Here is a 57,671-nt window from a genome sequence, read left to right on the forward strand (position 1 = left end):
CCCCAAAGCATTCCAGGCAGGCGAGGCTGAGCCGCTCGGAGCCTTGAGCAGGCCTGGAATGCTTTCCCGCCCCCGGCCCCGCGCCTCTTTTACCGTCCCTTTTGCCCTCCCATTTCCACAGCCATATCCATAAACCTCCTCCCCCCATCCGTCAAAAACTTATTCCTATGCCATGCCACATAATGCACCCTCTCAAACCCCTCATCCTCAATCTCCCTCTTACAAACCCTTCCCTCCGATATTTCCCTCTCCACCAGCATCTCCGGCAGCACTGCCACACCAATCCCTTTCTGCACCCCTTTAATGATCGCCTGCGTACTGGCGCTCTCCCAGAGAGGCTCCGGCGTCATCCCTCTCACTGCAAACACATGGTCCACCAGTGTCCTGCCCACGCTCCCCTTCTCCCTTGCAAGAAGATCATACTCCTTTAAATCCCTTACAAACACCTTCTCTTTAACCGCCAGCTCATGCCCCACAGGCACAATGAGCACCAGCCTGTCCTCTGAGAAAGCCCGTGTCTCCAGCTCAGGCTCGGAAATCCCCCCTTCGATCAGGGCAAGATCCAGCTCATTATTCAGCAGCCCTCTCTGCAGGTTCCCCGCATTGGAGATCATCACCTTAACCTTCATGTCCGGCCGCTCCCTGCAAAATGCACTTACCAGATCAGGCAGAAAAAAATTCCCGAGGGAAATACTTGCCCCCACCCGCAGCACACCAAACGCGTCCCCGTTCAGCAGTCCCTTTTCCATTCTATCAAAGGACTCCACAATATGAAGTGCCTGTGCATAGAACTGCCGCCCGGCTTCCGTTACGAACAGCCTTCTGTTCATCCGGTCAAACAATCGTACCCCGTAATGCTGTTCGATCTCCTGGATCGTTCTCGTAACAGCAGGCTGTGTCATGTGAAGGTTTTTCGCTGCCTGCGTGATATTTTCCAGCCGGTAAACCTCCAGAAAAATCTTCATATGTCTTATCGTCATGTTTTTCCTCCGATTCATAACTAAAATAATATTATATCAATAAAATAATAGCATTTTACATATTGATACACAAGGGATATGATGAAGAAAAGGAGGCATTATAAGGAAATGGAAAAGACAGAGACAAAGAAAAAATATCTGCTGCTGAAGTTGTTTTTCAGTACTCTGTATATCAGCAGTTTTACATTTGGCGGGGGATTTGTAATTGTCACATTTATGAAGAGAAAGTTTGTGGATGAACTCCACTGGATAGATGAGCAGGAAATGCTGGATCTGGCGGCGCTTGCCCAGTCCTCACCGGGGGCCATTGCCGTAAACGCCGCTATTTTAGTGGGCTGGCGTGTGTGCGGGTTTGCCGGGATGCTGACAGCGGTGCTGGGGACCATTCTTCCGCCCATGCTCATCCTGTCCGTTATATCATTTTTCTATGCAGCATTTGCCAGCAATGTGTATGTGGCATTGGTGTTAAAGGGGATGCAGGCAGGTGTTGCCGCAGTGATCCTCGATGTGGTATGCGGGCTGGGGAGCAATGTGTTCAAAGAAAAAAGCGGACTCAGCATTGGCATTATGGCAGCGGCCTTTGCAGCTACTTTCTTCTTTGACGTGAATGTCATTTATATCATTCTGACTGCCGGTATCATCGGGGCAGGGAAGGCATTATGGATATACAGAAAGGGGAAGACAGCATGATCTATATAAAGTTGTTTTTAAGCTTTCTTCAGGTGGGAATGTTCAGTGTGGGCGGCGGCTATGCGGCAATGCCCCTGATCCAGAATCAGGTGGTGGAGGCGCATAAATGGCTGACCATGGGTGAGTTTACAGATCTGATCACCATAGCGGAAATGACTCCCGGCCCTATAGCTGTCAATTCTGCCACATTTGTGGGAATCCGGATAGCCGGCTGGCAGGGGGCTGTCATCGCCACCTTTGGCTGCATTCTGCCATCCTGTCTGATCGTATCCCTGCTGGCCTACATTTATTACAAATACAAAGGCGTATCTGCCATGCAGTCTGTACTGGCCTGTCTGAGACCGGCTGTGGTGGCCCTCATTGCGGCGGCAGGTATCTCCATACTGCGCGTGGTGCTTTTCGCGGGCTCAGGGATCAGCCTGCAAGCAGTCAACTGGGTCGGGGCGGGATTGTTTCTGGCAGCTTTTGCGGTGCTGCGAAAACTGAAATGGAATCCCATTTTGGTCATGAGCCTGTGCGGCGTCCTGAATCTGTGTATTGGGATCATAAGCGGAATGTGATGGAAACACAGGCCGATTATATCGTTTCCTTTTTCCTGTACTGCATGGGTGTCATCCCATAGGTCCGGCAGAAGGCCCGGGTAAAATAGTTCTGGTCCCCATAGCCGCAGGAAAACGCGATTTCTCCGATGCTGAGGGACGTACCCCGGAGGAGTCTGCATCCGTTTTCCAGACGTACCTGGCAGATATAGTCATGGATGGAAATGTAATAGGTTTCCCTGAATTTCCTGGTCAGGGAGGCCCGGCTGCAGAAAAACTGGCGGCAAAGGTCATCAATGGTGAGTTTCTGGTCATAGTGCTTTTGGATGTAGCTGTGCACTTCACTGACAAGCTCATTTTTAGACAGATTCATACGGTTGCTGAGTGTAATGTACTGGGCACAGACTTCCATGATGGTTACCAGAGAGTCAATGGTCCCCTGTTCCCGGACAGGAATGCCGGCAATGGCCTCCTCAAGGGCATTGGCATCGGTTACAAGGGGAAGGGCCATCTCATAAGGCGTCCGGTCTGCATCCGGTCCGGCCTCCAGCGTCTGTCCCATCATCAGATAACCGGTGAGGGTGCCGAAGCTGTACAGAGGGGCAACAGCCTCATAAAGTCCGAAATGACATTTATAGATATGGAGCTTTTCCTGTTCGCGCACACGTCCAAAGGCCATGGTATCATGTTCCACGCAGAGGCGTTTTCCCTCCGGATGCTTCTGGATCAGACCGCAGAAGCATCCCAGTTCCCTGGGATAGGCGGCAATTTCCCGGAAATTCGTATCATAAATGCTGATGCGGAAACCGGATATGTGATATAGCTCTTTCAGTATACGTTCAATAGACAGGGACTGCTCCATATGTTTTCTCCTTTGCATAAAAAAAACTGGTGTAAAATCGGATTGTCCGTATCTTACGCCAGTTTTTTCTATTAGTCAAGTTCTGTTTACATATTTAGCCACGATCTTCTTCATTTCCTCCATCTTCCGTTCCATATCCGCCACAAGCGTGATCTGTGTCCTGCAGCGGTCCAGGTTGTGATGCTCCCTGTGGATGCGGAAATAGGTATCTCCGTTCAGATAATCTGTCAGGAAACGCATTCCGCACTCCAGGGTCAGAAGTTTGGCGGAGAACGGGAGAAGGCGGATCTCCTCATCTGTCAGGGATGCACCTGCCTCGGAGAGAAAACCGGCTGTGTAAGCCTCGAAGAGACCGAGATCCATAGAGACAAGAGAAAGATTCTGTTCATCCTCGTCAGCGGTGCTTGCGCCGAAACGGATGCTGTCACCGAAATCATAGAGCACGGAACCGGGCATAACGGTATCCAGGTCGATGACGCAGATTCCCTCGTCAGTATCATTGTCCATCATAATGTTATTTAATTTGGTGTCATTGTGGGTAACGCGCAGGGGAAGGCGTCCTTCCTTAATGGCGTCTACCACAACAGCACCGTCCGCCTTCCGGTCCAGGAAAAACCGGATTTCTTTTTCTACGGAGGCAGCCCGGCCTGCTTTATCTTCTGCCACTGCTTTTTCAAAGAGCTCATATCGGTTCACGGTATTGTGGAAATCCGCAATGGTCTCATGCAGCGTATCAGCCGGATAGTCAGCCAGCAGCTTCTGGAAATGTCCGAATGCTTTTGCCGCGTTGGTGAAGAGTACCGGGCGGTCCACGGACTGGTGGCAGGCAGCATTTTCAATGAAAAGATAGCTTCTCCAGAATCCGCCGTCACTGTCCTCGTAGAGGAGCTTCCCGTCACGCGTGGGGACAAGTGTCAGTGTCTCACGCTCAGGGTCACCGCCCTGCTCCTGTATTTTTTTCCGGAGGTGGGAGGTGACGCCCTGGATATTCTCCATCAGGCCCTGAGGGTCTGTAAAAATAGTGGTGTTGACTGCCTGCAGAATGTAACGCACGGGAGGTTTTGTCTCCCGTCGGAAATACACGGCATAAGTGGCGTTAATATGTCCGCATCCAAATGGCTCCGCGTAGATAAAGTCTCCGTCAAAGAGGAAAGCTTTTACAATTTCGTTTTTGATCTTATCCAGCATTTTCATTCTCCTTTTCCGTTCCAGAGGGTTTCCGGGTATACGCCCTCGCCGATCATCTGCTCAATGAAAGCTACAATTTTTTCTTTATCCTCATGGTAGGTGACGCCATACCATTTGGCTGGGGTGTCCATAACCTTTACATCACATTTTCCGGCATCCATCAGCTCCTGAACCACGGAGGGCAGGAAAAATTCTTTTTTCGCAAGGCCGTCTGTGCTGTCTTTAAAGAACTTCTGCATCTGCAGTTCGATCTCACCGAATATATCAGGGGTAAAGCCCCAGCAGTTCATGGACACAATGCTGTTCTCATCAATGTCCGTCCAGCCCTCTCCCTCCTCGTAAAATTGTGTCTGTCCCTGGTTCCGCTGTATTTTGGTCCGCTCGGTAACCGTGGTCAGATATCCGTTGTCAGCAGTACACACACCTCTTGCCACGTGGCCGTTTTCCGTCAGGGTATTCCTGAGAAGGTAGCCGGCCATGCAGTAATGATATTTGGAGGTATCTTCGGGCTGTTCCGGGAAGAAATCATGAAGCAGCCTGAATGCTTCCCTTCCATAGAAATCATCCGCGTTGATGACAGCGAAAGGACCGTCCACCAGATTCCTGCAGCTCCACACCGCATGGGCTGTGCCCCAGGGTTTGGTGCGGCCTTCGGGAACCTTCACGCCCTCGGGAACCTCTGTGATCTCCTGGAACGCATATTCCACCGGAATGACTTTTTCCAGGCGTTTTCCCACGGTCTCACGGAATACATCCAGGTTTTCTTTCTTAATGATAAATACCACCTTGTCAAATCCGGCCTTGACGGCATCGTAGACGGAGTAGTCCAGGATAAATTCCCCGTGTCTTCCCACCGGATCAATCTGTTTCAGCCCGCCATATCTGCTTCCCATACCAGCCGCCATAATCACCAATGTCATCATATCTACCTTCTCCTTTTCCTTTCGTGTGCTTTGCTTTGTTAATTCTTATTATATCGAAAACAGGTATGGATTCTATGGAATTTCGTATCAAAATTAGCATTATCGGATAAAAAGAAGAATAGTGCTAATATCCAATGAGAGATAAAGGATTGCAGAAAAAAGATATATGGTTCATAATAAAAGACAGAACTGTCAGTCCCGAATAGCGGCAAAGTCAGGTGAAAAGCATGCAGACATGCCATGCTGTCTGCCGCAGAGATTCGGAAGGCTTACAGTGATATGCTAAAGAGGAGTTGTGAAATATGAGCAGTTTTGAGAAAGATCTATCTAAGGGAAATGTGGTAAAACAGCTGATCCTGTTTGCCGTCCCGTTTCTGGTGTCCAATATTATCCAGTCCTGTTATAATGTAGCGGATATGCTGATCGTGGGAAATTTCAGCGGTACGGTCAGTATGTCCGGCGTGAATATCGGAGGCCAGGTGACATTTATTCTGACGAATATTGTAGTAGGGCTCTGTACAGGAGGAACCGTACTCATAGCCCAGTATCTGGGGGCGCAGAAGAGGGAGGAGATGCGCAGGGCCGTGGCAACACTGATGACCACCCTGATCTGCGCCGCTGTCATCATTACCGTGGTGTCCCTTCTTCTGAAAACACAGATACTGGGGTGGATCCGCACACCGGAGGAATCCTTTGAGGAGGCCAGCCGCTATCTGACGGTGACTCTGACGGGTATTATCTTTATATTCGGCTATAATGTGCTGTCAGCAGTTATGAGAGGAATGGGGGACAGCAAAAGGCCCTTTTATTTTGTCCTGATCGCCTGTGTGACCAATATCGTCCTGGACCTGGTACTGGTGGCGGGCCTGGGATGGGGAGCCTTCGGTGCCGCGGTTGCCACCGTGATTTCCCAGGCGCTGAGTATGATCCTGTGCATTATCTATATGGTAAAGAACGGGTTTGTCTTTGATTTCCGCCCCTCCTCCTTCCGCATTTACAAACGGGAGCTGGAGATGATCTTTAAGATCGGCACGCCGGCAGCCATTCAGAATGGAGTGACCAGCTTTTCCTTTCTGATCATAACGGCACTGGTAAACTCCATTGGAGGTGTCAATGCATCCGCGGCCGTTGGTGTAGTGGGAAAATTCAACGGGTTTGCCATTATGCCTGCAGTGGCTATGGGAAGCTCCATTTCCACCATGTGTGCCCAGAATGTAGGGGCAGGGCAGTGGGACAGGGTGAAGAAGACCTGCAGAGTGGGAACCCTGGCCGCAGTGGTCTGCAGTTATCTTATCTTCATTCTGGTCAGAGTATTCCCGGAGGATATACTGCGGCTGTTTGACAGCAGCAATGCGGAGATGATAAAGATCGGTGTGGAATATATCAGTACCTTCAGCTTTGATTACCTGCTCGTGCCGCTCTGCTTCTGTCTGAACGGTCTTTTTATCGCCACAGGACACACCACATTTACACTGATGAATTCCATGCTCTCCGCGCTGCTTCTGCGGATTCCGGCCAGCGTGTTCTTCGGCAGTATTATGGGAATGGGAATCATGGGTGTGGGAATTGGTGCTCCGGCAGCTTCAGCGGGCAGCCTGGTTCTGATCGTGTGGTTCCTGCTGTCCGGAAGATGGAAGAAAAATGTGGTGAAAGGCGGCTGATCCGGAACGGCTGCAATACCGGTACTTTTTTGAGCGGCTTTCGCGTAAACTAGAAGAAAGACGGGACAGCCGGTGAGTGTATGAGGATTTTGCTCTTTTTGTCGGAAGTTATCATTCCGCTTATTCTGTTTTACATAGTGGGATTTGGAATCCTGATGAAATGTGATGTGTACGAGGATTTTGTGAAAGGTGCAAAGGATGGTCTGAAGACAGTTGTGCAGATTCTCCCCACCCTCATAGGTTTGATGGTGGCCGTGGGGGTTCTGCGGGCATCCGGATTTCTGGATATGCTGGGCGGACAGCTTGGCAGGCTGACCGGAGCAGTGGGATTCCCGGCCCAGCTTGTTCCGCTGACTATAGTGAAAATGTTCTCTTCCAGCGCGGCCACAGGACTGGTACTGGATATTTTCAAAGAATTCGGGACGGATTCCAGGATTGGATTGATCGCCTCTGTGATGATGTCCTGTACGGAGACTATTTTCTATACCGTCTCCGTCTATTTTATAGCTGCAAAGGTAAAAAATACCCGCTATACCATACCCGGCGCTCTGCTTGCAACACTTGCAGGCATTGCGGCCAGTGTATGGCTGGCGGGGATGATGACTGTGTAGACAGCCATGGAAAAACACATGTTACGGGTCCGGCATGCCGGGCTCCTTTTTTACGCCAGATATTTCTCCAGGATACGATACAGCTCCCGCAGGTCGATGGGCTTAGACACATGGCCGTTCATTCCGGCTTCCAGCGCCTGCTCCTTGTCCTCCGCGAATGCGTTGGCTGTCATGGCGATGATAGGAAGCTCCTGCAGATCCGGTCTGCCTGTACTGCGTATCTTTTGTGACGCTTCGTACCCGTCCATGACAGGCATACGGATATCCATCAGCACAAGGCTGTAATATCCGGGTGCAGAGGAGGTTACCATGTCCAGTGCCTCCTGCCCGTTTACTGCTGTGTCTATCCGGGCATTTGTGACGGAGATCAGTTCTTTGGCTATCTCCAGGTTCAGTTCATTGTCTTCCACAAGAAGAAGGCGGCGGTCTGAATAATCTGCCTGTTTCTCTGATTCGGTGGCGGACATAAAGGGAAGTTCCTTGAAGGGATCAGGCCGGAGGGTATGGGGAACATCCTTTTTAAAGGGCAGTTCAATATAGAAGGTAGTTCCCTCACCTTCCCTGCTTTCAACACGGATACTTCCGTTCATCATTTCCGCGATATTCTTGGTGATGGCCATGCCAAGGCCGGTTCCCTCCATATGGGAAGCTCTGGGCGCATCGGAGCGCTCGAAGGGCTGGAAAAGCCGCTGCAGAAACTCCGGTGACATGCCAATGCCTGTGTCGGAAAAGATAAAGCGGAACCGCACGGTATCATCCGAACCGGAGGGGATTTCCTGTACCTTCACGCGGATTCTGCCGCCCGGGTCCGTGAATTTTACAGAGTTTCCCACTATATTCAGGAACATCTGCTTGAACCGGAGCGGGTCGCCGATCAGGTCTTCGTGTTTGACTTCCTCCATATCCACAGTAAAGTCAAAATTCCCGCTGGCGATCTGGGGCTGGATGATTCCCGACAGAGTATCGAGCAGTTCCTTCAGGTTAAAACTTTCGCTGTTCAGTGTCAGCCTTCCGCTTTCAATTCTGGACATGTCAAGGACATCATTGATCAGAGAAAGCAGATGCGCAGAGGAGGAGGAAATCTTCTCAAGGCAGTCCCGTACTTTTTCCTTTTTATCAATATGGGCAAGGGCGATCCCCGTCATGCCGATGATAGCATTCATAGGCGTCCTGATATCGTGAGACATGTTGGACAGGAATACGGACTTCGCCTGATTGGCCCGTTTGGCTTCGTCCAGTGCTGCCTCCAGTTTCTTTTTGCTTATCTGCTCTTTGGCAAGTATCTCTTTGTTTTTTTCATCAATAATGCGCTGCCGTCCCGTAAAGTAAATCGTACAGAAACACAACAGCAGAACAACCGTCACCAGCACAGCGGCAATGATAAAATTCCGGAAAGAGCGGGTGGTGGTCTCCAGCACATTGGCCGGCACTGTGACCAGCAGGTACCAGGAGCTGTTGCCTACGGGCATATACACCAGATAATTGCGTTTGCCCATCCAGGAAAAGATCAGGGAACCGGATGCGCAGGCAGCCATGTCATTTCTAAGCTGAGTATCCGGCTTCGGTCCCTTCAGGTCGGACTGCGCCAGACTGTCCAGATAATTGTCTGTTATCATCATGGAGTATTCATAGTGCGGTTTCAGAAGGATATTTCCCTCTTTGTCTATGACCGTGGCATAGCTCTCTTCCGTATATACATTCAGAGCCAGAAGATATTCCAGCTCGTCAAAAGCAGGTGTCATGAAGATGCCCGCTATTTCTGAGGCGCTTTCCATGCTTTCCTCAAGTTCCACATAATATAAAAGTTCATCCCCGATACCAAAATTCACAATAGTCATGCTGTCATTATCAATGTATCCGGCTTTCTTTTCCTGAAAACTCAGGTCCTTCAGGCTTCCGGTGTCTCCGTCAACAGTCATGTACCCGCCCTCTTTATCCATGATACCGGCAGTACGGTATTTCCAGATATTCTGTCTGCCCTTGAAATAGTCAAGAATATCTTCCCGGCTGACATATCCGTTGCGGTTCGCAGCCTCCAGGCAGCTTTCCAGGACAGAAAAATATTTGCTGTTCATCTGATCGAAGTGAGCGTCAAGCTGGGTGCCGAATGCGGACAGATTGCTCAGGTTGTCCCTCTCCACACCGAGGCGTATCTGCTGGAAAAAATAGAAAGCGATAATAAGTACCAGAACGGCAGCAGTCGTGGTGCTCAGGATGAAAGTTTTCCGCTTCTTAAACATATAACCCCCGATTATTTTTTTAGCGGTGATTCCGCGTATTTACCTGTATTCAGTATACCATATGGGGGTGGGCGGTTGCAATGATATAAGAGGAAGGGTGTTTTTTTACATAAACATCCGGAATTTCTCAAAAAGCGTGTTGACAACTTTATAGTCAGATGTTACTATGGTAGCACGCTAAAGTGAGCGAAGCACAATACATATACTTATAAGGCAGAGCATACATGACATTATACAGAATAAAGAGCAGCAAAAGTGCAGCATACAGTATGAAAAATAACGCAGAAAGGCAGGGTCAGCAGATGAGATATTATGATAAGGTAACACCGGACGGAACAAAAGATTTGCTGTTTGGAGAGTGTGACCAGCGTTCTCAGGTGACAAAAACCCTTAAGGACCTGTTTGGAGCCCAGGGTTATCGGCGGGTGATGACACCTGCATTGGAATTTTATGATGTGTTTGGAAAGGCGGCAAAATATCTGCCAAAGGAGACCATGTACAAACTCACAGACCATAAGGGAAGGCTTATGGTACTGCGTCCCGATTGTACAGTGCCCGCGGCCAGATTGGCGGCTACCCGGTTAAAGGGGATGCCGATGCCGCTCCGTTTATTTTATAACCAGAATATTTACCGTATGTTCCCGGAATTGAAGGGAAAGAGTACGGAGATCAACCAGGTGGGTATTGAACTGATCGGCGGAGTGCCTCTGCGAAGCGACCTGGAAGTGGTAGAGCTGGCATCCAGAAGCTTGGATATCATAAGCGGAGGCAAATACCGCCTGGAGCTGTGCCATATCGGATACTTTAAGGCCATCATGGACAGCCTGGATGTGGATGAGGATACCAAGGAGGACATACGTTTCCAGATCGAACAGAAGAATTATGCCTCCCTCACAGACATGCTGGGAAAATACCAGGACAGCCGCGCTGCACAGGCGCTGTTGAAACTGCCGAGACTGTTCGGCGGGTCTGAGGTGTTTGAAAAGGCATATGAACTGTTTGATGAGAACGGTGCCCGTGAGAGCCTGGATTACTTAAAGGGTATTTATGAATATCTGCAGACACTGGGACTGGGAGATAAAGTGATCATTGATCTGGGCCTTGTGAACCTGGCAGAGTATTATACAGATCTTATTTTCCGGGGATATTTCCGGGGAATCGGGGAGCAGGTGCTGTCCGGCGGGCGTTACGATACGCTCATTAAGGAGTTTGGGGAAGACCACTGTTCTGTGGGCTTCTGCATCAATGTGGACCTGGCAAGCCAGAAGGTTCAGCCTATGCCGGAAGCCATACCGGAGGTTTTGGTGTTCGCACCGGATATGAAATATTTATCTAAAGCAGTCCACCATCGCAGGACACTGGAGGACCAGGGCGTGCTGACGGAGAACTGTGTTTTTGATACCATGGAAGAAGCCTTTGATTATGCGAAAATGAGAGGGATACCGAAAGTACACCTGGTGGGAGAAGATATCACAGTTTGTTTAACCCGTACAACTTCCGGCAAATAACCGAGTCATCCGGTTATTTATCCTGAGTTATCCTGAGAAAACAGGTACGGCCCGAGATAAGATGTGACCGCACTGTGCAAAATTACCGTGCGTGGATTGAAACAAACACTGGGAGGCAGAAAAATGAAACCAATTAGAATCGCCCTGACAAAAGGGCGTCTGGAGAGTAAAACAATAGATATGCTGGAGCGCCTGGGATATGACTGTACCAACGCGCGGAAAAAGGGCAGAAAACTGATCATGCCCATAGGAAACGGCGAGATCGAGGTGGTGCTTGCAAAGGCTGCCGATGTGGTTACCTATGTGGAAAGCGGCGTCTGCGACATGGGTGTTGTGGGAAAAGACACCATTATGGAAAAGGGAGGCACCTTCTATGAAGTGGCTGACCTGGGATTCGGAAAATGCAGGTTTGCCCTGGCAGTTGTAAAAGGAAAGAACCTGTACGAGGGCTACCACAACCTGACCATTGCCAGCAAATACGTGAATGTGGCGAAGAACTTCTTCGAGCAGAAGAGTATGGATGTGGATATTGTAAAGATAGAGGGCAGTGTTGAGCTTGCTCCTGTTCTGGGGCTGGCAGATGCCATTGTAGATATCGTGGAGACGGGAACCACACTGAAAGAGAACGGCCTGGTGGTTGCTGAGGACGTATGCCCTGTAAGCGCCAGACTCATCGTAAATATTGCCAGCATGAAGCTGCGGAAAAAAGAGATCGAGTGTCTGATCGACAAGATGGAAAATGATGTGCAGAAGCGCAGGGAAAAGGAGGCGTAGACCATGGCATATACGATTCCGGAGAAGTTAAAACGGCTGGAGATATATGAACCGGTAACAGAGATATACGATATCCGCCTGGATGCCAATGAGAGCTTTCAAAATCTGCCGGATGATATCCGCAGGGATGTGCTGAAGGCTGTGGAGCAGGTGGAATTTAACCGCTATCCTGACCCCTTTGCCACAAAGCTCTGTGAGAAATTCGGACGTTTCTTTCACGTGAAGCCCGAACTTCTGACCGCGGGAAACGGTTCGGATGAACTGATCTCCCTTATTGTGCCTAATTTTCTGGAGAGTGGGGACACCATGCTGGTGGCCCTGCCTGATTTCTCCATGTACACCTTCTATGCGCAGATGAACAACATCCGTGTGGAAGCCCTGCAGAAGGCAGAGGATATGGTGACCAGTGCTGCGGACATTCTGGAACGGGCGAAAGCGAAGAATGCCAGGCTGATTATATTTTCCAACCCCTGCAACCCCACATCCCTGAAGCTGTCCAGGGATGACATCATAACCATCATCGAGGGTACGGACGCCCTGGTGATCGTGGATGAAGCGTATATGGATTTTGCGGAAGGCTCTGTTCTGGACGTAATAGAAAAATACGACAATCTCATTGTGCTGAAGACATGTTCCAAGGCCCTGGGTCTGGCCGCCATCCGTCTCGGATTCGCCGCCGCCGGCAAGGAGCTGACAGATATCCTGCACGCTCTGAAGTCACCGTATAATGTGAACTCTCTGACACAGGCTGTGGGCTGTGCCATTCTGGATCGTCCGGATTACATCAGGAGCTGTATCCGTTCGATCCAGAAGTCCAGGGATGAACTGTATCAGGAGCTTTTGGGGCTTAGGGAGAGAAAATCAGACATCCTGAATTTATATCCGACAACCACAAACTTCATTTTCATGAAGGTGAAAAACGCGGATAAAGTATTTGAAGAGATGAAAAAGAGGAGTATTTCCATCCGGTATATGAACGGTTACCTGCGTGTGACTGCCGGAAGAAAAACAGAGAATGAAGCGGTTATCCGCGTGCTGGATGATCTGTTGAATTGAAAATAAACGGGTAACTGTTCAGCACTCTTACAGTTACAGGAAAGGAGGAAGCTGATTGAGAATCGGAGAGATTACAAGAAAGACAAAAGAGACAGACATCAGGCTTAGATGGAATCTGGACGGCACCGGCCGTTACATGGGAACCTGCAAAGTGGGTTTTTTTGACCATATGATGCAGGCTTTCTGTGTACATGGCGGATTTGATATGGATCTGGATATGAAGGGTGACCTGGAGGTTGACTGTCACCACAGCATTGAGGATCTGGGCATTGTTATGGGGCAGGCATTTGTCAAGGCTCTCGGAGATAAGGGTGGTATCCGCAGGTACGGCAGCTTCTTTATTCCCATGGATGAGGCACTGGGATTCTGTGCCCTGGATATAAGCGGCAGGCCATTTCTGGTGTTTGACGCGGAGTTTGCAAATCCTTCTGTGGGAACCCTGGACTGCTGTATGGTAAAGGAGTTCTTCCGCGCGTTTGCTTTTAACGCCGGAATCACCCTTCATCTGAAATGTCCCTACGGAGAAAATGACCACCATAAGATTGAGGCTCTTTTTAAGGCCGCAGCGCACGCACTCAGGGAAGCGCTGGAACCAAATGGAGGAAAAATACTTTCGTCAAAGGGGATGTTGGCATGATAGCGATCATTGATTACGGGGCAGGCAATCTTTTCAGTGTGAAAAATGCCCTTGATTTTCTGGAGGAGGAGAGCATCATCACTGCAGACTGCAGGGAGATACGCTGTGCGGATGCTGTGATCCTGCCGGGAGTCGGGGCTTTTCCGGATGCCATGCGTATGCTGAGAGAACAGGGGCTTGCAGAAGTCATAAAAGAGGAGGCACAGAAAAAGCCGCTTCTGGGCATTTGTCTTGGTATGCAGATGCTCTTTGAAAAGAGTTATGAGTTTCAGGAGACGGAAGGTCTTGGGCTGATACCGGGCTGTGTACAGCTTATTGATGGAGGGGGTTTAAAGATTCCCCATATGGGCTGGAATGACCTGACGGTCTTAAACCCCTGTGCCATGACGGAGAACATGCCAAAGGGCGCGTATGTATATTTTGTCCATTCCTTCCGCGCAGATACCGGTGATGAGAACATTTCCTGTTACACCATCTACAATGAGCGGATTCCCGCTCTGGTACACCGGGGGTATGTGTACGGCGCCCAGTTCCATCCGGAGAAAAGCGGTGCCGCAGGTCTGGAACTTTTGAAAAATTTCGCAAGGCTGGTGAGAAAATGATTATATTACCTGCAATTGATATAAAAGATAAAACATGTGTGCGGCTTGTAAAAGGTGACTATGCCACTGCGCATCAGGTGGCTGAAAGCCCTTATGAGACAGCTGACTCCTTCCGGGAAGCCGGTGCCGCCTGGATCCACATGGTGGATCTGGACGGAGCAAAGGACGGAAGGCCGGTCAATGAAGAGATCTTTGAGAAAGTGGCCGGGGAGTCAGGCCTGAAAGTGGAGGTGGGCGGAGGGATCCGCAGTATGGATACCATTGAACGGTTTCTGGAAAAGGGTATTTCCAGGGTCATTCTTGGTTCTGTGGCGGTCAAAGACCCCTCCCTTGTAAAAGAGGCGGTCCGTAAGTTCGGTGATAAGATCGCAGTCGGTATTGATGCCAGGAACGGTATGGTGGCCACAGAGGGGTGGCTTGAAAAGAGTGATGTTACATATCTGGATCTGGCACGGGCCATGGAAGACGCCGGGGTGAAAACCATTATCTATACAGACATTTCCAGAGACGGGACACTTTCGGGTGTCAATACAGAGCAGCTTGGAAAGCTGAATGAGGCGGTATCCTGCGATATCATTGCCAGCGGCGGTGTCCGTTCCATTCAGGATATCCTGGACTGTAAAAAACTTGACTTATACGGGTGTATCTGCGGAAAAGCCGTTTACACCGGAGCACTTGATCTGGCCTTGGCTATAGAAAAGGCAGGTGAGCAGACATGTTAGCAAAGAGAATTATACCCTGCCTGGATGTAAGAGACGGCAAAGTGGTTAAGGGCGTGAATTTTGTGGGTATCAAAGAGGTGGGAGATCCGGTGGAATGCGCCATTGAGTACGACAGGCAGGGAGCAGATGAAATCTGTTTTCTGGATATCACAGCGACCCATGAGGGAAGAGGAACTATGGTTGATGTGGTATCCAGAACGGCAAAACATGTATTTGTACCCCTCACAGTAGGGGGCGGCATCCGCACAGTGGAGGATTTCAGGGAAATCCTCCGTGCCGGAGCTGACAAGGTTTCCGTCAATTCAGCAGCAGTCAGGAATCCGGAGCTTATCAGGGAGGCGGCTGCCATATTCGGAAGTCAGTGCGTGGTGGCTGCCATTGATGCAAAAAGGGATGAGAAGGGCAAATTTAAGGTCGTGGTGAACGGCGGAAGGATAGATACAGGTCTGGATGCCATAGAATGGGCACAGAAGTGCCAGCAGCTTGGAGCAGGCGAGATTCTCCTCACGTCCATGGACACAGACGGATGCCGTGACGGTTTTGATCTGGAACTGACTAACGCAGTCTGTGACGTGGTGTCCATACCGGTCATTGCCAGCGGCGGCTGCGGTAAGCTGGAGCATTTTTCAGAGGTTTTCAGGGAGAGCAAAGCAGATGCGGCACTGGCGGCTTCCCTGTTTCATTTCCGGGAGCTGACTGTGGAACAGGTAAAAGAGCATCTGAGAGAACAGCAGATTCCGGTCAGGAGGTAGACGATGGATGTAGAACGTTATTTTCAAAAAAGTGAACTGATACCGGCTGTTGTGCAGGAGGCAGGTACCGGGGAGGTGCTGATGCTGGCCTACATGAACCGGGAAAGCCTTGAAAAAACATTTGAGACCGGATATACCTGGTTCTACAGCCGTTCCAGACAGGAACTGTGGAACAAGGGAGCAACCTCCGGCCACATACAGAAGGTGATTGATATCAAAGCAGACTGTGATGATGACACCCTGCTCATAACAGTGATCCAGACAGGCGCGGCCTGCCATACCGGTGCACACAGCTGTTTCTTTAAAGATATATGGAAAGAAAAAGGAGGACGCCCCTTATGATAGACGTAATAAAAGGCCTGTACGAAGTGGCCCTGGAACGGAAAGGCACAAAACAGGAAGGTTCTTACACCTGCTATCTCTTTGAACAGGGATTGGATAAAATACTGAAAAAATGCGGTGAGGAGTGCAGTGAAGTCATCATTGCAGCCAAAAACGGAAAAAATGAGGACACGGCCAACGAAATCTGTGATCTTCTTTATCATCTGATAGTCATGATGGTGGAGAGCGGAATCTCCATGGATGAGGTGGAGGAGATCCTGGAGCAGAGAAGACAGAAAATCGGGAATTTGAAAAAGTTCCATGTCAGTGACCATGAATCATAAATAGAAAACAGGCGGAGAAAACAAGGGGCGGCTGTCCCGGACCGTGCGTTATGCATAAGTCCGGGGCAGCCGCTTTTTCATGTCTGAAAGATGCAGGATCAGGGTGATTCGGTACGGCTGCGGATATTCTGGCGGTACAGCGACGGTGAAAGGCCTACGGAGCGTTTGAAAGCCCTGGAAAAGTAGTATTCGTCTTTCATGCCTACATAGGAACAGATTTCCCGGACCGTGTAATCTGTGCGTTCCAACAGGAGTTTAGAGCGCTGAATGCGCAGATCCAGAAGATAATTCTGGGCTGTAGTTCCCGTAAATTTGTGAAATATCTTAGAAAAATAACTGCGCTCCAAACCGACATGCTCCACAATGTCCTGAACAGTGATTGGATAGATATAGTTGCATTTTATATAAGATTTGGCTTTTCCTATATGTTCAAAGAGAACTGTCTGGTTCTCCTTCTGATATTTTCCCGAGAGACTGTAGGACTGTGCAATGTTGGAAAAGATGGAGTACATGAGGGACTGTATGGTAAAATCATTACAGAAGCCCACCGATTCCAGATGTTCTGCAAGTGTCCGGATGGATTCATCTATGGAATACTGTGGATGCAGCTTATGAACAGGAGACTGCCTGGAAAAGCCCAGCTGCTCCGTGAGGGTATCTGCACTGTCACCGGTAAAGGCCAGCCAGGAAAAATGCAGGGGATCTTCCGGCGAGGTGTGATAGCTGGCAAGCTGTGAGGGATATATGATAAACAGATCTCCCTGCCGGATGGGATAGGCAGCGCCCTCACATATATATGTTCCCCGGCCCTGCGTGATATAGTGTATCAGATATTCGGAGCGGGTATGCGGAGGCATGCGGAAATCCGGTGCACACTCCTCATAGCCGCAGTATTTCAAATTCACATCTCTCTGGATCTTTGAAGCGTAATATTCCTCAATTTTCATAAAAAATCCCCCTTATTTAAACAGTATAATACTATTATGCACAAAAAACAACATGAATCCATCATAAGGACAAGAGAGTGTATTTTGTTTTAAGGCAAATCTTTTATAATGGAATCATAAGAAATGCTGATGGAAACATGCAAAACAGAGAGAAGGTATTACCTAAGGAGGTAAAAAGTATGTTAAGAAGAAAAATGTTAGCGGCAGCATTGGCAACAGGATTGGCAGGGGCTTTGGTGCTTGGGGGCTGCCAGGGCAGCGGCAGCAAAGGAAAGACTGCTGATGGAAAAGACAGCGTGCGTTTTATGGTCGGGGGATCGGCAGCCGAGCTGGAACAGTATAAGAAGGCCGTGGATGCCTTCAATGAACAGAGTGAGGATGTTGAGGTAACATTTGTAGGCGTACCGGGGGACAACTACAATGAGAAGATCATGACACAGCTCAAGTCAAAGGAAGCTCCTGACTGTTTCTATTCAGAGGAAGCCTCTTATGGAGAACTGAATAAATCAGACATGCTTCTGGATATATCAAAATATCTGGATGAAAGTGATTCCAATCTGAAGAGAGAAGATGTGCCTGAAAATTTACTGGAAAACTATACGTTTGAGGATAAGGTGACAGGAGTTCCGGTGGACTGTAACCCTATGGTGATCTATTACAACGCAGACCTGTTTAAAGAGCTGAACATAAAATCACCGCAGGAATATGTGGATGAGGGCAAATGGAATTTTGAGGCGCTTCAGCAGGTATCAGAACAGCTCAGGGATGCTTCAAAGGTTGGGTTTGTATATGAGAACTGGTGGGGACCGCTTTACTCTTTCCTTTTTTCCGCAGAGGATCCTGTCTATTCAGATGATATGACAAAAGCAGAGTTTGGTTCTGAGCGGGCAAAAGCCGGCCTGACCTATCTGGACAGCAATATCAAGTCAAAAGCCTTTACCTTTGCAGGTTCTCTGACCAGTGGAGAGTCACCGGACACGCTATTTGTATCAGGCCAGGCGGGGATGCTGTATGCGGGGCGCTGGTATGTGGCGGATTTTACGGATTTGAGTTTTGCATATGATGTAGCTCCGTTCCCGTACTATGAGGAACCCTCACAGGCAGTCTGCGCTATGCCGGCAACACCCATGGTCATAAATAAGAAGGCATCCAATCCTGATGCGGTGTGGGAGTTCGTATCCTTTTACTGCGGAGAACAGGGACAGAAGATCAGGATGGAAGGTCAGGGCAATGCGGTACCCACAGTTGACGGGCTGGATGAGATCGTGCTGACAGGAACGCCGGAACATGCACAGACTTTCCTGGATGCTGTGGATATTGCACTGGTGTATCCAAAGGCAGAGGCGCTTCATCCGGGTATGACAGATTCTATTACAGGTGAAGTGGAAAAACTGCTGGTGGGAGAGCAGGATGTGGAGCAGACCCTGACAAATATCGTACAGACAGTCGATGATGAACTTCAGAAATAAGCAGGTATGTGGGGAAGGGATGGACATATGAAAAAAAGTAAACTGGAAAAATCCAGAAACAGATGGGGGATCGTGTTTATCCTTCCACAGCTCATTAGTCTGGTCTGCCTGGGAATCATACCTATTGTGATCGCATTTGTGCTGAGCTTCTTTGATTGGAATGGATTTAGTGCTCCGGTATTTACAGGATTCCAGAATTTTAAGGCAGTGTTTACAGATCCGGATACAGGGATTGCCATTAAGAACACCCTGGTCTATTCCGTTATCTACGTGCCATGTTCCATTGTGCTGTCACTGGGGCTTGCCATGCTGCTTAATAAGGCATGGGGGAAGATGTTCTACCGCGCCGTTTTCTTTCTCCCTCAGATTGTTACCTCTGTGGGAATCGCAGTGGTATGGTCCTGGATCTACCAGCCGCAGTTCGGTATTCTGAACATGATATTGAGGTTTTTCGGAATAGAGGGGAAGGAATGGCTGCGTGACCCATCCACTGCAATGGGGGCAGTCATTGTCATGAGTATCTGGTGGGGGCTGGGGTACAATATCGTGCTGTTTCTGGCCGGTCTTCAGAATGTCCCCAGGACGTATGTGGAGGCAGCAAAGATTGACGGCGCAAATGAGCGGCAGGTATTTTTCAATATTACAGTTCCGCTTATCTCACCTACCACACTGCTGGTGACTATCACTACAATGATAAATGCATTTCAGGTCTTTGACCAGATGTTCCTGCTGACATCCGGCGGGCCGGCAAAGAAGACGTATACCATGGCGATCCATATATATCAGACGGCATTCAAGAGCTATGAGCTGGGCAAGGCATCCACAGCGGCACTGATCCTGTTTTTCGTGGTTGTGGCTGTATCTGTGATACAGTTTAAGCTTTCTGACAAATGGGTTCATTACGGAGAGTAGGTGAGATTATGGCGAACAGAAAGAATAAACAAAAGAGATTTTATACCCTGCTGGTTCAGGTAATACTGGTATTCATGGCTGTACTTGCTTTATTTCCGTTTTTGTGGATGATCTCTACTTCCCTGAAGGGTTCAGAGGAGGCATTTGCCTATCCGCCGAAACTGATACCGGAAATCTTCCACTGGGATAATTATGAAAAAGCCATGACAGCGCTGCCTTTTGGAAAGGCATACCTGAACAGTCTGAAGCTGGCTGTCATCAATGTGACAGGTCAGGTGCTCACCTCCGCTATGGCGGGATATGCACTGGGAAAACTCAGGTTCCGGGGATCAGGGGTGGTGTTCGGCGGCTTTATAGCGGTCATGATGGTTCCATATACGGTAATATCCATCCCGCTGTTCCTGATCTTCAGCCAGTTAAATCTGATCGACACACATTTGTCCATTATTTTGATGACAGTTGCCTATATGCCCATGGGAGTATTTCTGTGCAGACAGTTTATTATGGCACTGCCCGATGAGCTGATGGAGGCAGGAATCATCGACGGTGCAAACTATGGTTCCATGTTTTTCAGAATCGTGCTTCCGCTTGTGAAACCGGCACTGGCATCTCTGGGAATCTTCTCATTTATGTGGAATTGGAACAGTTTCTATACACCGCTTATATTCTTAAATTCCCAGGAGAAATATACGGTGCCCCTGCTTCTGAATATGTTTAAGGGGAAATATACAGTGGACTGGTCGCTGATCATGGCTGCCTCCACAATTGCAGTGATCCCTGTGCTGGCAGTATACCTGTTTGCGCAGAAATATATTATTGAAGGAATTACAATTACAGGAATGAAGAGTTAAAGACAGGAGGTAATTATGCCAAGAATAGCTTTTATGGGGGCAGGCAGCACAATATTTGCAAAGAGTGTGCTGGGCGACTGCATCCTGACACCGGAGATACAGGATCTGGAGATTGCGCTGCACGATATTGACCCGGTGCGGCTGGAGGATTCCAGGAAAATGCTGGAGAACATAGCCTCAAACGCGGGGCGCAAAGTGAGGATTGAGGCCCACGCTGACAGGAAACAGGCTCTGAGAGGGGCGAAATATGTTGTCAATGCCATACAGGTAGGGGGATATGATCCCTGCACAATTACGGATTTTGAGATTCCGAAGAAATACGGACTGCGCCAGACCATTGCAGACACCCTGGGGATAGGCGGCATATTCCGGGCACTCAGAACCATACCCGTGCTGGAGGAATTTGCTGCCGACATGATGGAAGTATGTCCGGATGCCCTGTTCATCAACTATTCCAACCCTATGGCCATGCTGACCGGATATCTGCAGACATACACGAAAATCAACACCATCGGTTTGTGCCACAGCGTGCAGGTCTGCATTCCCCAGCTCTTTAAGGCTCTGGATATGGAGGAACTGGTTCCGGAGACAAGATGGGAGATTGCGGGCATTAACCATCAGGCATGGCTTTTGAAGGTTCAGGACGGCAGAGGAAATGATCTGTATCCGGAGATTAAAAAGCGTGCAGCGGCCTTTTTAAACGGCGAGGCTTCATATGACGCGGGCTGGGATAAGGTCCGCTATGAGATGATGCTGAGGTTTGGATATTACATAACAGAATCCTCTGAGCATAATGCGGAATATACGCCATGGTTTATAAAAGACAGGTATCCGGAGCTGATCGAGCGATATAACATTCCTTTGGATGAATATCCGAAACGCTGTATCAAACAGATCGGAGACTGGAAGCAGATGCGGGGAGAGCTGGTACAGAATGCGGAGATCAAGCATGAGAAGAGCCGTGAATTTGCATCGTTTATCATAAATTCTATGGAGAATGATGTTCCCTACCGTGTACACGGCAATGTCCGGAATACGGGCCTGATTCCCAACCTTCCCCCCAATGCATGTGTGGAGGTTCCCTGCCTGGTAGACAGGGATGGAATCCATCCCTGTTATGTGGGAAATCTTCCGGAACAGTGCGCTGCCATAAACCGTACGAACATCAATGTTCAGCTTCTGACGATCCAGGCCGCAAAATCCAGACGGAAAGAGGATATTTATATGGCGGCCATGATGGACCCCCATACAGCGGCGGAACTGTCCATGGATGACATCAGGGCAATGTGCGATGAAATGCTGGAGGCACACGGTTCCTGGATGCCTGAATACAGATAATAAACGTAAAAAGCAAGGAGATAAGTCAGATGGAGAAAGTATTGAGAGTGGGTGTGCTGGGCATGGGAAATATGGGAAAAGCCCATGCGCGCAGTATGATGAGAATGGAGAATGTGGAGATTGCAGGACTGTGTTCTTCTCCGGCAGATGATGCAGAGGCTTTTGCCCGTGAAAATCATCTGGACTGCGGGATTTATGATGACGGTTTCCGCATGATAGAGGAGGCAGACCTTGATGCACTTTATATCTGCCTGCCGCCTTTTGCCCACAGCGGACAGCTTGAAGCGGCAGCAGACAGGGGAATCCATGTATTTATTGAAAAGCCCATTGCCCTGGATGTGGAGAGAGGAAAATCCATGTCGGATGCAGTGGAGCGTAATCATATTGTTTCCCAGGTAGGATACCATATGAGATTTGGAAGTGCGGTCAGGAAATTTAAAGAGTATATGGAAAACGGTACTGCGGGAAAACCTACGCTTTACATGGCAGATTATGAGTGCAACAGCCTTCACGGGCCCTGGTGGCGTGATGTTTCAAAATGCGGCGGTCAGGTTTTTGAGCAGGTCATCCATCTGTATGATATGGGGCTTTATCTGATGGGGGATGCGGATTGTGTGAACGGACATATTGCGAATCTCTGCCATCAGGATGTGGAGGGTTATACCATTGAGGATACCAGTGTCTGCAGTATACATTTTAAAAATGGCGCTCTGGGTTCTATATGCGGTTCCAACTGTTCCGTAAAAGAACAGTGGAACGGCAGATTTCGGGTCATCTGTGAGCATATGACAGCGGATTTCACTGACCACAATCACGGTGTTTTTACTTTTACAGATGAGAAAGAGCCCCGTACAGAAACGGTTGCGGAGGAAGTGGATGCCACGTATCTGGAGGACTGCTGTTTTATAGACACTATACGGGGCAGAAGGGAAAATACGGCAGGTGTGCCGGAAGGTTTAAAAGGTCTGCGGCTGGTGAGCGCAGTGGTGGAATCATCAGGAAAAAACGGGGCATGTGTTGTGCCGGAATAAGAAAGAAATGACAAAAAGGAGAAGGTAAAATGACAGGAAAAGAGATTGTTTCAACAGAACCGAGAAAAGCATACCTCAGAGAATATGAAGATGTTCCGGTGAAAGAGAATGAGATTCGCGTGAAAGTAGAATTTGCCGCGGCAAAACACGGAACGGAGTTTACTCATTTCAGGGGTGAAGACCCATTTTTGGAAAATATTTTTGATGAAGAATATCTTCTTTTCAGAAAGAGCAAAGAGGCAGCAGAGAAACCATTTTTTATGCGCCCCGGAAATATGTGGATCGGTCATATCACAGAGATGGGAAAGGAAGTAAAGGGATTTGAAATCGGAGAGCGGATAGCCGGTTATGGCCCTCTCAAAAGTACCCACACCCTCAAGGCAGAGGAGGCATTTAAGATGCCGAAACGTATGACATGGAAGGAAGCTGTGTGCTATGACCCTGCACAGTTTGCCCTTGGAGGAATCCGGGACGGTCAGGTAAGGGTAGGAGATAATGTGGTGATCTCAGGTCTGGGAGCCATCGGCCTGCTCGCTGCACAGTTTGCAAGACTGGCGGGAGCGGCAATGGTGATTGTATGCGATCCTATCGAAAAGCGGAGAAATGTAGCATTGGAGAATGGGGCGGATCTGGCTCTCGATTCTTCCTCCGTGGATGTGGGATTTGAGATCAAGAAAGCAACCGGGAAACGTGGGGCTGATGTAGTGATAGAGACCAGCGGTAATTACCATGCGCTCCAGCAGGCGATCAGGGGTGTGGCTTATAACGGAAATGTAGCTGTCGTCGGATGGTATCACGAATGTCTGGGCGGCCTGAATCTCGGAAGGGAAGCACACTTTAACCAGCCCAACATCATTATATCAAGAGCCTGCAGTGAGCCGAACCGGGAATATCCCAGATGGAGCTTTGAAAGAATCTGTAACACCTGTTGGGATATGCTGGCAAAAGGCCTGCTGAAATGTGAAAATATTGTTGACCCGGTTGTGCCCATAGACAAGGCCGCTGAGACCTATATGAGTATTGACAGGAACCCGTCCAGCAGTGTAAAGATGGGAGTAGAATTTTAACTGAATAAAGTTGGTGTATAACGGCCGGCCGGAGACATCCTGCAGGCCGTTATTTTCATGTTTCCCTTCCCTCCGTTGGAAGATTGTGTTAAACTAGACAAAGAAAAAGAGTGAAAAGTTAAAAGTACCGGGATGTGCCCGGTCTGTGAGAGAACGATTAAGGGATAAAAAGATGAAGATTTTGAAAACGGCGGGGAAAGTCATAGCAGCACCTGTGCTTTTCTGTGTATTTTTGCTGGCAAGGTGTTTTCAGTTTTTTTTAAAGGTCTGCGGAGCTGTGGTAACATTTGTGTGCATTCTGGCAGCCGTGGTGCTGACCATCGGCGTGGTGGCACAGATCGCGCTGCAGATGCAGGGACGCGGTCCGGGTATCGCAGCGATCATCATCAGTGTCCTGGTGGCGGCTGTTCTGGCATACGTGCCGGGCGCCGGTGTAGGTGCCGTGATGGTTGTTCTGGAAGGTATCTGCAGCTGGATCATGAAGTTTTATAAAACAGCGCTGGAGAGCGTACATATTGTGCACAAAAAGACAGGATACAAATGGGCCGATTATGACTGGGACAGCAATAAAGTCTACAACAGTGTCAGGAATTCTGCCATTGGAGAGAGCGAGAGAAGGATACACTACTTTAAGGGTATCCACACCCAGGAGGAGTTAAAGCGGCGCGCCTGGGCACTGCTGAAGATCTACCAGCCGGACAACCGGTTTGGGGAGGATGAGATAACGAGAAGCATTATGGCGGAATATGATTATTTAAAAAAGAAGCTGCCCAAAAGCAGCAGCGAGGAGTGACAGCAGGCGCCTTCCGGCAGCAGTACACTTCGCCTCATGTACCGCGAAAAATGCAAAAAGTGCCAAAAGAATCCCTGCGGATGCGTTGACAAGCCTTTAAAAAAAGTTATAATAATAAATAGAGAATGTTAATTGCAACAGGAGTATGGTTGTTGTGTGTTTTGAATGTATGTATTCGTAACAGTTCAGCTGACTGAACCGTTATGAACAAATTAATGATTGTGTGGAGGATATGAAATGAAAGTATTAGTGGAAACATCTGCAAGACATTTACACTTATCCCAGGAACATCTGGAGATTCTGTTTGGCAAAGGCCATGAGCTGACTGTAAAGAAAATGCTGAGCCAGCCGGGACAGTTCGCATGTGAAGAAAAAGTTGAAGTGATCGGTTCCAAAGGCAGCCTGAAAATGTCTGTTTTAGGACCTGTAAGAAAAGATACTCAGGTTGAAGTATCCCTGACAGACGCAAGAAGCCTTGGCGTTGCTGCTCCTATCCGTGAGTCCGGCGATATCGCAGGCACAGGCGCATGTAAATTAGTTGGCCCGGAAGGTGAAGTAGAACTGACAGAGGGCGTTATTGCTGCAAAACGTCACGTACATATGACTCCGGAAGATGCTGAAAAAGCAGGCGTAAAAGACAAAGACATCGTTAAACTGGAAATCGAGTCTCCAAACGGAAGATCTCTTACATTCGGTGATGTAGTTGTACGTGTAAGCGCTTCTTATGCAACAGCAGCACACATTGATACAGATGAAGCCAACGCTTTGGCTCCTGGAAAAGAGTGCTACGGAGAAATGACGAAATAATCTGAGACTGACAGATCTGCGCCCGGTATTGACCGGGCGCTTTTTTTTATAAAATTACTATTTACATTACCCTTGACAGAATCCCCCGGTTCTGTTACGCTGAGAACATATTCAAAACGAAAGCGTTCTGCTTTTGATTTCTTCGCAGTTTCTGCGGTTTTCCATTTTTAACAAATCTATAAAAGGAAGTGGGTGAGGCTTTGGGCGAAGTCTGTCTTTTTGTATTGTATTTTCCATTCTAAAAAGATATAATAAAGGGAGAAATGTATGGGAGACATTGCATATCAAAATAAAGATATTGCACTTAAATATTTCGGCGATGCACTGAAGAATAAAAAACTGACTGTATATGGCCTGCCGCATATAAAAATAAAGGATTCTAGGCCTACAAACCTTCCTGCTATAGAAGCCAATGAGTTAAGGATAGATAATCTATTTATCCTTGAGGACGATTCCTATGCGCTGATCGATTATGAGAGCACTTTCGGGATTCAGGACATCATAAAATATGTAAACTACATAGCCAGGATCTTGAAACGTTTTATCAGACAGGAAAAAGGCCGGAGATCAGGAAAAGGCAGAAAAGCAGGTATTGGCAGAGGAGACGGTAAGGCTGGCGCAGGAGATCCGGGATGAGGAGCAGCGCATGCAGGCCCTTGCCGGAATCCTTACCTTTGCGGATAAGATCTTAGACAGGGATTATGCAAAAAGGATCAAGGAGGTGATAGGCATGAATAAGGTTGAACAGTTATTTTTTGATGAAGGAGTTGAGATGGGCATTGCCAGGGGCAGAGTAAAAGGTGCGGCAGAGGGCAGAGCGGAGCTGATCGGATGTATAAGAAAGAAGTTAAAAAAGGGCTATGCGGTGATTGAGATTGCTGAAGTATTGGAATTGGAGGCCTTATACGTCAGGAGAATAGCAGATCTGATACAAAATGAGCCCGAGGATTCTGATGTGGAGATTGCCGAGAAGCTGTTCCGGGAGGAGAGCGTGCAGCAGACCGCCGGATAAATCGGGAATGCTGATAAAATGTTATTATATGGTATAGGAAAGCCGAAGAAAGAAGATATTAATAGGGATATCTTTTTGCCTTCGGCTTTTTATATTGTCTTGAGGAAATACAAAGAATATAAATGACTGAGTATGAACGAATGTGGATATATATACTTGGATACACATTAAAACATTCAAAACTGTGCATATTGCACCAAAACGAGTCGCTATTTTCGTGAATTAATTTGATTGAATTTGAGCGAATATGGCTGTATAATACAGATAGTGAAAGAAAGAGATAACCGGAACAACCGGACAGGAGGGAAGCATATGATTTACACGGTCACATTCAATCCGTCACTGGATTATATCGTTTCCGTCGAGGATTTTCAGCTTGGTATGACGAACAGGACAGATTCCGAACTGCTGCTTCCGGGCGGCAAGGGCATCAATGTATCCACAGTGCTCATGAACCTGGGTATTGAGAATACAGCACTGGGATTTACCGCCGGATTCACCGGCGATGAGATCCGCAGGAAAGTGGAGGAGATTGGCGTGAAAGCGGACTTCATCCAGATAGAGAAGGGAGTCTCAAGGATCAATCTGAAGCTGAAATCCATTGACGGTACAGAGATTAACGGACAGGGGCCGGATATCGGGGAAGAAAAGGTGGAGGAGCTGCTTCAGCGGCTGGATGGCCTAAGTGAGGGGGATGTGCTTGTCTTTGCAGGCAGTATCCCGGCATCTATGCCGGATGATATTTACAGGGATATCATGAAGCGGCTCACCGGGAGAGGAATCATGATCGTGGTGGATGCCACCAGAGATCTGCTGGTCAATGTACTGGAGTATCACCCCTTCCTGATCAAGCCCAACAACCATGAACTGGGAGAGATATTCGGTACGGAGATCAAAACCAGGGAGGAAGTTCCCCCATACGCCAGAAAGCTGCAGGAAATGGGGGCTTGTAATGTGCTGGTTTCCATGGCAGGGCAGGGCGCGGTGCTGGCTGCTGCAGACGGAAGCTGCCATATGGCGCCTGCCCCAAAAGGGAGGCTTGTAAATGCAGTGGGAGCAGGGGATTCCATGGTGGCCGGATTTCTGGCCGGATGGATGGAAAAGAAAGATTATGTCCACGCATTTCATATGGGAATCGCGGCGGGAAGTGCCAGCGCGTTCTCGGAATACCTGGCGAAACGCGAGGAAATAGAAGCTGTCTATCAAACCATATAAAGGAAGGAAACGGGTATGAGAATAACAGATTTACTGGACAAGAGAAGTATTTCCCTGAATGGTGCCCCAAAAAGCAAGGAGGAGGCACTTGACCAGGTGGTCGCTCTGATGACAAAGAGCGGTAAGATCAATGACGAGGAGGCCTACAGAAAGCAGGTATATGCAAGGGAGGAGGAGAGCACCACAGGAATCGGTGAAGGAATCGCCATTCCTCACGGAAAATGTGACGCGGTTGACAGACCCGGCCTGGCGGCCATGGTTGTGAAGAACGGTGTTGACTTTGATGCCCTGGACGGGGAACCCGTGACTCTGATCTTTCTGATCGCGGCACCCAACACGGAAGACAATGTACATCTGGATGTGCTCAGCAAGCTTTCCGTTCTAATGATGGATGAAGATTTTTCAGACTCTCTCAGAAATGCAGGGTCTGTGGAAGAATTTCTGGAGATCATAGATAAGGCAGACGATGAAAAACCGGACATTGACCAGCGCCTGGCAGAACCCGCAGAGGAGCAGGGAGGGCAGGCTAAGATTCTGGCTGTTACCTCCTGTCCCACCGGCATTGCCCATACCTATATGGCGGCCGAGGGGATTGAGAAAGCAGCCAAAGCCAGAGGCTGTTTTGTCAAGGTGGAGACAAGAGGTTCCGGCGGTGCTAAAAATGTGCTGACAGACAGGGAAATCCAGGAAGCGGACTGCATCATTGTGGCCGCGGACGCACAGGTTCCCATGGACCGTTTTGACGGCAAAAAGGTGATTGAATGTCAGGTTTCAGACGGTATCAGCAAGGCAGACACACTGCTTGAGAGAGCGGTAAACGGGGATGCTCCTGTATACCACGCATCCGGTGCTGTGCAGAAGAGCTCTCAGACAAAGAGCGGCGGCAGTGTGGGACATCAGATTTATACACAGCTTATGAACGGCGTATCCCACATGCTTCCCTTTGTGGTGGGCGGCGGTATCCTGATTGCCATTGCGTTTTTGATCGACGGTTTCAGTGTGGATATGAATTCCCTGCCCATGGACCAGAGGGCGGATTTCGGTACCATCACACCGGTTGCAGCTCTGTTTAAAAGCATCGGCGGTACAGCATTTGCCTTCATGCTTACGGTTCTGGCGGGATTCATTGCCATGGCTGTCGGTGACAGGCCTGCCCTTGCGGTTGGCTTTGTAGGCGGCATGATCGCGTCCCAGGGACAATCCGGTTTTTTGGGCGCTCTGGCAGCGGGATTCGCGGCCGGTTATCTTATCCGTCTCCTTCGCAGGGTGTGTGATAAGCTTCCACAGGCCATCGAGAAGATTGCCCCGGTCCTGATCTATCCGGTTGTGGGGATTCTGGTTATGGGGCTGCTCATGACATTTGTGGTGGAACCCATCATGGGCGGTATCAACACAGCCCTGAACAATGGATTGACAAGTATGAGCGGTTCCAGTAAGATTATTTTAGGATTGATTTTGGGCGCCATGATGGCCATTGATATGGGAGGTCCTTTCAACAAGGCAGCCTATGTATTCGGAACAGCGTCCATCGCGGCGGGAAATTATGATATTATGGCAGCGGTTATGATCGGCGGTATGACACCTCCCTGTGCCATCGCTCTTGCAACACTGCTGTTTAAGAATAAATTTACGAGAGAACAGAGGGAGGCAGGCCCCACCAACTTTATCATGGGTCTGGCATTTATCACAGAGGGAGCCATTCCCTTTGCGGCTTCCGATCCCCTCCATGTGATTCCCGCATGTATGATCGGCTCCGGTGCTGCCGGGGCGCTGAGTATGCTCTTTAACTGTACACTGATGGCTCCCCACGGCGGAATCTTTGTTTTCCCTGTGGTTGGAAATGCGGTAATGTATCTGGTGGCGCTTGTGGCCGGAACTATTGTTTCTGCCGGGCTGCTGGGCGTTTTTAAGAAGAAAGTAAATGAATAAATAATCATAAAAGGAGAGAAAGATCATGAAAGAATTTAAGTACACCATCACAGACCCGGAAGGCATCCATGCACGTCCCGCAGGAGAGCTGGTTAAAGTTGCAAAAGGATTTGCCAGCAGCATCAAACTTGCAAAGGATGGAAAAGAAGGAGACTGCAAGCGGATTTTCGGTATCATGGGCCTTGGCGTGAAAAAAGGACAGGAAGTGACCCTGACATTTGACGGCGAAGACGAGGATGCCGCATATGAGGCAGTGAGCACATTTATGCAGGAAAATCTGTAATCAAAGCAAAATGAGTAAGAAATAGTTTAAAATACATTTGGGTAGGCAAGAAGCTGCTGCAGAGGAAAGCTGCAGCAGCTTTTTTCAGGTTACTGATCACACGCGGCTGTCCCGCCATGCACGGAGTGAACAGCAGCATTTTTCAGGCAGGAACATGTCAGAAAGGAGTACAGGGATGAAGGAATATAGAGGAAAAAGTGTATTTGGCGGTATTGCAATTGGAAAGATATGTGTATACCGGAAAGGGGAACAGCAGGTCAAACGCGTAAAGACAGAGGATACCGACGATGAGATGCAGCGCTACACCCGGGCAAAGGAGGAGGCAGTCAGTCAGCTGAAAGGCCTGTATGATAAGGCAGTAAAGGAAGTGGGGGAGGCGAATGCCGCTATATTTGAGATCCATCAGATGATGCTTGAGGATGATGACTATAATGAATCTGTCGAAAATATTATCAGGACACAGAAGGTCAATGCAGAGTACGCCGTCGCAGCGACCAGCGACAACTTTTCCCAGATGTTTGCCTCCATGGAGGATGAATATATGAGAGAGCGGGCTGCTGATGTAAAAGACATTTCCGAGCGTATCCTGGCAGTTCTGGGAGGCGGGTCGAAAAGTACGGTGAACACAGAGGAACCGGTGATTATCCTGGCGGATGATCTGGCGCCCTCCGAGACAGTGCAGCTTGATAAAGATAAGGTCCTCTCCTTTGTCACCGTCCACGGTTCCGTAAATTCCCATACTGCCATTCTGGCCCGTACCATGGGGATCCCTGCTCTTATCGGAACCGACATCCCTCTGGATGACCGTGTGGACGGAAAGCTTGCTGTAGTGGACGGCGCGGACGGCACAGTCTATGTGGACCCTGACCCGGAAATCCTTACTGAAATGCAGAAACGCCGGCAGGAGGAAGAGGAGAAAAAAGAACTTCTCCAGCAGTTAAAAGGAAAAGAAAATATAACGCTTGACGGTAAAAAAGTCATGCTATATGCTAATATTGGAAATATAAAAGATCTGGCTACTGTTGTACAGAATGATGCCGGCGGAATCGGCCTTTTCAGAAGTGAATTCATCTATCTGGAGAAGGAGGATTACCCCACCGAGGAGGAACAGTTTAAGATTTACAAAACGGTGGCTGAGACCATGGCCGGAAAGCGCGTGATCATCCGCACCCTGGATATCGGCGCCGACAAAAAATGCGGTTATTTTCATATGGATGATGAGGATAATCCGGCTCTGGGATACCGGGCCATCCGCATCTGCCTCACTCGCCCCCAGGTGTTCAAGACACAGCTCCGGGCTCTGTTCCGGGCTGCTGTCTACGGGAATCTGGCGGTCATGTATCCCATGATAACAAGCCTTTGGGAGATTAGGAGGATAAAGGAGATCGTGGAGGAAGTGAAAGCAGAGCTGGAGGAGCAGAATATGGATTACCGGATACCGGAACAGGGTATCATGATAGAAACGCCCGCAGCGGTCATGGTAAGCGCGGACCTGGCAGAAGAGGTGGACTTTTTCAGCATCGGCACCAATGACCTGACCCAGTATACCCTGGCTGTGGACCGTCAGAATCCACAACTGGATGCGTTCTATGATCCCCACCATCCTGCAGTCCTGGCCATGATTCGGATGACTGTGGAAAATGCCCACAGGGCAGGTATCTGGGCAGGAATCTGCGGAGAGCTGGGTGCGGACCTGACTCTGACCAGGGAGTTTCTGGCCATGGGAGTGGATGAACTCTCTGTTTCGCCCGGACGGATTCTCCCCATCCGCAAAATCGTTCTGGAGACAGATGTAGAAGAATACAAGAGGAAGAAAAATGCTGACTGAGAAACGTTTTGAAGAGATACTGAAGCTTCTGGATGAAAAGAAAAGTATAACGGTCACGGAGATAAAGGAAATGCTGAATACATCAGAATCCACCATTCGCCGTGACCTGACAGCCCTCGACCGGGCAGGAAAGCTGGTAAAGGTGTTCGGCGGTGCCGTGGCGGTGGATGCTGCGTTTACGGCTGCGGAGCCTTCCGTGGCCCAGAAAGTCGGTGTGAACAAGGAAGAAAAGCAGACCATAGCCCGCTATGCCGCCTCTCTGCTTGTACCGGATGATTTTATCTATCTGGACGCAGGGACGACCACAGGATACATGATCGACTATGTCACAGAGAGATCCGTAACCTTTGTGACAAACGCGGTATCCCACGCACAGCGCCTGGCAGCCCTGGATTTCCGTGTCCTTTTGATCGGCGGGGAACTGAAGGGCACCACAGAGGCGGTAGTGGGAAATCAGGCAATCTTAAGCCTCCAGAACTTTCACTTTACAAAAGGTTTCTTCGGCACAAACGGAGTCAGCAGAAAAGCAGGCTACACCACACCGGACTGCAATGAGGCCCTGGTGAAGAAAACTGCCCTGGAACAGTCCGGAAAACGCTATATCCTGGCGGATGCGGCAAAGTTCGGGAATATCAGCTCTGTCACATTTGCACCCTTTGAATCTGCGGAGGTCCTGACCGACCGGGAACCGCCGGAATCTTTTGCAGGGTGCAGGAATGTTTTGAGCATTAAATAGATAGGGGTTATATTCCATACGTGATTTCCTTTGATTATCAAAAGTTTTGATTGTTTTATATATATAAATCATATATAATAGAATCAAACATAACAAAGGAGTGATAAAGTGGAACCTTATGAAGTCTTTCATGACGTCCTGGTCAATCTTTTCCAGGAAATTATGGATATAGAAGAGAAGGCCCTTATTACTTCTGAATTCAAAGATATTTCCGTAAACGACATGCACATTTTAGAAGCAATCGGAGTGAACAGCGCCCGAAACATGTCATCCGTGGCAAAGACCCTGTCCGTGACCGTGGGAACCCTGACGATTGCCATAAACAGCCTGGTGAAAAAAGGATATGTGAACCGAGTCAGAAGTGAGGAGGACCGTCGGGTGGTGCTCATATCCCTGACAAAAAAGGGAGAAAAGGCCAATACCCACCATATGAAATTCCATGACGGAATGATTCAGGCTCTGATGAAGGACCTGGATGAAGAGCAGCAGAAAATACTGGTGAAGTCATTGCTGAATCTGAGAAAATTCTTTGATTCCTACAGGGATAAGAAAGAATAGAAATTTCAAAAATGCCGTAAGAACAGACTGCATCTCTGCAGACTGTTTTTACGGCATCTCTTTTTACTGTTTATATTCCATGAGCAGATATTTTTTCAAAACAGGAAACTGTGCAGGTCCCAGTTCCAGAATGTATCGGTGAAATTCCTTTAACTGGAAGGACTTCCCGGCAGCCGTCTGCGCTTCTTTTTTCAAATCCATAAAGTTCAGATATCCCAGATAGTATTTCAGATAATTCCCCGGATTTTCCACTATATACTGGAAGATTTCCCTGCAGGTATCCTGTGAGGCGATTCCGAAAGAGTTCAGTGTCTTTGTCACTGTCCCCAGGTCCCAGCCATGGTCATGGATGCCAATGTCCAGCAGGGAATAGAGGCAAAGGCTCACGGAGCGGTTCAGCCACAGAAGTTCCATCAGGGAATCATCCAGTTTCAGATATTCTGCGCCGTACCCATAGGACAGGGATTCCACGTAAGTGGCCCAGCCCTCCACATAACCGCCGAAACTCAGGAGATGCCGTATATCATCCGGTTCTGTTTTTCCGAAATACAATGTCTGGTACAAATGACCCGGAAATCCCTCGTGCGCCAGTGTAGTGAAGAGTTCCGCCTCGCTTACCTGACTGCTCTTGTTGATATAGATGATATTGGGACTCAGGGTATCGGCCGGTGGTGTGAGGTAAAAGGCAGGGCTGGAAAAGTTCTCCATGGATTCATGCACATATTTTACCTTGTAGGCAGGCTTTCCGCTGTCGGGGAAATCTTCGCAGATGGCTTTGTTCAGGTAATCAAGCATCTGTGCCGGCGTACTGCTGCAGGTTTCCGGCAGGGAGGAGGCATCTGCCAGCAATTTGGGATTGGATACAATCAGGCTCTGCATTTTTTTATAATCGGTCAGGAGTTGTGTGTAGAGCCGTTCTTCGATTTCCTTGATGGTCCTGTAATCCCCGGTTTCACTGCGGATCAGATATCGGTAGTATGATGTCCCTCCAGGGAGATTGGACAACCCTCCGGAATTTGTTCCGTTTCCCTTTAAGTCAGCCAGACCTTTGGCCAGGGACTGATAGGCAGGGAAGACACGTTTGGCCATGATTTTTTCATGCATTTTTATGTAAGAGTCAGCCTGCTTCTGAGTCATGGCTTTCCGGGAGACAAATCCCTTTATCTTATCCTTAAACATGGTGGAAAGATAATTGGCGGACAGGTCTTCTGTGAACGCATTGCACTGGGCAATGATGCGGTCCACGCTGGTATCACTCATAAACAGGCCTTCTTCTGCCTTTTTCTTTTCAAATTCCAGGATCTCGTCAAAATATCCGGTCATGGAGGAGAGAAGTGTAAAGTAATCCTTGATATCATCAGAGGTGCGGAAAGTATATTCCGCCAAAAGTACAGGAAGCTGGGACTGGATGCCCAGATTGGGGCTCAGCGGTTCCTGCAGCATATAATTATCTTTTATGGAAAGCTGTGTGGTAAAGTCAAGCTTCAGGATGTCGTAGGTGATACGGTTGTCTTTGGACAGCTCTTTGTAGGTGAACTTTTCCAGATTTTTCTTGTATTCCTCCACGGAATCATAGCTGTCCTTTAGTTTATCCGGGTCCATGGAACCCAGCTTGATCGGATAATTCTTTATCCCGTATTTTTCAGGATAGGCCAGAGTATAATGGAGGTTTAAGGTGTTGGATTTCACCTCCTCGGTAAAAAGCTGATGTGTAAATTTTTCAAAACGGGCATCTTCTGTAAGAAAGCGGTCTTTTTGGGTATAAATAATAAGGAAGAGGAAGACAGCCAGGACAATAAAACCGGGGACCAGAAATCTCTTCTTGGAAGATAAGAATTTTTTCAAAAGATGCTCCTTGGATGATACTTGAGAACTCTTTAACAGTTTATGAAAAAATCAGGCATGTATGCGTATTTTCATTGTAAAAGGGCACGGGGATGTGATAAACTTTTGGTAGTGGATGTAAAGGAGGTGACTGGTTTGAAGAAGAAGTTATGTATGGTATGCCTGCTGGCAGCGTTTCTGACGGCGGGCTGTACACAGAACGGGCAGGAACCCGCGCCTGAAGATGAGGACGTGATGACACTGCCGGATGAAGAACAAGCAGATGAGGAGACAAAAGAAGAACAAAAAGAATACAGCGTGGAGCTTTCAGATAAACTTTCAGATTTTCAGTTTTCCATCAATGAGACGGTCTACACACTTCCGGCAAAGCTGCAGGAGTGGAAGAATGCCGGCTGGACCTATGAGAAGGACAACGGCAAAAAAGCCCTTGATCCGGAATCTTTCCTGGAAAGTGAGACGCTGGACAGTGAGGGCGGTTCCCTTACAGCGGATATTGTCAACCTGGACGGGGAGAAGAAACTGCTTGGTGAATGCTATGTAGGCGGTGTACAGCTTGAGAGCGGGGAGGATGACAGCCGTGTCTACCAGCTTCCGGGAAAAATCAGGATGGGAATCTCCACTTTGGATGAAGTCACAGAGGCATACGGCATGCCGACGGACCAGTATGAAGAAAAGGATAATATCTACCTGACTTATGAATATGGAATTTACAAGCAGGCTGATCTTGTATTTGACGTACAGGATGAGATACTGTATAAGGCAGTGCTGAAAAATTACAGAGAGCCTGAGGATAGTAATGAAGAGGTAAGTAAAGAGACCCCGGCGGAGGTGCTGAGCTATCAGGCACCGGGAGCATTTCCGGAGGACATCATGGAGTTTGTGGTGCGGTACGGGGGCGATTTCTATAAGCTTCCGGCTCCGGTCTCAGAATTTACGAAGAACGGGTGGGAGATTTTGGAGGATGGTTCAGACAGCATTGTTAAGAGCGGCCGCCATGGTTATGTGACGCTGGAGCGTGACGGACAGACCCTGTATGCAGTGGTGAACAATTACGCTGATCTGGCAGTCCCTCTGGAAAACAGTTTTGTTATCAGCGTGCACGGCGACTTTGATGTCACCAAAGTATCTGTGGAGATTTACAGGGGAATCACCTTGGGTATGAGTGAAGAGACTATGAAAGCTCTGCTTGGTGATAATGTATATGAGACGGAGGAGCTGGACAATGGTGTTTCCTATTTTATCTACGCAGATGAGGCAAAACAGAATTACACCAGGATCTTTGTGGATAAGGACCTGAAGCTGGTCAGAGAAATAGAACTGTCCAACAGCCCGGACACACTTTCTGCGGCGGCCATCGGTACGCCAAAGGAAGAGCCGGACAGCGTGGATGCCGCGGCGATGTACGGGGATGACGATTTTCCCAGTGACGCAGGCGAAGAATAAAGAACAGAGGTAAAACAAAATGGAGCAGAAAATATACGACATCATCATCATCGGTTCAGGCCCGGCAGGGCTTTGTGCAGCGATTTATGCCAAACGGGCACAGCTTGATATGCTGGTCATTGAGAAAGATTTCTCCAGCGGGGGGCAGATGGTGAAGACCTACGAGGTGGACAATTATCCGGGACTTCCGGGGATGAGCGGCTATGATATGGCGGAAGCTTTTCGAGGCCATGCGGATAAACTGGGTGCGGTATTTGTCAGGGAGAATGTGAAAGAGGTACAGACAGCGGGTGAACTGAAGAAAATAATCACAAATAAAAACCAGTACCTTACAAGAACCCTTGTTATTGCGGCAGGTGCCCGGCACAGGACACTGGGAATCCCCGGTGAGGAGGAATTTTCCGGAATGGGTGTTTCCTACTGTGCTACCTGTGACGGCGCATTTTTCAAGGATGGGGTCACGGCTGTGATCGGCGGCGGCGATGTGGCGGTGGAGGATGCCATTTTCCTGTCCAGGATTTGTAAAAAAGTGTATCTGATTCACCGCAGAGATGAACTTCGGGCAGCAGGTATTTTGCAGGAAAGCGTAAAGGCTATTGAAAACGTGGAGATTGTGTGGGATACTATTCCGAGGGAAATCAGGGGCACAGACCAGGTGCAGAGTCTCGCAGTAGAAAATGTAAAGACAGGGGAGACGAAGGAGCTTGCCGTTGACGGTGTATTTATCGCAGTGGGTATCCTGCCTAACACAGAGGAATACGGCAGTCTTGTAAAATTAAACGAAGCCGGCTATATAGAGGCGGGAGAAGACTGTGCATCCAGCGTTCCGGGTATCTTTGCAGCCGGTGACATACGGACAAAACAACTGCGCCAGATCGTGACAGCAGCGGCAGATGGAGCCAACGCGGTGGATTCTGCCCAGAAATACCTGATGGAACAGAAATTATGAAAAAAATATAAGAAACATTCAGTCAGGTCCGGGCATTTACTGCACAGACCGTACAGCAGTATGATAAAGGAGGAATTACAAATGAAAAACATGAAGGTTCTGGCAGAGGAAATACTCCAGGGAAAATACGATGAGATTCTGAAAGAGATCTATGTGGATGAAAGCGTTCTGGATTACCAGAGAAAACGTTATAAAAAGGCAATTGAAGAATTTGAGAAAATTTTTGGCGAGAGTGATGTGGAAATCTACAGCGCTCCCGGCAGATGTGAAGTCGGAGGCAACCATACAGACCATCAGAACGGCATGGTTTTGGCTACATCCATTAACCAGGACGCGCTGGCTGTTGTGGGCAGATCAGAGGATGGCATGATCCATGTGCTCTCAGACGGATATGAGATGGTGGATGTGGATGTCAATGATCTGGAAGAGCGTTACGATGAGGAGGGCACAACGGCTGCCCTGGTACGTGGTGTTGCAGCCGAGTTAAAGGCAAGAGGGTATGAAGTACAGGGGTACAATGCTTATATTGTCAGTGATGTTCTGATCGGTGCGGGCCTGTCATCCTCTGCAGCGTTTGAGGTTATCCTTGGAACTATCATATCCGGCCTCTTTAATGAAGGCAGTATTGATCCGGTTGTGATCGCGCAGACAGGACAGTATGCGGAAAATGTTTATTTTGGAAAACCATGCGGCCTGATGGATCAGATGGCATGTTCCGTAGGCGGTATGATCCATATTGATTTTAAAGAGCCGGGCAGTCCGGTTGTGGAAAAGGTCCCCTCAGATTTTGAATCTTACCAGTACAGCATGTGTATTGTGGATACAAAAGCTTCCCACGCGGATATGGGGGATGACTATGCATCTATCCCGGAAGAGATGAAAAAAGTGGCAAAATTCTTTGGAAAGTCGTATCTGCGCGAGGTTGAGGAGGATGACTTTTACAAACAGATCTCTGGCCTGAGAAGTGTGCTGGGGGACCGTCCTATCCTGCGTGCGCTTCATTTCTTTGAGGAGGAGAGAAGAGTTGAGGGAGAGGTAAAGGCTCTGCGAGATGGGGATTTCAAAGAATTTCTGGAATTGGTAAAGGATTCCGGCAACTCTTCCTTTAAGTATCTCCAGAATATCTACAACAGCACCAATGTGCAGAAGCAGGCGATGTCTATTGCGCTCGCTGTCAGTGATAAGATTCTGAGAAAGCATGGAGTATCACGGGTACACGGCGGAGGATTCGCCGGTACCATTGAAATTTTTGTGGAAAACAGTTTTGTGGATGAGTATAAGGCCAGAATGGACAGGGTCTTCGGAAAAGGTTCCTGCCAGATTCTGAAGGTTCGTCAGTCAGGCGGAAGAAGAGTTTTATAATGATCTGATTAGGTGCTGCACCGGATAAATCCCTGATAGGGAGTGTCCGGTGCAGTTTTTATATAGGGGATATGTTATGGGGGATTGAGGTGTAGGGATGATGGGGATATAGATTCAGGAATGAATTCAGGAGTAGATTCAGGAGCAGGTTCAGGAATAAGTTCAAGTATAGGTTCAGGTATAGCTTTCAGGAATAGATTCAGGTATAGGTTCAGGTATAGGTTCAGTTAGTGTTTAGAGGGGGAATTCATGTAAGGAAAATAGAAATATGGTTTACACTGGTTTACGTAATTTTACTGTCGGGTTACATAACGAAATCTGGGACATGGGGATGCCGTCGAAGAGGGAAAATTGAAGAAAATAGTAGGATTTTTAAGACATAATTTTCAGAATATTCTCAATTGTAGAATATGCACAATGCTTGTCGAAAAAACCAACATTTACCACATTCCATCCTCAAAGTTATCCACACACAAAAATCCACAAAACCCTGTAAAAATGAAGTTATCCTCAAAGTTATCCACATTCTCCACAAAAATGTGTGTGGATTAATATGATTTACATAATAAAAGAAAGAACAAAGGTTTTGTACACTTGTGATAAAAAGAAGAATTTTGGGGAAAAGTGGGGAAAAGGGATTGACATTTTTGAAATCTATTATTTGACGAGGTGCGACAAAATATGCTAATATCCGGGAAAAACTGATGATATTTTCTGAAAATTGCTGGTTTCCATAAAACTGTGAGTTGACGGGTGTGGGAGAGTTATGGAGAGGGGAGTTGCGGGTGGCTCACGGACGGTGCGCAGGAGGTATCCGTGTGGGGAAAAAGTCAGGGGAGACAGGGGCCGCGAATAAGAGCAAGGAAGTCAGCCTGCTGATTTTAAATAGTAAAAACAAAAAGACATGGAAGGTTATATAAAAGAAGACTTCTTCTAAATTATATGTAAAATAAGAAGAAAGCGAAGTTGAGTGCTGTCAGATTACGGACGAAAGCTGAGGAAGTGCCTTAAATTATATGTAAAATAAGAAAAAAATGAAGCTGGGTGCTATCAAATTACGGACAAAAGCCGAGGAAGTGCTTTGGATTATATGTAAAATAAGAAGAAAGCGAAGCTGGGTGCTGTCAGATTACGGACGAAAGCTGAGATGTAAAGTGAGAAGAAGGGAAGTCAGGCGTATTTAGATTAAATGCAAATGTCAAACTGTCTTTATGATTATCTATTTGGCAGGAAAAATATTGGTTATCCTTTGTAGTTGTCTACAAAAAAGAGAAGATGCACGGAAATTTCTTATATACCTGGATTGACGAGTATCCAACATAACAAATTACTACTGAGTGTCTACAGTAACAACTGCATTATAGATATTGTTTTGATAGAAGAATGCGATTGACAAAACAACTATCTTGCATTACAATGTAGCTAACTATATTGCAATGCAAGATAGGAGGTAAAGCGGTGATTTCTTCACAGATGTTGAAGGGGACTTTAGAGGGGTGTGTGTTGGCTATTATTGGGAAGGGGGAGGCTTATGGGTATGAGATTTCGGAGCAGTTGGGGGAGTATGGATTTGGGAAAGTGGCTGAGGGGACGATTTATCCGCTGTTGCTGAGATTGGAGAAGAATCAGTTTATACAGGCTACATTTCGGGAGTCGGAGGTAGGGCCCAGAAGGAAGTATTATTCTATAACGCAGGAGGGAAAAAAGGAATTCAAAAGATTTCTGGAGAGTTATATGGAATTATCCGTTGCAGTTTCCAGATTGTTGGATGATGTGAAAGGGGATTTAATAAATGAATAAACAAACAAAGCAGTTAATGAAGGAAAATAATGACTTATCTTTTCATCTGAAAGCAGCAGATAATAAAATTCTGACTGATATGGTAGTCTATATCCGAGGTGCGGATATCAGCGGATACCAACAGGAACTGGTCAGGCGTGATATTACACAGATGATCCTGGACGGAGAGCAGAGGGGGGATACCATGGAGGACATAATAGGCAGTGATTACAAGATATTCTGCGACAATGTTCTGAGAGAGGTTCCACATCTCACCCGTGCGGAAAAAGCTGTCTCCTTTTTAGGAACGTTATGTGTCGCCTTAGCAGTCCTGCTTGCAGTCCGCCTTCTTTTCGGTCTGTCAGACATGTTTGGAGACACCCCCACCTGGCCTTATATCCCCGTAACCACAGGTGCTATCATAAGTATGGTCATACTTTTATGCTCCGTCCTCCTTCTGTATAACACCATCACCAGAAATTCCTTCAACATCAGTTCCCAAAACAACAAAAGAATTTCCGTACTTTTCGCAGCCATTATACTGGCCTGCATCTGTGCTGATTTCTTCCTGAAAACAGTCATTCTTTCCGTCCACATATCCATTGTCCTCATTGCCATCCTGCTCCTGCTCATCATCTATAAAATAACAGACACCATTAACTAAACCAAACTAAAACTAAAGCCTAACCTGTAGCCAAAATGTATCTAAAAATTAGTAAGCCACAATAAAATTGTAGTTATACAACAGCAATACAAATGCTGCATATGAATCCATTATAAGAATAGAATTGAAAATCTTAGTTTTCAGTATTTTAGTCGTTTTACAAAAACAGCATATACAACAACCAACAATTTTATAATATACATTTCAACCGCCTTAAACCAACAGATACTGACTTGCGGAACCCCAGACGGAATATTGGAGGAACGTGAATAGAGTTTCTTAATGAAAAACGGCCTCCGGGTGCGTGATGAAATTTGATTTCCGAATCAAATTTCAAGGATAGTTGAGCGGACTAATCATCAGATTAGTGCGCGGTTCTATCCGGTTCACGTACCCGGAGGCCGTTTTTCATTTAGAAACTCTTCACGTCCCGACTATTCCGTCTGGGGTTCCGCAAGTCAGAATCGTCCGCATAAGCCACAACAGATCCCGCAAGTCAGAATCGTCCGCATAAGCCACAACAGATCCCGCAAGTCAGAATCGTCCGCATAAGCCACAACAGATCCCGCAAGTCAGAATCGTCCGCATAAGCCACAACAGATCCCGCAAGTCAGAATCGTCCGCATAAGCCACAACAGATCCCGCAAGTCAGAATCGTCCGCATAAGCCACAACAGATCCCGCAAGTCAGAATCGTCCGCATAAGCCACAACAGATTCCACAAATCAGTATCCCCCGCTTAAGCAATAATACAGCAAAAAAGTCAACACTCCTTCCCCCACACCAGCCGAAACAAACTCCCTTCCCCCACACAACTCTCCAATTCCACCTGCGCCCCCAAATAAGCCGCGCCATGCTTCACAATCGACAACCCAAGCCCAGTGCCCCCAATCTCTTTGGAATGGCTCTTATCCACCCTATAAAACCGTTCAAACACCCTGGCCTGGTCCGTGGAAGGGATTCCGATGCCCGTGTCCGCAACAGATACGCTGATTGTATTCTTCCCATTCAGGACAGTGACAGTCACCTTCCCGTCCGGATGATTATATTTAATGGCATTATCGCACAGATTATAGAGAACTTCCTCCAAAATCGGCCTGGTAGTATTGAATACAGCATGTTCCCCCTCTAAGAAGAGCGAAACCTGTTTGCGTTTTGCAGGCTCCCGCAGCCGTTCCAATGTCTCTTTTGCCAGAGTATACAGATCTGTTTCCTCCTTTTGATAAGGAAGACACCCCTCATCGAGCTGTGATATCTTGATCACATCCCCGACTAAGGCAATCAGCCTCTGTGCCTCATCGAAAATCTTTCCGGCGAATTTATTGATGTCCTCCGGTTTCACAAACCCATCCTGTATGATTTCTGCAAATCCTGATATAGAAGTAAGCGGTGTCTTCAACTCATGTGACACATTGGCAGTGAATTCCCTCCGCAGATTTTCCCGCTGAATTTTTTCAGTTATGTCAACCAATAAAAGCACTGCGCCGGTCACTTCTTTATCTCGGAGCACAGGGTTGGCAATGACCTGGCAGAAGTTCTCACCAATCTGCAGATCGGAGGTGGTGTGTTTTCCGGATAGGACTGCATCCACGGTCTGCTGGAAGGATTCACTTCTGTTGAGAGAGAGAACGCTGGCATGTGCCTGTGCCTCTGTGGCATCCAGCAGATGCAGGGCGCTGGAGTTGTAGGAGAGAAGGTCAGTCTGGGCGTCAATGACTAAAAGCCCCTCACTCATATTTTCCGTGATGATGGAAAACTCCTGCTGCTGTCTTCTGGCATCTGAGAGCTGCCTGCGGATAGTGCGCTGTTGTTTGTTGATCTTTGTGAGCAGTGGTGATATCTCGTCGTAGGCCTCTGTGCGCTCCGGCTGATCCAGGTCCAGGCTGTTGATAGGTGAGACAATTTTCTTGGAAATGCGCGCAGCAAAAAGGGCGGAGAGCACTACCATCATGAGCAGCACATACAGCATGGGCTGTACCAGCTCTCCAATCAGGGCAGCTACAGTGTACTGGGTGCTGGATACACGGAGAATCTGGCCGTTTGAGAGCTGCTTGGCATAGTAAATTGTTTTTTCCGAAAGCGTATCGGACTGGCGTGTAGCCTTTCCGACACCCTTTAGTTTTGCTGCGATCACTTCCTGGCGGTTGGAATGGTTCTCCATTTTAGAGGCGTCAGCCTTGTTATCAAAGAGAACACTGCCATCCTCGGCGATGAGAGTGATTCTGGCGGATTCCGCAGGAAGATCATCTAAGGCGGTAATGCCCATGTTTTCCACAGAGATTGCCAGATAAGCAGTTTCAGATTTCAGTTCCTTTTCAATCTGGCTGCCGAAATAGTGATACAGAATGCCCATAATGAAGCCCAGTCCGATGACTAGCACAAGAGCAGATACAAGCATTATGGAGCGGAAGATTCGTTTTGTCATGCGGTTTTTCCTCCAATTTTATAACCCACTCCCCTTACGGTTTTGATACAGTCACCGGCGCTTCCCAGCTTTTGGCGCAGGGTGCGGACGTGGACATCAATGGTTCGGCTCTCCCCGTCAAATTCATATCCCCAGATGCGGTCCAGAAGCTGGGCTCTGGTAAATACGGTCTCCTGTTCCGACAGAAGGAGGCAGAGCAGTTCAAATTCTTTCAGGGTCAGGATGATCTCTGTGCCGTCCACCCGCACGATATGGCGCGAGGGGCAGACGTAGAGGGAGCCGAGGCGGTATTCCGGAATCTTTTCCTGTTCCTGGCTGCGGCGCAGCAGGGCACGGATGCGGGAAATCAGTTCCATCATCCGGAAAGGTTTCGGAATATAGTCGTCGGCTCCGTTGTCGAGTCCCAGTACCGTGTCATATTCACTTCCCTTTGCGGTCAGCATGATAACGGGAAGCTTTTTCGTGTCTCTGGATGTGCGGAGCTTTTTTAATATGCTCAGCCCGTCCTCCTCCGGAAGCATGATATCCAGGAGCACCAGGGAGGGGACAGCCACGGACATGGCATCCCAGAAGTCAGAGGGCCGTGCAAAGCCTTCCGCTTCCAGGCCCTGGCTGTTCAGGGTGTAAGTGACCAGTTCCCGGATATTTTCATCGTCCTCTACAAGATAAATCAATTTATTCACCTCATTCTTTTTCCGTATCCAGATGATGTTCATCGCTTTTATGGATACCTGTTATGGAATATTGTACCCATTCTGCCACATTTACGGCATGATCGCCAATCCGTTCAAAATACTTGGCGGCCATGAGAATATCCAGGGCGGCCCTTGGGTCCACGTTATTTTTCCGAATCAGATCCAGCAGCTCGCCTTTTACCTTGTTGAAGAGGTCATCCACTATATCATCGGAGATGACCACAGATTCCGCCAGCTCCAGATCATTTTTAACAAATGCATCTACGCTTAAGGTTACCATGCGGATGGTAGCTGCCGCCATGTCATGAATCTGTACTTTACTGCTGATGCTGCTGCTGACAATATATGGAGCCAGGTCTGCAATATCTGCTGCCTGGTCACCGATGCGCTCCAGGTCGGAGATCATTTTAAGGGCAGCAGATATGATTCTCAGATCGCGTGCTACGGGCTGCTGCTGTAAAAGAAGGCGCATACAGATATTTTCAATCTCCCGCTCTTTCTCATCAATTTCACCCTCCATGGCAGCTACCTTTTTCACAACATCCCGCTCCGGCTGATCCAGTGCCTGGGCGGCCAGAGTGATGGCCTGTTCACACAGGCTTCCCATTTTGATCAGTTCTACATGAAGCTGTTCTAATTGTTTGTCAAATCTTGTGCGCATATCAACCAAACCTCCCTGTAATATAGTCCTCTGTGCGTTTATCCTTTGGCATTGAGAATATTTGTTCTGTTTCACCGTACTCCACAATCTCGCCCAGCAGGAAAAAGGCAGTTTTATCGGAAATACGGGCTGCCTGCTGCATATTGTGGGTAACCATGACAATGGTGTAATCCTTTTTCAGTTCCACTGCCAGGTCTTCAATCTTGGATGTGGATATAGGGTCAAGGGCGGATGTGGGTTCATCCATAAGGAGGACTTCCGGCTGGACAGCCAGCGCTCTTGCGATGCAGAGCCTCTGCTGCTGGCCACCGGACATGCCCAGAGCGTTCTGCTTCAGGCGGTCTTTTGTCTCATCCCAGATGGCAGCATCCCGCAGGGATCTCTCCACAATGTCATCCAGCTTTGCCTTGGAATGGATACCGTGGGTGCGGGGGCCGAATGCAATGTTATCGTAAATACTCATGGGGAAGGGATTGGGCTTCTGGAACACCATGCCTACCCTTTTCCGCAGCAGGTTTACATCCATTCTGCCGTAAATATCCTCGCCATCCAGTAAAATACTGCCCTCGATACGGCAGCCCTCAACCAGGTCATTCATGCGGTTCAGGGATTTTAAAAGTGTGGATTTACCGCAGCCGGAGGGGCCGATGAAGGCGGTGATCTTATTTTCCGGTATCTTTAAATTTATGTTCTTCAGCGCCTTAAAGTCTGTATAATACAAATCCAGGCTGCTGATGGATATCTTTTCCGTATTGTTCATATTACATTCCTTTCGCCAGTTTTTTTGCCAGAGTGCCGGAGATCCAGTTGATGACCAGCACCAGCAGAAGCAGTACAACAGAGACAGCGTAGGCCTGGTCCATATACAGACCCTCTCTGGAGAGATTGTACATATGGACAGCCAGTGTGGAGCCTGAGGACATTACGCTTGATGGTACCTCAGCCACAGCTCCCGCGGTATAGATCAGAGCGGCTGTCTCGCCTACGATCCTGCCCACAGACAGGATAACACCGGCCAGTATGCCGGGAACGGCGCTGGGCAGTACGATGCGGAAGACGGTGCGCAGTTTTCCGGCGCCCAGGCCAAAGCTTCCCTCACGGAAGGAGTCCGGAACGGATTTTAGGGCCTCCTCTGTGGTCCGCATTATGAGGGGAAGGATCATGATAGACAGTGTCAGGGCACCGGCCAGCAGAGAATATCCCCATTTTAGTGTGGTCACAAAGAAGAGGGCGCCAAACAGTCCGTATACGATAGAAGGAATACCGGACAGGGTCTCTGTGGTAAGGCGGATGATCTCCACGAATTTGTTCCCGCGTTTGGCGTATTCCACCAGATAGATGGCAGAGAAGATACCAAGGGGGACAGCGATCAGCAGAGATAAAAAGGTGATGACCAAGGTATTGATAATGGAGGGCATCATGGACGCGTTCTCCGACGTATATGTCCAGGCAAAGAGTTCCGGTTTCAGATTGGGAACCCCGTTTATTAAAATATAGGCAATTAAGAAAAACAGGACGGCAAAGGTAACGGCAGCGCAGAGCATCACCAGCAGCATAAGGATAAATGAGCCGGGGGTGCGCTTGTACTCTCTCAGTTTCTGCCGCAGGTTATGATCATTATGCATGGCGGTTCCTCCGATTGAGCAGGGCTACACAGAAGTTGATCAGCAGAATGAAGACAAACAGGACCACACCTGTGGCGATCAGCGCTTCCCTGTGCAGGTCTGCTGCATAGCCCATTTCCAGTACAATATTGGCGGTCATGGTGCGGACACCCCTGAGGATACCCCTGGGCATTCTGGGCTGATTGCCGGCGATCATGACAACCGCCATGGTCTCACCGATGGCACGGCCAATCCCCAATACCACGCCGGCAATGACACCGGATTTGGCAGCAGAGAGCACAATGGCAAAAATACTCCTCTCATGTGTGGCACCAAGGGCCAGCGCCCCTTCGTAGTAGGTGCGCGGAACAGAGCGCAGTGCGGATTCACTGACACCTATGATAGTGGGCAGTATCATGATTCCCAGTAAAATAGAGGCGGTCAGCATACTGCTTCCGTTTCCTTCCCGGAACATGCCGCGGATCAGAGGGACAAGCACCACAAGACCGAAGAAGCCATACACGACAGATGGGATTCCGGCCAGCAGTTCTGTAGCTGATTTTAAAAACGGGTATATTTTTTTCGGGCAGTATTCAGCCATGAAGATGGAGGTCAGGATGCCTATGGGCACGCCAATGACAATAGCTCCGGCTGTCACATAGATACTTCCCATGATCATAGGGAAGATACCGAATATGTTGTTGCCCGGTTTCCAGCGCTCTCCTAATAGGAAACTGAAAAAGCCGATTTCCTTCATGGCAGGTATGCCGTTTACAAAAAGGAAGAGACAGATTAAGGCAACTGCGAATATGGATGCGCAGGCAGCTATAAAAAAGACTGCCTGCATTACTTGTTCCTTACGCTTATTTTGTTTGCAAAACGGGTTGTGTTTTTTCATACTTTCTAACCTCGGATAGGAGTGTGGGATCAAAGGGCTTCATCCCAGGCCAGAGCATCTCCGGTGAAGATGGATTTTACCTGGTCAGAGGTCATTTCATCGGTGGGGTTGCTATTGTTCACAATAACAGCAATACCGTCCAGGGCAATGACTGTAGGGGTCAGGCCAGCGTCCAGTTCAGAATCTTTCAGTTCTCTGGAAGCCATTCCGATATCACACACACCATCAATGGCATTCTGCATGCCGGTGGTGGAATCACTTGTCTGAATCTCAATCTCCACATTGCTGTTCATCTCCGCGTAAGCTTCTTTCAGCTTCTCCATGACGGGAGATACAGAGGAAGAGCCTGCAATGACAACCTTGCCGGATGCGCCGTTTGATGCGTAGGCTTCTGCGCTGTCCAGGGGGATGTAGTTGTTGTCAGCCACTACAGCCTGGCCTTCTTTACTCAGAATGAAGTTGATGAAGTCCTGTCCGGCTTCACTGAGACCTTCTTTTGTCGCAATATTGAAAGGTCTGGAAATTTTGTAGGTGCCTGCTTTAATGTTTTCCGCTGTGGCTTCTGTACCGTCAATTTTTAAAGCTTTCACTGTATTATTTAAAGAGCCGAGGGAAATGTAGCCGATGCTGTACTCATCCTGCGCTACACTGGACATCATGACAGAGGTGCTGTTTGTGATGTTTGCCTCCTCAGTTGTCATATCCATATTTTCACCGTTTACTTCCTCTTCAATGCCGAACAGTTCAACAAACGCACCGCGTGTGCCGGAACCGTCTTCCCTGGATACCACTGTGATGTCATTGGTGCTGTCCCAGTCACCTGATGTATCTTTTGAGCCGCTGTCGGCAGTTCCTTTATCAGATTCTGTACCGGATGCGGCCTCTGTGCTGTTTCCTGCATCTTCATTTCCGCCGCATGCTGCAAGTCCGAATACCATTACACCGGCGAGTATAACTGCTGCTAATCTTTTCATAGTTTTGATCTCCTTTTTCCTCGAATTGTCTAATGATTTGTCCTTGTTACGAATTTCAGTATATAGGGGGAAAGTAAAATACAAAATCTTGATTTTGTTAAATGTAAGTAAAGTTAAATAAGAAATATTTTGAAATGTAAAATGTTAAATGAAGCATAAATGCTATAATTACAGAAAATATGTGCTATAATCTTTTTATGGAGCTGCAAATTGTAAAGACTGCTGCAGGAGGTCTATATGGATAAAAGCAGGAAGATTCTCCCGGTGGGAATCAGTGATTTCAGGAAAATTATAGAAGAACAGTATTATTTTGTAGATAAGTCACTGCTCATAAAAGAGATCATAAATTCAGGAGCAGAAGTAACGCTTTTGACAAGACCGAGACGATTCGGAAAAACCCTGAATATGAATATGATAAAATTATTTTTTGAAAAATCTGAGGAAGAGACGGCAAGTCTGTTCCAGGGACTTAAAATATGGCATTGTGAGGATACGGAAAAATACAGGTGTGAGCAGGGAAAATATCCGGTAGTATTTTTAACGCTAAAGGATATAAAATGTGACAGTTGGGGTGAAACTTACGAAAAATTGAAGAATATGATCCAGTTGGAGTATAATCGCCATGCATATTTGCTGCAGAGTGAATGTCTGACGAAGTTTGACCGGCAGTATCTGGGACGTATACTGAATATGGATGCTTCAGATGCCGACTGGCAGGATTCCTTAAATCGACTGACCGGATATTTAAAAGCTCATTATAAAACACCGGCAATTCTTCTTATTGATGAATATGATGTCCCTATACAGCAGGGGCATATGCTGGATTATTACGATAAAGTTATAAATTTTATGAGAAATTGGCTTTCAGGAGGCCTTAAAGATAATCAAAACCTAAAATTCGCTGTGTTAACAGGGATTCTTCATATTGCACAGGAGAGTATTTTCAGTGGTCTGAATAACCTGGATGTGTATACCGTACTGGATAAGACTTACAGGGAATATTTTGGTTTTACACAGGAAGAAGTGGATGAGATTGCTGCGTATTACGACTGCAAAGAGAAAAGCGGGGAGTTACGAACATGGTATAATGGCTATAATTTTGGCGGAATAGATATCTATAACCCATGGTCGGTGGTAAAATATATCCGTGCCGGAAATAAACCGGCGCCTTACTGGCTGTCCACAAGCAGTAATGATTTTGTGCACAGGATCATTGAAAGAAGTTCTCCTGAGACCGAAGATGCCTTAAAAAAGGTTATGGATGGCGGATACCTCATGACTTCACTTAACACACAGGTAGTATATCCGACAGTTTATGATAATCCGGATAATATCTTCAGTTTTCTGGTCATGACAGGATATTTGAAAGTCAATGCATTGGAGGAATTGGAATATGGTGAGGATTATGTTCTGTGTATTCCAAATGAGGAAATAGCTTGTGTTTATAAAGAGGAGATACTGTCAGTATTCGATGTGCAGAATGAGGGGATAATACGATACTCTGCCCAACTGCGGAGAGCACTGTTTACAGGGGACTTGGGACAGCTCGACGAACTGCTCCATAAGATAATAAAATGTTCAGTCAGCTTTTATGACATACATGAAAGCTTTTACCATGGATGGATGCTGGCCCTGACAAGTATGTTTTATGATACTCATTATGTGCGTTCCAACAGGGAATCTGGAAAAGGTCGGTACGATATTATGATGGAACCTAAAAGTGCTCGTTTTCCGGGGATTATCCTGGAATTTAAGGTATTGACTGAGAACAGGGCAAAAGAGGTGGAAGAAAAGCTGCATCAGTTAGCAGAGAGTGCCCTTCAGCAGATAAATGAATGTGATTATGAAGCAGAGTTAAGAGACAGAGATTGCAGGAGCATTATAAAATATGGTATTGGATTTTATAAAAAGGAGTTTTCAATCGTAAAAGGATGATTTCTATATGATTAAAATAGGGGCGGCCGGCGTGCATTTTCCGCACTTCCGGCCGCTTTTCTTATTTACCCTTTCTGCTGCATCCTCTTGATCACCTTCAGACGGGTAAATTCTTCTCTCTCTTTTTCCTCCAATGCATTGGAAATAGATTTTGTCAGATCCTCAAATTTGGGGATTGTGATATTTTTCAGCGCGTTGGCGCGCTTCTGTGTTTTCTTAATATTGATAGCCAGCCTGTAGGCGGAATTTTCCACCATGGACAGGCGGATGGTGAGCTGCTTTACCTTCTCAAAGGCCGCTTTCGCTTCATCCAGGGAGGCTTTAGTGCCGTAGTAGGCATATGTGGGCGCCCCCGAGGCCGGATCAGACTGTACCAGGGGGATTTCTGTTCCCATGACACTTCTGGTCTTGATGCGGATGGAATCCTCCACAGGCACGGTGCGGGATATCTCCTGCACATTGCTGATGCCGATTTCCATGTTGGCCTTCTGGAGTGCTGCATAGGCGGTGCGGAAGGTGATATCGATCTGGTCCTGGATATCCTTGGCCTGGTCGATCAAATCCATCAGCTCACGGATGAGAATATTCCTCTTCTTGTCCATCAGGTCAAAGCCCTGCCTGGACAGCGCCAGGGAATTCTTGGCTAATATGAGATTACCTTTGGTTGGAAAGGTATTTGGATCCATAACATCACCCTTTCTGTGTTTTCAATCCATGTTCGGTCGATGCTCTTGTTTTTGGTGATTTCCTTGTTTATGATTCCTCTTCCGAAGGATGATAATACTGATCCAGAATCTTGGTGTCGATACGGTCCAGTTCGTCTCTCGGAATCATGCCCAGCAGTTTCCAGCCCAGGTCAAGGGTTTCCTCAATGCTGCGGTTCTCATCCGGTCTTTGGCCCACAAAATCGTGTTCAAAGGCATCACCGAATTTCAGGTATTTCTTATCCAGAGGTGAAAGCTCATCCTCACCGATAACAGAAGCCAGCGCCCTTGCGTCTCCCACCTTGGCATAGCAGGAGAAGAGCTGATTGGCGACGTCCTGATGGTCGCCTCTTGTGTAGCCTTCACCGATACCGTCCTTCATAAGCCTTGACAGGGAGGGCAGTACATTGATAGGCGGATAGATGGCCTGTCCGTGGAGCTGCCGCTCAAGAACGATCTGTCCTTCTGTGATGTAGCCGGTAAGGTCAGGAATGGGGTGTGTGATATCATCATTGGGCATGGTCAGGATCGGTATCTGTGTAACAGAGCCGGTTCCGCCTCTTACAATGCCGGCGCGTTCATACAGGGTTGCCAGCTCACTGTACAGGTATCCGGGATAACCCTTTCTGGAAGGAATCTCGCCTTTTGAGGAAGAAACTTCACGCATGGCCTCCGCAAAGGAGGTGATATCTGTCAGGATAACAAGAATGTGCATTCCTTTTTCAAATGCCAGATACTCCGCAGCGGTCAGTGCCACTTTCGGGGTGATCAGTCGTTCCACAACCGGGTCATTTGCCAGGTTCAGGTACATGACCACATGGTCTGCAACACCGCTCTCCTCAAAGGTGCGGCGGAAAAATTCAGCAACGTCGTATTTGACACCCATAGCGGCAAATACAATGGCGAATTTTTCATTGCTGTCCCCGCCAAGGGAAGCCTGCTGTACGATCTGAGCTGCAAGCTGGTCGTGAGGAAGGCCGTTTCCTGAGAAAATAGGAAGCTTCTGTCCTCTGATCAGGGTGGTCAGGCCGTCAATGGCCGAGATACCGGTCTGGATATAGTTACGGGGATATTCCCTGGTTACCGGGTTCAGGGGAAGTCCGTTGATGTTGGTGCGGACTTCCGGCATAACAGGACCCAGGCCGTCAATGGGTTTTCCGATGCCGTTGAAGGTTCTTCCCAAGATATCAGCGGAGAGCTCCACCTCCATGGGATGGCCTGTGAGTTTTGTGTGGGTGTTCAGAAGGGACATGTTTTCCGTGCCCTCGAACACCTGGATCACTGCTTTGTCTTCATATATTTCTACAATTCGGCCCAGCTTTTTGGAACCGTCGTCCACCTTGAACTCCACAATTTCATCAAAGGAGGCATCGCGTACGCCTTCCAATACAACCAGAGGTCCATTGATTTCGCTCAAGCCGAGATATTCTATTGCCATAATCGTTCCTCCTTATGCATTCTTTTCCATGACGGTATTGTAGAAGTCGTCAACAGCCTTCATGTAATCGTCAATAAGTTCCAGCTTGTCATTGGGAACATCATATTTGATGGATATGATCTTCTCAAATATATTCTCCCTGCGGAGCACGGACATGGGCATACCCATGGCGATCAGGCTTCGGCAGCGTTTGTATAGGTACAGGATGACTTCCATCATCTTAAACTGCTTATCCAGGGACACGCAGGTGTCGTCAGGATGGAAGGCGTTCTGCTGCAGGAAGCCCAGACGGATGACTCTGGCAATCTCCAGCGTCAGCTTCTGGTCATCCGGGAGCACATCGCTTCCGATCAGCTTTACGATCTCCATCAGGCTGCTCTCCTGGTTCAGGATAGCCATCATGCGGTTTCTGTCATCCACGAATTTGGGTGATACATTCTCACTGTACCAGTGGGACAGATCCCCCAGATATTCGCTGTAGCTGGTGAGCCAGTGGATAGCAGGGAAATGTCTGGCATAGGCCAGGGATTTATCAAGACCCCAGAAACAGCGCACGAAACGCTTGGTGTTCTGGGTGACAGGCTCGGAGAAGTCACCGCCCTGGGGAGATACGGCTCCGATAATGGATACGGAACCCTCCGTGCCGTTTAAGTTCTGCATCATGCCTGCCCTCTCGTAGAATGCGGAGAGGCGGGAGGCCAGATAAGCGGGGAAACCTTCCTCGGCGGGCATTTCCTCCAGACGGCCTGACAGCTCACGAAGGGCTTCAGCCCACCTTGAAGTGGAGTCTGCCATGATCGCCACATCATATCCCATATCCCTGTAGTATTCCGCCAGGGATATGCCTGTGTAGATGGAAGCCTCACGGGCTGCCACGGGCATGTTGGAGGTGTTGGCGATCAGCGTGGTACGTGCCATGAGGGCATTGCCGGTCTTGGGGTCATGGAGCTTTGAGAAGTCTTCCAGAACCTGGGTCATTTCGTTGCCGCGCTCGCCGCAGCCGATGTAGACAATGATGTCCGCATCTGACCACTTGGCGATCTGGTGCTGTGTCATGGTCTTTCCTGTTCCGAAACCTCCGGGAACGGCTGCTGTGCCGCCTTTTGCAATGGGAAACAGGGTATCCAGGATACGCTGTCCTGTCACAAGAGGTATCGTAGCCGGGTAACGCTTGTTTGTGGGGCGCGGAATACGAATCGGCCATTTCTGCGCCAGTTTGAGGGGATACTCACTGCCGTCGGCGAGCTGGACCACTGCCAGCACGTCGGTTACGGTGTAAGCGCCGTCTTTTACCACCTTGGACACTATGCCTTCCACCTGAGGCGGAACCATGGATTTATGCACAATGGACGGGGTTTCCTGCAGCTCCGCGATGATGGTGCCGCCGTGGACTTCCATACCGTCCTTGATAGTCATGTGTACGTCCCATTTTTTTTCTGTGTCCAGGGAATCTACCTGCATACCGCGGGAGATATATTTACCGGACTGTTTGGCAATCACGGAGAGTGGACGCTGGATACCGTCGAAAATATTGTCCAGGATTCCGGGGCCGAGCATAACGGAAATAGCGTCACCTGTGGCTGTTACCGTTTCCCCCGGCTTTAAACCGCTGGTTTCCTCGTAAACCTGAACAGTAGTGGTATCCTTTTTCAGAGAAATAACCTCGCCGACCAGGTGTTCCTTTCCCACGTATACCATTTCCGACATCTTGAATCCTGTATTACCTTTCAGATAAATGACGGGACCGTTGATGCCATAGATAATTCCTGTTCTATTCATGTAGCAGTCCTCCGTCAAAATTAAATTCTTCTTTTTCGCTTTCGTATAAGGTTTTAAATGTGTGGTCGATCAAAATATTCTTAGCCGGAATCACAGCGCGGACACCTCCCATGAAGGGAGTCTCCGAGATGTGAAGGGAAGTCCCGCATCTGGCCGCCAGTGTTTCCAGCAGGGAAGAATCCGCAGGGGTCAGATAGATCTGTACCTCATCCTCACCGGCAATGGTAAGGGCCTCCCGGATCTTTTCTTCCAGCCAGACCAGGTATTCGGGGCTGCTCATGAAAGTCTCCAGTTTATTTCTGACCTCCACAAACAGTACCTCACGCAGTTCCTGCTGTTTTTTTGACAGACGTCTTTTGATGTGAAGCTGCTCCGCAGACAATGCCTTGTTGATCTCGCGTTTTGCGTTCTCTGTCTCCAGCTTTAACTGGTTGCCGGCATTTTTCTGTTTATCTTCTTTATGTTCAGCGAGCATCTGGGAGAGGGCAGCGCGGTATTCTTCCAGAGCCTTTTCAGACTCATCCCGTGCGCTTTCCATGGATACTTCGTAGAAATGCTGCAGTTTTTCTTCGGTTGTCATGTCATTCACCTTCTTTATCTATAATTTCAAACCGATCGCCTCATTGACATAAGAGAGAATAAAATCTGGTGCACGGCCGGTACCATGTCGGTCGGGGATTTCTATAATGAGCGGCAGACGATGGTTCAGCCGCATGTCGTCAATGATATCGGGAAACTCTCTGCCGAACTTTTCCGTCAGCAGGATGATGCCGTTTTCCTTGTTGGCAATGGCGTCCTCCAGAGCTCTCCTGAGCTCCTCGCGTTCATGCACCACAACACCCTCCACGCCTGCAAGCCGCATGCCTGTATAGGTGTCAATATTATCGCTGATCAAAAACATTTTCATAATGCATCAGTCTCTTTTCTTTATCAAAATATAAGGCAGCCCTTATCCCAGTTTACCTAAGATCATGAAGGAGATGATCAGTCCGTACAGAGCAATACCTTCTGCCATAGCTACGAAGATCATGGATTTACCGAACAGGGAGCCATCCTCGCTGATAGCACCTAAAGCAGCGCTTGCGGAGGAGGCAACAGCGATACCGGAACCGATGCCGGAAAGTCCTGTAACCAGTGCGGCGCCGATGTAGCCAAGGCCCGTTGCGAGGCCTGCGGATGCTGTGTCAGTGGCAGCGCTTACGGAAGCGGTTCCGCCGATCATGACGATGGAAGCCACTAAAAGGGTTCCGAAGAAGAAGAAGCAGTTGACTCCCAGTGATTTTTTGTAGCGTTTTTTATTTTTCTCTCCCAGGAAAAAGTATCCGAAGGGAACAATGATGCTTAAGATCAGTGCGGCTGCTATAGTAAATTGAATTAATGTTGTCATAATAATGAATCCTCCTTAGGTTTTATGCATTTTTGTTTTCTCTTTTTACGCGCTTTAAGAATGGGTGGAATTCCCTGCCGCTGCCTTTGTAGAAGCGGCTGAACATCTCATAATATTCCAGACGGAGTACCTGGATACCTACGATCAGGCCCTCCATTGCGCATACGAAAGCATTGCCCAGCACGATGACCAGCCAGTTGATGCTGCCCCCGCTCTCAGCGCCCGCCAGCATGAGCACAACGCCCATCATGGCTGCATGGCTGACAGCAAATGCGCCGATACGGACGAAGGAAAGGGTGTTGGAGAGATAACTCAGCATGACCTCGAACAGTTCAAAGAAGCTCTGAACAAAGAACATGACCTTTCCGCCCTCCACAACGGGCTGTTTTTTCTTGATGATTCGCGTCAGCGGCTCTTTCAGCATGATCAGTATAAGCGGCACGCCGAACATAATGACCAGGATCGCGGTTGCCGGAAGGGAATGACCCGTCAGGTACAGCAGGATCATAACGGTCAGTGCCCCGTAGAATACAAGGCCGCAGACGGCATTCTGGTCAAACAGGATATTTTCCGTATCATGGCACCTCACCGCGTTGATGATGTGGAAGATCATGGTCAGCAGTATGAGGAACATACCAAAGACGATCGCCACGATGAACACGGTGTTCATGTTGCCAAGGCCCGGTACATTGGTCATGGCATCCACAGGCCGCAGCCATATGGGTGACAGCACATCCTCAAATCCGAAGATGCTGCCGAACATGAAGCCAAAGAAAGTGGAGAAGATACCGGCTGTGCCGATGATGGCAGCCAGATCCATTTTCTTAAATTTGTACAGCAGAAAACCGCCGATTGCCAGCAGAAGCCCCTGTCCCACATCACCGAACATGGCGCCGAAGATGAAGGAATATGTGATGGCCACAAACATGGTGGGGTCCATCTCATTGTAGGCGGGAAGGCCGTACATTTTAACATACATCTCAAAGGGTTTGAACACCTTGGGATTTTTCAGTTTGGTAGGCGGCTGTGTGCGAATATTGTTCTGGTCATCCTCGATGATGCAGAACAGCCTGGCATCGTCCTCAATGTCTTTTTGGAAAGCCAGGGCATCCTTCTCAGTCATCCATCCGCAGAGAATGTAGAAGGTCTCCTGATGCTCCTTGACGCAGGCAGCAACCTTTCTCACGTCAAAGTTGGTGGAGAGGGCACTTAAAGCCTCTTTTGCGGAGAGTATGGCAGATGCGTCGTCGCGGAGCATCAGCCGTATCTCTTCCTGGCAGGAAGCCATGTGTTTGTCCAGGGTCTCCAGCTTCATTTTCAGCTCCCTGTGTATGGCCTGAGGCGTGCCGTGGTAGTAATCCTTTTTCAGATAGATTCTTTCAAAATGCATGGAAGAGAAAATCGCGTCCACTTCCTCCATCTTGGTCCAGGGCACGAAATAGACGCCCCATACATATTCATCCTCATGGCATGGATAAAACCAGGTATCCATACCATCATAGACATACTCTTTGAACTTGTTGTAATATTCCTTCGCGATCCGGCCGAATCGGACCTGGACAAAACGGTAGTGCACCAGTTTATCCACATCTTCCGGCAGGTTCAGGAAGGGGGTGATTCGGTTTAAGTCTTCCACAACTGCCGTCCGCTGTGCCTTCAGGTCATCGCATTCTGCATTGATGTCTGAGAGCTTCTGGCTGAGGGAGTCAATAAGACCGGTGGCTTCATCCAGGGAAATATCCCTGACAGGCACATCCTCTGTGTTCTGCAGCAGCCCTGCAAACTCTGTGGCCTTGTTCAGAAGCTCCTTATAGGGGTTGATCTGAATATAGGGGGACAGGTGCTGCACCTGCGTCAGCTGTGCCATGGCATTTTCCAGATGGATTTCATACTTAGCCAGGTATTCGTTGACAACTCTGTCAATGTCAGACTTCGGACCGGTAA

At 48.3% G+C, this 57,671-nt stretch carries 56 protein-coding genes (1 of these 56 running past the window's edge); 35 read left to right on the plus strand and 21 right to left on the minus strand.

Features of this window, described 5'->3' with window-relative positions; all coding sequences use genetic code 11:
• Positions 1–89 precede the first annotated feature (89 nt).
• Positions 90–980 (minus strand): LysR family transcriptional regulator, encoded by an 891-nt coding sequence (locus MUB35_RS00005; protein ID WP_186970998.1) that lies wholly within the window; start codon positions 978–980, stop codon positions 90–92.
• A gap of 108 nt (positions 981–1,088) precedes the next feature.
• Here MUB35_RS00005 and MUB35_RS00010 point away from each other — a divergent pair, with 108 nt between their 5' ends.
• Positions 1,089–1,670 carry a chromate transporter gene (locus MUB35_RS00010; protein WP_054350407.1) on the plus strand — a complete coding sequence of 194 codons (582 nt, stop codon included), beginning with the start codon at positions 1,089–1,091 and terminating at the stop codon, positions 1,668–1,670.
• Positions 1,667–2,230: a chromate transporter gene (locus MUB35_RS00015; protein WP_033142140.1), complete on the plus strand. Its 564-nt coding sequence runs from the start codon at positions 1,667–1,669 to the stop codon at positions 2,228–2,230. The genes MUB35_RS00010 and MUB35_RS00015 overlap by 4 nt, the downstream gene beginning before the upstream one ends.
• A 16-nt stretch (positions 2,231–2,246) precedes the next feature.
• On the opposite strand, the gene MUB35_RS00020 is transcribed toward MUB35_RS00015, so the two are convergent.
• From MUB35_RS00020 to MUB35_RS00030, 3 genes are all read right to left on the minus strand, one after another.
• On the minus strand, positions 2,247–3,071 hold the full coding sequence (locus MUB35_RS00020) for a PocR ligand-binding domain-containing protein (RefSeq protein ID WP_054350408.1): 825 nt from the start codon (positions 3,069–3,071) through the stop codon (positions 2,247–2,249).
• A 75-nt stretch (positions 3,072–3,146) separates the two neighbouring features.
• On the minus strand, positions 3,147–4,259 hold the full coding sequence (locus MUB35_RS00025) for a phosphotransferase enzyme family protein (RefSeq protein WP_186970997.1): 1,113 nt from the start codon (positions 4,257–4,259) through the stop codon (positions 3,147–3,149).
• 2 nt (positions 4,260–4,261) lie between these two features.
• A complete protein-coding gene (locus tag MUB35_RS00030) occupies positions 4,262–5,182 on the minus strand; it encodes a nucleotidyltransferase family protein (protein WP_186970996.1) in 921 nt (306 codons plus the stop codon).
• A gap of 302 nt (positions 5,183–5,484) precedes the next feature.
• Between MUB35_RS00030 and MUB35_RS00035 the strand changes: the two genes are divergently transcribed.
• Together MUB35_RS00035 and MUB35_RS00040 are read left to right on the plus strand one after the other, a co-directional pair.
• Entirely contained in the window at positions 5,485–6,843 is a 1,359-nt protein-coding gene (locus tag MUB35_RS00035) for an MATE family efflux transporter (RefSeq protein WP_033142107.1), read from the plus strand.
• Between the two features lie 80 nt (positions 6,844–6,923).
• Complete coding sequence (locus MUB35_RS00040; protein ID WP_033142108.1) at positions 6,924–7,454, plus strand: spore maturation protein; 531 nt, start codon at positions 6,924–6,926, stop codon at positions 7,452–7,454.
• A gap of 50 nt (positions 7,455–7,504) precedes the next feature.
• Here MUB35_RS00040 and MUB35_RS00045 read toward each other — a convergent pair whose 3' ends face one another.
• Positions 7,505–9,694, minus strand: a complete 2,190-nt coding sequence (locus tag MUB35_RS00045; protein WP_186970995.1) for an ATP-binding protein — start codon at positions 9,692–9,694, stop codon at positions 7,505–7,507.
• Between the two features lie 302 nt (positions 9,695–9,996).
• On the opposite strand from MUB35_RS00045, the gene hisZ reads away from it, so the two are divergent.
• The 9 genes from hisZ (at position 9,997) to hisE (ending at position 16,410) form a co-directional block, all read left to right on the plus strand.
• Entirely contained in the window at positions 9,997–11,202 is a 1,206-nt protein-coding gene (gene hisZ, locus MUB35_RS00050; RefSeq protein ID WP_033142144.1) for an ATP phosphoribosyltransferase regulatory subunit, read from the plus strand.
• A 123-nt stretch (positions 11,203–11,325) separates the two neighbouring features.
• On the plus strand, positions 11,326–11,976 hold the full coding sequence (gene hisG, locus MUB35_RS00055) for an ATP phosphoribosyltransferase (RefSeq protein WP_033142109.1): 651 nt from the start codon (positions 11,326–11,328) through the stop codon (positions 11,974–11,976).
• A gap of 3 nt (positions 11,977–11,979) precedes the next feature.
• Positions 11,980–13,032 carry a histidinol-phosphate transaminase gene (gene hisC, locus MUB35_RS00060; protein ID WP_244805673.1) on the plus strand — a complete coding sequence of 351 codons (1,053 nt, stop codon included), beginning with the start codon at positions 11,980–11,982 and terminating at the stop codon, positions 13,030–13,032.
• A gap of 55 nt (positions 13,033–13,087) precedes the next feature.
• Complete coding sequence (hisB, locus tag MUB35_RS00065; protein ID WP_054350415.1) at positions 13,088–13,669, plus strand: imidazoleglycerol-phosphate dehydratase HisB; 582 nt, start codon at positions 13,088–13,090, stop codon at positions 13,667–13,669.
• Positions 13,666–14,271 (plus strand): imidazole glycerol phosphate synthase subunit HisH, encoded by a 606-nt coding sequence (gene hisH, locus MUB35_RS00070; RefSeq protein WP_054350416.1) that lies wholly within the window; start codon positions 13,666–13,668, stop codon positions 14,269–14,271. Before hisB ends, hisH begins: the two co-directional genes overlap by 4 nt.
• Positions 14,268–14,993, plus strand: a complete 726-nt coding sequence (gene hisA, locus MUB35_RS00075; RefSeq protein ID WP_148391927.1) for a 1-(5-phosphoribosyl)-5-[(5-phosphoribosylamino)methylideneamino]imidazole-4-carboxamide isomerase — start codon at positions 14,268–14,270, stop codon at positions 14,991–14,993. Before hisH ends, hisA begins: the two co-directional genes overlap by 4 nt.
• Positions 14,987–15,745 carry an imidazole glycerol phosphate synthase subunit HisF gene (gene hisF, locus MUB35_RS00080; protein WP_033142114.1) on the plus strand — a complete coding sequence of 253 codons (759 nt, stop codon included), beginning with the start codon at positions 14,987–14,989 and terminating at the stop codon, positions 15,743–15,745. Before hisA ends, hisF begins: the two co-directional genes overlap by 7 nt.
• Positions 15,746–15,748: 3 nt before the next feature.
• Positions 15,749–16,087, plus strand: coding sequence for a phosphoribosyl-AMP cyclohydrolase (gene hisI / locus MUB35_RS00085; protein ID WP_033142115.1), 339 nt, complete (start codon positions 15,749–15,751; stop codon positions 16,085–16,087).
• Positions 16,084–16,410 (plus strand): phosphoribosyl-ATP diphosphatase, encoded by a 327-nt coding sequence (gene hisE, locus MUB35_RS00090; RefSeq protein ID WP_186970994.1) that lies wholly within the window; start codon positions 16,084–16,086, stop codon positions 16,408–16,410. The genes hisI and hisE overlap by 4 nt, the downstream gene beginning before the upstream one ends.
• Before the next feature lie 98 nt (positions 16,411–16,508).
• On the opposite strand, the gene MUB35_RS00095 is transcribed toward hisE, so the two are convergent.
• The gene (locus MUB35_RS00095; RefSeq protein WP_054350418.1) at positions 16,509–17,357 is read right to left on the minus strand and encodes an AraC family transcriptional regulator; all 849 of its coding nucleotides are present in this window, start codon (positions 17,355–17,357) and stop codon (positions 16,509–16,511) included.
• Between the two features lie 179 nt (positions 17,358–17,536).
• Between MUB35_RS00095 and MUB35_RS00100 the strand changes: the two genes are divergently transcribed.
• From MUB35_RS00100 to MUB35_RS00175, 16 genes are all read left to right on the plus strand, one after another.
• Positions 17,537–18,826, plus strand: coding sequence for an ABC transporter substrate-binding protein (locus MUB35_RS00100; protein WP_186970993.1), 1,290 nt, complete (start codon positions 17,537–17,539; stop codon positions 18,824–18,826).
• Positions 18,827–18,853: 27 nt separating this feature from the next.
• On the plus strand, positions 18,854–19,738 hold the full coding sequence (locus MUB35_RS00105) for a carbohydrate ABC transporter permease (protein ID WP_052099558.1): 885 nt from the start codon (positions 18,854–18,856) through the stop codon (positions 19,736–19,738).
• Positions 19,739–19,746: 8 nt separating this feature from the next.
• Entirely contained in the window at positions 19,747–20,589 is an 843-nt protein-coding gene (locus tag MUB35_RS00110; protein WP_033142118.1) for a carbohydrate ABC transporter permease, read from the plus strand.
• A 15-nt stretch (positions 20,590–20,604) separates the two neighbouring features.
• Complete coding sequence (locus MUB35_RS00115) at positions 20,605–21,927, plus strand: alpha-glucosidase/alpha-galactosidase (protein ID WP_148391925.1); 1,323 nt, start codon at positions 20,605–20,607, stop codon at positions 21,925–21,927.
• Between the two features lie 29 nt (positions 21,928–21,956).
• Positions 21,957–22,958, plus strand: coding sequence for a Gfo/Idh/MocA family protein (locus tag MUB35_RS00120; protein WP_148391924.1), 1,002 nt, complete (start codon positions 21,957–21,959; stop codon positions 22,956–22,958).
• A 29-nt stretch (positions 22,959–22,987) separates the two neighbouring features.
• Positions 22,988–24,025 carry a zinc-dependent alcohol dehydrogenase gene (locus tag MUB35_RS00125; protein ID WP_033142120.1) on the plus strand — a complete coding sequence of 346 codons (1,038 nt, stop codon included), beginning with the start codon at positions 22,988–22,990 and terminating at the stop codon, positions 24,023–24,025.
• 172 nt (positions 24,026–24,197) lie between these two features.
• Positions 24,198–24,818 carry a hypothetical protein gene (locus tag MUB35_RS00130; protein WP_103731210.1) on the plus strand — a complete coding sequence of 207 codons (621 nt, stop codon included), beginning with the start codon at positions 24,198–24,200 and terminating at the stop codon, positions 24,816–24,818.
• Positions 24,819–25,055: 237 nt separating this feature from the next.
• The gene (locus MUB35_RS00135; RefSeq protein WP_033142122.1) at positions 25,056–25,625 is read left to right on the plus strand and encodes a PduL/EutD family phosphate acyltransferase; all 570 of its coding nucleotides are present in this window, start codon (positions 25,056–25,058) and stop codon (positions 25,623–25,625) included.
• 267 nt (positions 25,626–25,892) lie between these two features.
• A complete protein-coding gene (locus MUB35_RS00140) occupies positions 25,893–26,261 on the plus strand; it encodes a hypothetical protein (RefSeq protein ID WP_054350424.1) in 369 nt (122 codons plus the stop codon).
• A complete protein-coding gene (locus MUB35_RS00145) occupies positions 26,218–26,637 on the plus strand; it encodes a hypothetical protein (RefSeq protein ID WP_186970992.1) in 420 nt (139 codons plus the stop codon). The genes MUB35_RS00140 and MUB35_RS00145 overlap by 44 nt, the downstream gene beginning before the upstream one ends.
• 312 nt (positions 26,638–26,949) lie before the next feature.
• Positions 26,950–27,852, plus strand: a complete 903-nt coding sequence (gene pfkB / locus MUB35_RS00150) for a 1-phosphofructokinase (RefSeq protein WP_054350427.1) — start codon at positions 26,950–26,952, stop codon at positions 27,850–27,852.
• A 15-nt stretch (positions 27,853–27,867) separates the two neighbouring features.
• Positions 27,868–29,781 (plus strand): PTS fructose transporter subunit IIABC, encoded by a 1,914-nt coding sequence (locus MUB35_RS00155; protein ID WP_186970991.1) that lies wholly within the window; start codon positions 27,868–27,870, stop codon positions 29,779–29,781.
• A 25-nt stretch (positions 29,782–29,806) separates the two neighbouring features.
• A complete protein-coding gene (locus MUB35_RS00160; RefSeq protein WP_033142125.1) occupies positions 29,807–30,064 on the plus strand; it encodes an HPr family phosphocarrier protein in 258 nt (85 codons plus the stop codon).
• Positions 30,065–30,239: 175 nt separating this feature from the next.
• Positions 30,240–31,892 (plus strand): phosphoenolpyruvate--protein phosphotransferase, encoded by a 1,653-nt coding sequence (gene ptsP, locus MUB35_RS00165; RefSeq protein ID WP_033142126.1) that lies wholly within the window; start codon positions 30,240–30,242, stop codon positions 31,890–31,892.
• Positions 31,882–32,628 (plus strand): DeoR/GlpR family DNA-binding transcription regulator, encoded by a 747-nt coding sequence (locus tag MUB35_RS00170; RefSeq protein WP_148391922.1) that lies wholly within the window; start codon positions 31,882–31,884, stop codon positions 32,626–32,628. The genes ptsP and MUB35_RS00170 overlap by 11 nt, the downstream gene beginning before the upstream one ends.
• Positions 32,629–32,736: 108 nt before the next feature.
• Positions 32,737–33,186 carry a MarR family winged helix-turn-helix transcriptional regulator gene (locus MUB35_RS00175; protein ID WP_033142134.1) on the plus strand — a complete coding sequence of 150 codons (450 nt, stop codon included), beginning with the start codon at positions 32,737–32,739 and terminating at the stop codon, positions 33,184–33,186.
• Between the two features lie 63 nt (positions 33,187–33,249).
• Here the strand turns inward: MUB35_RS00175 and MUB35_RS00180 are convergent, their stop codons facing one another.
• On the minus strand, positions 33,250–35,031 hold the full coding sequence (locus tag MUB35_RS00180) for a DUF885 domain-containing protein (protein ID WP_148391921.1): 1,782 nt from the start codon (positions 35,029–35,031) through the stop codon (positions 33,250–33,252).
• A gap of 126 nt (positions 35,032–35,157) precedes the next feature.
• Between MUB35_RS00180 and MUB35_RS00185 the strand changes: the two genes are divergently transcribed.
• The 5 genes from MUB35_RS00185 (at position 35,158) to MUB35_RS00205 (ending at position 41,228) form a co-directional block, all read left to right on the plus strand.
• Positions 35,158–36,474, plus strand: coding sequence for a hypothetical protein (locus MUB35_RS00185; RefSeq protein ID WP_243128794.1), 1,317 nt, complete (start codon positions 35,158–35,160; stop codon positions 36,472–36,474).
• Positions 36,475–36,493: 19 nt separating this feature from the next.
• The gene (gene trxB / locus MUB35_RS00190) at positions 36,494–37,423 is read left to right on the plus strand and encodes a thioredoxin-disulfide reductase (protein WP_148391920.1); all 930 of its coding nucleotides are present in this window, start codon (positions 36,494–36,496) and stop codon (positions 37,421–37,423) included.
• Between the two features lie 81 nt (positions 37,424–37,504).
• The gene (locus MUB35_RS00195) at positions 37,505–38,785 is read left to right on the plus strand and encodes a galactokinase (protein WP_148391919.1); all 1,281 of its coding nucleotides are present in this window, start codon (positions 37,505–37,507) and stop codon (positions 38,783–38,785) included.
• Positions 38,786–40,243: 1,458 nt separating this feature from the next.
• Positions 40,244–40,585, plus strand: a complete 342-nt coding sequence (locus tag MUB35_RS00200; protein WP_148391918.1) for a PadR family transcriptional regulator — start codon at positions 40,244–40,246, stop codon at positions 40,583–40,585.
• Positions 40,578–41,228: a hypothetical protein gene (locus tag MUB35_RS00205; RefSeq protein ID WP_148391917.1), complete on the plus strand. Its 651-nt coding sequence runs from the start codon at positions 40,578–40,580 to the stop codon at positions 41,226–41,228. The genes MUB35_RS00200 and MUB35_RS00205 overlap by 8 nt, the downstream gene beginning before the upstream one ends.
• Before the next feature lie 762 nt (positions 41,229–41,990).
• Here MUB35_RS00205 and MUB35_RS00210 read toward each other — a convergent pair.
• Genes MUB35_RS00210 through MUB35_RS00240 form a run of 7 tightly spaced genes read right to left on the minus strand, consistent with a single transcriptional unit; the run spans position 41,991 to position 48,484 of the window.
• Positions 41,991–43,652 carry a sensor histidine kinase gene (locus tag MUB35_RS00210; protein ID WP_033142679.1) on the minus strand — a complete coding sequence of 554 codons (1,662 nt, stop codon included), beginning with the start codon at positions 43,650–43,652 and terminating at the stop codon, positions 41,991–41,993.
• On the minus strand, positions 43,649–44,326 hold the full coding sequence (locus tag MUB35_RS00215) for a response regulator transcription factor (protein WP_033142724.1): 678 nt from the start codon (positions 44,324–44,326) through the stop codon (positions 43,649–43,651). The genes MUB35_RS00210 and MUB35_RS00215 overlap by 4 nt, the downstream gene beginning before the upstream one ends.
• Before the next feature lie 10 nt (positions 44,327–44,336).
• On the minus strand, positions 44,337–45,008 hold the full coding sequence (gene phoU, locus MUB35_RS00220; RefSeq protein WP_033142680.1) for a phosphate signaling complex protein PhoU: 672 nt from the start codon (positions 45,006–45,008) through the stop codon (positions 44,337–44,339).
• Between the two features lies 1 nt (position 45,009).
• Positions 45,010–45,768: a phosphate ABC transporter ATP-binding protein PstB gene (pstB, locus tag MUB35_RS00225; protein WP_033142681.1), complete on the minus strand. Its 759-nt coding sequence runs from the start codon at positions 45,766–45,768 to the stop codon at positions 45,010–45,012.
• 1 nt (position 45,769) lies between these two features.
• A complete protein-coding gene (pstA, locus tag MUB35_RS00230) occupies positions 45,770–46,633 on the minus strand; it encodes a phosphate ABC transporter permease PstA (protein WP_033142682.1) in 864 nt (287 codons plus the stop codon).
• Positions 46,626–47,510 (minus strand): phosphate ABC transporter permease subunit PstC, encoded by an 885-nt coding sequence (pstC, locus tag MUB35_RS00235; RefSeq protein WP_186970990.1) that lies wholly within the window; start codon positions 47,508–47,510, stop codon positions 46,626–46,628. Before pstC ends, pstA begins: the two co-directional genes overlap by 8 nt.
• Positions 47,511–47,539: 29 nt before the next feature.
• Positions 47,540–48,484, minus strand: a complete 945-nt coding sequence (locus MUB35_RS00240) for a substrate-binding domain-containing protein (protein ID WP_186970989.1) — start codon at positions 48,482–48,484, stop codon at positions 47,540–47,542.
• A gap of 237 nt (positions 48,485–48,721) precedes the next feature.
• Here MUB35_RS00240 and MUB35_RS00245 point away from each other — a divergent pair, with 237 nt between their 5' ends.
• Positions 48,722–50,419 carry an AAA family ATPase gene (locus MUB35_RS00245; RefSeq protein ID WP_033142685.1) on the plus strand — a complete coding sequence of 566 codons (1,698 nt, stop codon included), beginning with the start codon at positions 48,722–48,724 and terminating at the stop codon, positions 50,417–50,419.
• Positions 50,420–50,484: 65 nt separating this feature from the next.
• On the opposite strand, the gene MUB35_RS00250 is transcribed toward MUB35_RS00245, so the two are convergent.
• The 7 genes from MUB35_RS00250 to MUB35_RS00280 form a co-directional block, all read right to left on the minus strand.
• Positions 50,485–51,105 (minus strand): V-type ATP synthase subunit D, encoded by a 621-nt coding sequence (locus tag MUB35_RS00250; protein WP_033142686.1) that lies wholly within the window; start codon positions 51,103–51,105, stop codon positions 50,485–50,487.
• 67 nt (positions 51,106–51,172) lie between these two features.
• Positions 51,173–52,561, minus strand: a complete 1,389-nt coding sequence (locus MUB35_RS00255; RefSeq protein ID WP_033142687.1) for a V-type ATP synthase subunit B — start codon at positions 52,559–52,561, stop codon at positions 51,173–51,175.
• Between the two features lie 12 nt (positions 52,562–52,573).
• Positions 52,574–54,340, minus strand: a complete 1,767-nt coding sequence (locus MUB35_RS00260; protein WP_033142688.1) for a V-type ATP synthase subunit A — start codon at positions 54,338–54,340, stop codon at positions 52,574–52,576.
• The gene (locus MUB35_RS00265; protein WP_103731599.1) at positions 54,333–54,920 is read right to left on the minus strand and encodes a V-type ATP synthase subunit E; all 588 of its coding nucleotides are present in this window, start codon (positions 54,918–54,920) and stop codon (positions 54,333–54,335) included. The genes MUB35_RS00260 and MUB35_RS00265 overlap by 8 nt, the downstream gene beginning before the upstream one ends.
• 18 nt (positions 54,921–54,938) lie before the next feature.
• The gene (locus tag MUB35_RS00270; RefSeq protein ID WP_033142690.1) at positions 54,939–55,247 is read right to left on the minus strand and encodes a V-type ATP synthase subunit F; all 309 of its coding nucleotides are present in this window, start codon (positions 55,245–55,247) and stop codon (positions 54,939–54,941) included.
• Positions 55,248–55,289: 42 nt separating this feature from the next.
• Complete coding sequence (locus MUB35_RS00275; RefSeq protein ID WP_033142691.1) at positions 55,290–55,727, minus strand: ATP synthase subunit C; 438 nt, start codon at positions 55,725–55,727, stop codon at positions 55,290–55,292.
• A 22-nt stretch (positions 55,728–55,749) separates the two neighbouring features.
• Positions 55,750–57,671, minus strand: partial view of a V-type ATP synthase subunit I gene (locus MUB35_RS00280; RefSeq protein WP_103731598.1) — the 3' portion only. The gene runs 28 nt beyond the window's last position; the window shows 1,922 of its 1,950 coding nt (coding positions 29–1,950); the start codon falls outside the window, past its right edge — the gene reads right to left on this strand; it ends in the stop codon at positions 55,750–55,752.

The sequence above is a fragment of the Blautia sp. NSJ-175 genome (assembly GCF_022867815.1).
Classification (GTDB): Bacteria; Bacillota; Clostridia; order Lachnospirales; family Lachnospiraceae; genus Blautia; species Blautia celeris.

Excerpts from the sequence above, each read along its gene's own strand:
- MUB35_RS00250 (WP_033142686.1), bottom strand. The coding sequence starts at position 51,105 with ATGGATCCAAATACCTTTCCAACCAAAGGTAATCTCATATTAGCCAAG.
- MUB35_RS00105 (WP_052099558.1), top strand. The coding sequence starts at position 18,854 with ATGAAAAAAAGTAAACTGGAAAAATCCAGAAACAGATGGGGGATCGTG.
- hisI (WP_033142115.1), top strand. The coding sequence starts at position 15,749 with ATGGATGTAGAACGTTATTTTCAAAAAAGTGAACTGATACCGGCTGTT.
- hisE (WP_186970994.1), top strand. The coding sequence starts at position 16,084 with ATGATAGACGTAATAAAAGGCCTGTACGAAGTGGCCCTGGAACGGAAA.
- pstC (WP_186970990.1), bottom strand. The coding sequence starts at position 47,510 with ATGAAAAAACACAACCCGTTTTGCAAACAAAATAAGCGTAAGGAACAA.
- hisG (WP_033142109.1), top strand. The coding sequence starts at position 11,326 with ATGAAACCAATTAGAATCGCCCTGACAAAAGGGCGTCTGGAGAGTAAA.
- MUB35_RS00020 (WP_054350408.1), bottom strand. The coding sequence starts at position 3,071 with ATGGAGCAGTCCCTGTCTATTGAACGTATACTGAAAGAGCTATATCAC.
- hisH (WP_054350416.1), top strand. The coding sequence starts at position 13,666 with ATGATAGCGATCATTGATTACGGGGCAGGCAATCTTTTCAGTGTGAAA.
- MUB35_RS00130 (WP_103731210.1), top strand. The coding sequence starts at position 24,198 with ATGAAGATTTTGAAAACGGCGGGGAAAGTCATAGCAGCACCTGTGCTT.
- MUB35_RS00110 (WP_033142118.1), top strand. The coding sequence starts at position 19,747 with ATGGCGAACAGAAAGAATAAACAAAAGAGATTTTATACCCTGCTGGTT.
- pfkB (WP_054350427.1), top strand. The coding sequence starts at position 26,950 with ATGATTTACACGGTCACATTCAATCCGTCACTGGATTATATCGTTTCC.
- MUB35_RS00170 (WP_148391922.1), top strand. The coding sequence starts at position 31,882 with ATGCTGACTGAGAAACGTTTTGAAGAGATACTGAAGCTTCTGGATGAA.
- hisA (WP_148391927.1), top strand. The coding sequence starts at position 14,268 with ATGATTATATTACCTGCAATTGATATAAAAGATAAAACATGTGTGCGG.
- MUB35_RS00045 (WP_186970995.1), bottom strand. The coding sequence starts at position 9,694 with ATGTTTAAGAAGCGGAAAACTTTCATCCTGAGCACCACGACTGCTGCC.
- MUB35_RS00255 (WP_033142687.1), bottom strand. The coding sequence starts at position 52,561 with ATGGCAATAGAATATCTCGGCTTGAGCGAAATCAATGGACCTCTGGTT.
- phoU (WP_033142680.1), bottom strand. The coding sequence starts at position 45,008 with ATGCGCACAAGATTTGACAAACAATTAGAACAGCTTCATGTAGAACTG.
- MUB35_RS00115 (WP_148391925.1), top strand. The coding sequence starts at position 20,605 with ATGCCAAGAATAGCTTTTATGGGGGCAGGCAGCACAATATTTGCAAAG.
- MUB35_RS00135 (WP_033142122.1), top strand. The coding sequence starts at position 25,056 with ATGAAAGTATTAGTGGAAACATCTGCAAGACATTTACACTTATCCCAG.
- hisC (WP_244805673.1), top strand. The coding sequence starts at position 11,980 with ATGGCATATACGATTCCGGAGAAGTTAAAACGGCTGGAGATATATGAA.
- MUB35_RS00095 (WP_054350418.1), bottom strand. The coding sequence starts at position 17,357 with ATGAAAATTGAGGAATATTACGCTTCAAAGATCCAGAGAGATGTGAAT.
- MUB35_RS00195 (WP_148391919.1), top strand. The coding sequence starts at position 37,505 with ATGAAAAACATGAAGGTTCTGGCAGAGGAAATACTCCAGGGAAAATAC.
- pstB (WP_033142681.1), bottom strand. The coding sequence starts at position 45,768 with ATGAACAATACGGAAAAGATATCCATCAGCAGCCTGGATTTGTATTAT.
- MUB35_RS00010 (WP_054350407.1), top strand. The coding sequence starts at position 1,089 with ATGGAAAAGACAGAGACAAAGAAAAAATATCTGCTGCTGAAGTTGTTT.
- MUB35_RS00270 (WP_033142690.1), bottom strand. The coding sequence starts at position 55,247 with ATGAAAATGTTTTTGATCAGCGATAATATTGACACCTATACAGGCATG.
- MUB35_RS00265 (WP_103731599.1), bottom strand. The coding sequence starts at position 54,920 with ATGACAACCGAAGAAAAACTGCAGCATTTCTACGAAGTATCCATGGAA.
- MUB35_RS00275 (WP_033142691.1), bottom strand. The coding sequence starts at position 55,727 with ATGACAACATTAATTCAATTTACTATAGCAGCCGCACTGATCTTAAGC.
- MUB35_RS00210 (WP_033142679.1), bottom strand. The coding sequence starts at position 43,652 with ATGACAAAACGAATCTTCCGCTCCATAATGCTTGTATCTGCTCTTGTG.
- MUB35_RS00030 (WP_186970996.1), bottom strand. The coding sequence starts at position 5,182 with ATGATGACATTGGTGATTATGGCGGCTGGTATGGGAAGCAGATATGGC.
- ptsP (WP_033142126.1), top strand. The coding sequence starts at position 30,240 with ATGAAGGAATATAGAGGAAAAAGTGTATTTGGCGGTATTGCAATTGGA.
- MUB35_RS00005 (WP_186970998.1), bottom strand. The coding sequence starts at position 980 with ATGACGATAAGACATATGAAGATTTTTCTGGAGGTTTACCGGCTGGAA.
- MUB35_RS00125 (WP_033142120.1), top strand. The coding sequence starts at position 22,988 with ATGACAGGAAAAGAGATTGTTTCAACAGAACCGAGAAAAGCATACCTC.
- MUB35_RS00035 (WP_033142107.1), top strand. The coding sequence starts at position 5,485 with ATGAGCAGTTTTGAGAAAGATCTATCTAAGGGAAATGTGGTAAAACAG.
- MUB35_RS00015 (WP_033142140.1), top strand. The coding sequence starts at position 1,667 with ATGATCTATATAAAGTTGTTTTTAAGCTTTCTTCAGGTGGGAATGTTC.
- MUB35_RS00160 (WP_033142125.1), top strand. The coding sequence starts at position 29,807 with ATGAAAGAATTTAAGTACACCATCACAGACCCGGAAGGCATCCATGCA.
- hisF (WP_033142114.1), top strand. The coding sequence starts at position 14,987 with ATGTTAGCAAAGAGAATTATACCCTGCCTGGATGTAAGAGACGGCAAA.
- trxB (WP_148391920.1), top strand. The coding sequence starts at position 36,494 with ATGGAGCAGAAAATATACGACATCATCATCATCGGTTCAGGCCCGGCA.
- MUB35_RS00100 (WP_186970993.1), top strand. The coding sequence starts at position 17,537 with ATGTTAAGAAGAAAAATGTTAGCGGCAGCATTGGCAACAGGATTGGCA.
- MUB35_RS00245 (WP_033142685.1), top strand. The coding sequence starts at position 48,722 with ATGGATAAAAGCAGGAAGATTCTCCCGGTGGGAATCAGTGATTTCAGG.
- pstA (WP_033142682.1), bottom strand. The coding sequence starts at position 46,633 with ATGCATAATGATCATAACCTGCGGCAGAAACTGAGAGAGTACAAGCGC.
- MUB35_RS00260 (WP_033142688.1), bottom strand. The coding sequence starts at position 54,340 with ATGAATAGAACAGGAATTATCTATGGCATCAACGGTCCCGTCATTTAT.
- MUB35_RS00155 (WP_186970991.1), top strand. The coding sequence starts at position 27,868 with ATGAGAATAACAGATTTACTGGACAAGAGAAGTATTTCCCTGAATGGT.
- MUB35_RS00140 (WP_054350424.1), top strand. The coding sequence starts at position 25,893 with ATGGGAGACATTGCATATCAAAATAAAGATATTGCACTTAAATATTTC.
- MUB35_RS00120 (WP_148391924.1), top strand. The coding sequence starts at position 21,957 with ATGGAGAAAGTATTGAGAGTGGGTGTGCTGGGCATGGGAAATATGGGA.
- MUB35_RS00025 (WP_186970997.1), bottom strand. The coding sequence starts at position 4,259 with ATGCTGGATAAGATCAAAAACGAAATTGTAAAAGCTTTCCTCTTTGAC.
- MUB35_RS00205 (WP_148391917.1), top strand. The coding sequence starts at position 40,578 with ATGAATAAACAAACAAAGCAGTTAATGAAGGAAAATAATGACTTATCT.
- MUB35_RS00040 (WP_033142108.1), top strand. The coding sequence starts at position 6,924 with ATGAGGATTTTGCTCTTTTTGTCGGAAGTTATCATTCCGCTTATTCTG.
- hisZ (WP_033142144.1), top strand. The coding sequence starts at position 9,997 with ATGAGATATTATGATAAGGTAACACCGGACGGAACAAAAGATTTGCTG.
- MUB35_RS00240 (WP_186970989.1), bottom strand. The coding sequence starts at position 48,484 with ATGAAAAGATTAGCAGCAGTTATACTCGCCGGTGTAATGGTATTCGGA.